The sequence below is a fragment of the Polaribacter sp. SA4-12 genome, from assembly GCF_002163675.1.
Lineage (GTDB): Bacteria > Bacteroidota > Bacteroidia > Flavobacteriales > Flavobacteriaceae > Polaribacter.
The window spans coordinates 1,910,001-1,967,671 of the sequence record NZ_CP019334.1 but is presented as its reverse complement, the minus strand read 5'-3'; the positions used below and the strand labels follow the sequence as shown (position 1 = coordinate 1,967,671).

Annotated in this window: 52 protein-coding genes, 2 tRNA genes and 1 rRNA gene (1 of these 55 only partly in view); 24 read left to right on the top strand and 31 right to left on the bottom strand. The window is 30.5% G+C overall.

What is annotated here, in order from left to right:
* The 4 genes from BTO07_RS08535 to BTO07_RS08525 form a co-directional block, all read left to right on the top strand.
* On the top strand, nt 1–409 hold the 3' portion of the coding sequence (locus BTO07_RS08535) for a DUF4136 domain-containing protein (RefSeq protein WP_087520831.1). It extends 131 nt beyond the left edge of the window; only the last 409 of its 540 coding nucleotides appear in the window; its start codon lies beyond the left edge, outside the window; the stop codon is at nt 407–409.
* A 205-nt stretch (nt 410–614) separates the two neighbouring features.
* Nucleotides 615–779: a DUF5522 domain-containing protein gene (locus tag BTO07_RS17425; RefSeq protein ID WP_198342526.1), complete on the top strand. Its 165-nt coding sequence runs from the start codon at nt 615–617 to the stop codon at nt 777–779.
* 52 nt (nt 780–831) lie between these two features.
* Entirely contained in the window at nt 832–1,542 is a 711-nt protein-coding gene (locus BTO07_RS08530; RefSeq protein ID WP_087520830.1) for a DUF4197 domain-containing protein, read from the top strand.
* A 140-nt stretch (nt 1,543–1,682) separates the two neighbouring features.
* Nucleotides 1,683–3,296, top strand: coding sequence for a family 16 glycosylhydrolase (locus tag BTO07_RS08525; RefSeq protein WP_087520829.1), 1,614 nt, complete (start codon nt 1,683–1,685; stop codon nt 3,294–3,296).
* Nucleotides 3,297–3,479: 183 nt separating this feature from the next.
* On the opposite strand, the gene BTO07_RS08520 is transcribed toward BTO07_RS08525, so the two are convergent.
* A complete protein-coding gene (locus BTO07_RS08520; RefSeq protein WP_087520828.1) occupies nt 3,480–4,262 on the bottom strand; it encodes an ABC transporter substrate-binding protein in 783 nt (260 codons plus the stop codon).
* A 4-nt stretch (nt 4,263–4,266) separates the two neighbouring features.
* Entirely contained in the window at nt 4,267–5,082 is an 816-nt protein-coding gene (pyrF, locus tag BTO07_RS08515; protein ID WP_087520827.1) for an orotidine-5'-phosphate decarboxylase, read from the bottom strand.
* Nucleotides 5,083–5,185: 103 nt separating this feature from the next.
* Here pyrF and BTO07_RS08510 point away from each other — a divergent pair, with 103 nt between their 5' ends.
* The 6 genes from BTO07_RS08510 to BTO07_RS08485 all read left to right on the top strand — a co-directional run bounded on the left by BTO07_RS08510 (nt 5,186) and on the right by BTO07_RS08485 (nt 10,058).
* Nucleotides 5,186–5,686 (top strand): TlpA family protein disulfide reductase, encoded by a 501-nt coding sequence (locus tag BTO07_RS08510; protein ID WP_087520826.1) that lies wholly within the window; start codon nt 5,186–5,188, stop codon nt 5,684–5,686.
* Nucleotides 5,687–5,812: 126 nt separating this feature from the next.
* A complete protein-coding gene (tpiA, locus tag BTO07_RS08505; protein WP_087520825.1) occupies nt 5,813–6,571 on the top strand; it encodes a triose-phosphate isomerase in 759 nt (252 codons plus the stop codon).
* Between the two features lie 82 nt (nt 6,572–6,653).
* A complete protein-coding gene (prmA, locus tag BTO07_RS08500) occupies nt 6,654–7,490 on the top strand; it encodes a 50S ribosomal protein L11 methyltransferase (protein ID WP_087522584.1) in 837 nt (278 codons plus the stop codon).
* 10 nt (nt 7,491–7,500) lie between these two features.
* The gene (locus tag BTO07_RS08495) at nt 7,501–7,776 is read left to right on the top strand and encodes an ATP-dependent Clp protease adaptor ClpS (RefSeq protein ID WP_087520824.1); all 276 of its coding nucleotides are present in this window, start codon (nt 7,501–7,503) and stop codon (nt 7,774–7,776) included.
* Between the two features lie 2 nt (nt 7,777–7,778).
* Nucleotides 7,779–8,051, top strand: a complete 273-nt coding sequence (locus tag BTO07_RS08490; RefSeq protein WP_087520823.1) for a hypothetical protein — start codon at nt 7,779–7,781, stop codon at nt 8,049–8,051.
* Between the two features lie 162 nt (nt 8,052–8,213).
* On the top strand, nt 8,214–10,058 hold the full coding sequence (locus BTO07_RS08485) for a CotH kinase family protein (RefSeq protein ID WP_087520822.1): 1,845 nt from the start codon (nt 8,214–8,216) through the stop codon (nt 10,056–10,058).
* 272 nt (nt 10,059–10,330) lie between these two features.
* Here BTO07_RS08485 and BTO07_RS08480 read toward each other — a convergent pair whose 3' ends face one another.
* From BTO07_RS08480 to BTO07_RS17685, 4 genes are all read right to left on the bottom strand, one after another.
* Entirely contained in the window at nt 10,331–10,513 is a 183-nt protein-coding gene (locus BTO07_RS08480) for a hypothetical protein (protein WP_087520821.1), read from the bottom strand.
* 527 nt (nt 10,514–11,040) lie between these two features.
* A tRNA-Arg gene (locus tag BTO07_RS08475) sits at nt 11,041–11,117 on the bottom strand.
* A gap of 58 nt (nt 11,118–11,175) precedes the next feature.
* Nucleotides 11,176–11,406, bottom strand: a complete 231-nt coding sequence (locus tag BTO07_RS08470) for a putative signal transducing protein (RefSeq protein ID WP_087520820.1) — start codon at nt 11,404–11,406, stop codon at nt 11,176–11,178.
* A 12-nt stretch (nt 11,407–11,418) separates the two neighbouring features.
* Entirely contained in the window at nt 11,419–11,571 is a 153-nt protein-coding gene (locus BTO07_RS17685) for an SsrA-binding protein (RefSeq protein ID WP_232457110.1), read from the bottom strand.
* A gap of 537 nt (nt 11,572–12,108) precedes the next feature.
* Here BTO07_RS17685 and BTO07_RS08460 point away from each other — a divergent pair.
* A complete protein-coding gene (locus BTO07_RS08460; RefSeq protein ID WP_087520818.1) occupies nt 12,109–13,041 on the top strand; it encodes a calcium/sodium antiporter in 933 nt (310 codons plus the stop codon).
* A gap of 389 nt (nt 13,042–13,430) precedes the next feature.
* Here BTO07_RS08460 and BTO07_RS08455 read toward each other — a convergent pair whose 3' ends face one another.
* Nucleotides 13,431–14,447, bottom strand: coding sequence for a glutamine synthetase beta-grasp domain-containing protein (locus BTO07_RS08455; protein ID WP_087520817.1), 1,017 nt, complete (start codon nt 14,445–14,447; stop codon nt 13,431–13,433).
* A gap of 168 nt (nt 14,448–14,615) precedes the next feature.
* Here BTO07_RS08455 and BTO07_RS08450 point away from each other — a divergent pair, with 168 nt between their 5' ends.
* From BTO07_RS08450 to BTO07_RS08415, 8 genes are all read left to right on the top strand, one after another.
* On the top strand, nt 14,616–16,799 hold the full coding sequence (locus BTO07_RS08450; RefSeq protein WP_087520816.1) for a glutamine synthetase III family protein: 2,184 nt from the start codon (nt 14,616–14,618) through the stop codon (nt 16,797–16,799).
* Nucleotides 16,800–17,222: 423 nt separating this feature from the next.
* Nucleotides 17,223–18,245, top strand: a complete 1,023-nt coding sequence (locus BTO07_RS08445; RefSeq protein WP_087520815.1) for a hypothetical protein — start codon at nt 17,223–17,225, stop codon at nt 18,243–18,245.
* Between the two features lie 68 nt (nt 18,246–18,313).
* On the top strand, nt 18,314–18,748 hold the full coding sequence (locus BTO07_RS08440; protein ID WP_087520814.1) for a hypothetical protein: 435 nt from the start codon (nt 18,314–18,316) through the stop codon (nt 18,746–18,748).
* Between the two features lie 13 nt (nt 18,749–18,761).
* On the top strand, nt 18,762–19,487 hold the full coding sequence (locus tag BTO07_RS08435; RefSeq protein ID WP_087520813.1) for a CsgE family curli-type amyloid fiber assembly protein: 726 nt from the start codon (nt 18,762–18,764) through the stop codon (nt 19,485–19,487).
* A 22-nt stretch (nt 19,488–19,509) separates the two neighbouring features.
* Entirely contained in the window at nt 19,510–19,914 is a 405-nt protein-coding gene (locus tag BTO07_RS08430) for a curli assembly protein CsgF (protein WP_087520812.1), read from the top strand.
* 7 nt (nt 19,915–19,921) lie between these two features.
* Entirely contained in the window at nt 19,922–21,262 is a 1,341-nt protein-coding gene (locus BTO07_RS08425; protein WP_087520811.1) for a CsgG/HfaB family protein, read from the top strand.
* Nucleotides 21,263–21,273: 11 nt separating this feature from the next.
* Nucleotides 21,274–22,776 (top strand): carboxypeptidase regulatory-like domain-containing protein, encoded by a 1,503-nt coding sequence (locus BTO07_RS08420; protein WP_087520810.1) that lies wholly within the window; start codon nt 21,274–21,276, stop codon nt 22,774–22,776.
* A gap of 117 nt (nt 22,777–22,893) precedes the next feature.
* Entirely contained in the window at nt 22,894–24,072 is a 1,179-nt protein-coding gene (locus BTO07_RS08415; protein ID WP_087520809.1) for an AIR synthase related protein, read from the top strand.
* 136 nt (nt 24,073–24,208) lie between these two features.
* Here BTO07_RS08415 and BTO07_RS08410 read toward each other — a convergent pair whose 3' ends face one another.
* From BTO07_RS08410 to BTO07_RS08390, 5 genes are all read right to left on the bottom strand, one after another.
* Nucleotides 24,209–24,700 carry a hypothetical protein gene (locus BTO07_RS08410; protein ID WP_087520808.1) on the bottom strand — a complete coding sequence of 164 codons (492 nt, stop codon included), beginning with the start codon at nt 24,698–24,700 and terminating at the stop codon, nt 24,209–24,211.
* Between the two features lie 68 nt (nt 24,701–24,768).
* Nucleotides 24,769–25,380, bottom strand: coding sequence for a hypothetical protein (locus BTO07_RS08405; protein WP_087520807.1), 612 nt, complete (start codon nt 25,378–25,380; stop codon nt 24,769–24,771).
* Between the two features lie 212 nt (nt 25,381–25,592).
* Nucleotides 25,593–27,149, bottom strand: coding sequence for a tetratricopeptide repeat protein (locus BTO07_RS08400; protein ID WP_087520806.1), 1,557 nt, complete (start codon nt 27,147–27,149; stop codon nt 25,593–25,595).
* On the bottom strand, nt 27,149–28,198 hold the full coding sequence (locus BTO07_RS08395; protein ID WP_157663312.1) for a protein kinase domain-containing protein: 1,050 nt from the start codon (nt 28,196–28,198) through the stop codon (nt 27,149–27,151). Before BTO07_RS08395 ends, BTO07_RS08400 begins: the two co-directional genes overlap by 1 nt.
* Before the next feature lie 398 nt (nt 28,199–28,596).
* Entirely contained in the window at nt 28,597–29,667 is a 1,071-nt protein-coding gene (locus tag BTO07_RS08390; RefSeq protein WP_087520804.1) for a Fic family protein, read from the bottom strand.
* Nucleotides 29,668–30,210: 543 nt separating this feature from the next.
* Between BTO07_RS08390 and BTO07_RS08385 the strand changes: the two genes are divergently transcribed.
* The gene (locus BTO07_RS08385) at nt 30,211–32,763 is read left to right on the top strand and encodes an adenosylcobalamin-dependent ribonucleoside-diphosphate reductase (protein WP_087520803.1); all 2,553 of its coding nucleotides are present in this window, start codon (nt 30,211–30,213) and stop codon (nt 32,761–32,763) included.
* Nucleotides 32,764–32,877: 114 nt separating this feature from the next.
* On the opposite strand, the gene BTO07_RS08380 is transcribed toward BTO07_RS08385, so the two are convergent.
* A complete protein-coding gene (locus BTO07_RS08380; protein WP_087520802.1) occupies nt 32,878–33,876 on the bottom strand; it encodes a YhdH/YhfP family quinone oxidoreductase in 999 nt (332 codons plus the stop codon).
* 139 nt (nt 33,877–34,015) lie between these two features.
* Here BTO07_RS08380 and BTO07_RS08375 point away from each other — a divergent pair, with 139 nt between their 5' ends.
* Nucleotides 34,016–34,333: a winged helix-turn-helix transcriptional regulator gene (locus tag BTO07_RS08375; protein ID WP_087520801.1), complete on the top strand. Its 318-nt coding sequence runs from the start codon at nt 34,016–34,018 to the stop codon at nt 34,331–34,333.
* Between the two features lie 23 nt (nt 34,334–34,356).
* On the opposite strand, the gene BTO07_RS08370 is transcribed toward BTO07_RS08375, so the two are convergent.
* The 7 genes from BTO07_RS08370 to BTO07_RS08340 form a co-directional block, all read right to left on the bottom strand.
* Entirely contained in the window at nt 34,357–35,067 is a 711-nt protein-coding gene (locus tag BTO07_RS08370; protein WP_087520800.1) for an aromatic aminobenezylarsenical efflux permease ArsG family transporter, read from the bottom strand.
* Nucleotides 35,068–35,511 (bottom strand): nitrophenyl compound nitroreductase subunit ArsF family protein, encoded by a 444-nt coding sequence (locus BTO07_RS08365; RefSeq protein WP_087520799.1) that lies wholly within the window; start codon nt 35,509–35,511, stop codon nt 35,068–35,070.
* A gap of 31 nt (nt 35,512–35,542) precedes the next feature.
* Entirely contained in the window at nt 35,543–36,520 is a 978-nt protein-coding gene (locus BTO07_RS08360) for a permease (protein WP_087520798.1), read from the bottom strand.
* Nucleotides 36,513–36,920 (bottom strand): OsmC family protein, encoded by a 408-nt coding sequence (locus BTO07_RS08355; RefSeq protein ID WP_087520797.1) that lies wholly within the window; start codon nt 36,918–36,920, stop codon nt 36,513–36,515. The genes BTO07_RS08360 and BTO07_RS08355 overlap by 8 nt, the downstream gene beginning before the upstream one ends.
* Before the next feature lie 12 nt (nt 36,921–36,932).
* On the bottom strand, nt 36,933–37,169 hold the full coding sequence (locus BTO07_RS08350) for a thioredoxin family protein (RefSeq protein WP_087520796.1): 237 nt from the start codon (nt 37,167–37,169) through the stop codon (nt 36,933–36,935).
* 51 nt (nt 37,170–37,220) lie between these two features.
* Complete coding sequence (locus BTO07_RS08345; protein ID WP_087520795.1) at nt 37,221–37,526, bottom strand: ArsR/SmtB family transcription factor; 306 nt, start codon at nt 37,524–37,526, stop codon at nt 37,221–37,223.
* A 187-nt stretch (nt 37,527–37,713) separates the two neighbouring features.
* Entirely contained in the window at nt 37,714–38,163 is a 450-nt protein-coding gene (locus tag BTO07_RS08340) for a hypothetical protein (RefSeq protein ID WP_157663311.1), read from the bottom strand.
* Between the two features lie 69 nt (nt 38,164–38,232).
* On the opposite strand from BTO07_RS08340, the gene prfA reads away from it, so the two are divergent.
* Nucleotides 38,233–39,309 carry a peptide chain release factor 1 gene (gene prfA, locus BTO07_RS08335; protein WP_087520793.1) on the top strand — a complete coding sequence of 359 codons (1,077 nt, stop codon included), beginning with the start codon at nt 38,233–38,235 and terminating at the stop codon, nt 39,307–39,309.
* Between the two features lie 793 nt (nt 39,310–40,102).
* Here prfA and BTO07_RS08330 read toward each other — a convergent pair.
* From BTO07_RS08330 to thrS, 11 genes are all read right to left on the bottom strand, one after another.
* Nucleotides 40,103–42,508: a glycoside hydrolase family 31 protein gene (locus BTO07_RS08330; RefSeq protein ID WP_087520792.1), complete on the bottom strand. Its 2,406-nt coding sequence runs from the start codon at nt 42,506–42,508 to the stop codon at nt 40,103–40,105.
* A gap of 270 nt (nt 42,509–42,778) precedes the next feature.
* Nucleotides 42,779–44,686 carry a 1,4-alpha-glucan branching protein GlgB gene (glgB, locus tag BTO07_RS08325; protein WP_087520791.1) on the bottom strand — a complete coding sequence of 636 codons (1,908 nt, stop codon included), beginning with the start codon at nt 44,684–44,686 and terminating at the stop codon, nt 42,779–42,781.
* Nucleotides 44,687–44,690: 4 nt separating this feature from the next.
* A complete protein-coding gene (locus tag BTO07_RS08320) occupies nt 44,691–46,319 on the bottom strand; it encodes a trehalose synthase (RefSeq protein WP_087520790.1) in 1,629 nt (542 codons plus the stop codon).
* Nucleotides 46,319–48,256 carry an alpha-1,4-glucan--maltose-1-phosphate maltosyltransferase gene (locus BTO07_RS08315; protein ID WP_087520789.1) on the bottom strand — a complete coding sequence of 646 codons (1,938 nt, stop codon included), beginning with the start codon at nt 48,254–48,256 and terminating at the stop codon, nt 46,319–46,321. The genes BTO07_RS08320 and BTO07_RS08315 overlap by 1 nt, the downstream gene beginning before the upstream one ends.
* 44 nt (nt 48,257–48,300) lie before the next feature.
* The gene (locus BTO07_RS08310; RefSeq protein WP_087520788.1) at nt 48,301–49,566 is read right to left on the bottom strand and encodes a glucose-1-phosphate adenylyltransferase; all 1,266 of its coding nucleotides are present in this window, start codon (nt 49,564–49,566) and stop codon (nt 48,301–48,303) included.
* Nucleotides 49,567–49,570: 4 nt separating this feature from the next.
* Nucleotides 49,571–50,776: a glycogen synthase gene (gene glgA / locus BTO07_RS08305; RefSeq protein ID WP_087520787.1), complete on the bottom strand. Its 1,206-nt coding sequence runs from the start codon at nt 50,774–50,776 to the stop codon at nt 49,571–49,573.
* A gap of 213 nt (nt 50,777–50,989) precedes the next feature.
* Nucleotides 50,990–51,571: a hypothetical protein gene (locus BTO07_RS08300; RefSeq protein WP_087520786.1), complete on the bottom strand. Its 582-nt coding sequence runs from the start codon at nt 51,569–51,571 to the stop codon at nt 50,990–50,992.
* Nucleotides 51,572–51,668: 97 nt separating this feature from the next.
* The gene (gene rplT / locus BTO07_RS08295; protein WP_087520785.1) at nt 51,669–52,013 is read right to left on the bottom strand and encodes a 50S ribosomal protein L20; all 345 of its coding nucleotides are present in this window, start codon (nt 52,011–52,013) and stop codon (nt 51,669–51,671) included.
* Nucleotides 52,014–52,107: 94 nt separating this feature from the next.
* Nucleotides 52,108–52,305 carry a 50S ribosomal protein L35 gene (gene rpmI, locus BTO07_RS08290; protein WP_087520784.1) on the bottom strand — a complete coding sequence of 66 codons (198 nt, stop codon included), beginning with the start codon at nt 52,303–52,305 and terminating at the stop codon, nt 52,108–52,110.
* 86 nt (nt 52,306–52,391) lie between these two features.
* Nucleotides 52,392–52,910: a translation initiation factor IF-3 gene (gene infC / locus BTO07_RS08285; RefSeq protein ID WP_087520783.1), complete on the bottom strand. Its 519-nt coding sequence runs from the start codon at nt 52,908–52,910 to the stop codon at nt 52,392–52,394.
* Between the two features lie 116 nt (nt 52,911–53,026).
* Complete coding sequence (thrS, locus tag BTO07_RS08280) at nt 53,027–54,967, bottom strand: threonine--tRNA ligase (RefSeq protein WP_087520782.1); 1,941 nt, start codon at nt 54,965–54,967, stop codon at nt 53,027–53,029.
* Nucleotides 54,968–55,981: 1,014 nt separating this feature from the next.
* Between thrS and BTO07_RS08275 the strand changes: the two genes are divergently transcribed.
* Both BTO07_RS08275 and BTO07_RS08270 read left to right on the top strand, forming a co-directional pair.
* A 16S ribosomal RNA gene (locus BTO07_RS08275) occupies nt 55,982–57,501 on the top strand.
* A gap of 79 nt (nt 57,502–57,580) precedes the next feature.
* Nucleotides 57,581–57,654, top strand: a tRNA-Ile gene (locus tag BTO07_RS08270).
* Nucleotides 57,655–57,671 lie beyond the last annotated feature (17 nt).

Here is a 57,671-nt window from a genome sequence, read left to right as displayed (position 1 = left end):
AATTGATAAAGCTAAAATTTCTGATTTAGATAAAAAAAGAATTCTAAGAGCAATTGAAACTGAATTGTTAGCCAAAGGGTTTACAAAATCTACGAATCCTGATATGTTAGTTGGTATTTTTACAAAATCGAGAGAGAAAGTAAATGTAAATCAGAATAATAATTTTGGTTACGGTTTTGGTTGGGGATTTAATCCTTATTGGGGAGGAATGAACAATAACCTTAGTTTGAGCCAATATACAGAGGGAACTTTGTTTATTGATTTTATAGATAAAGAAAAGAAAGAGTTAGTTTGGCAAGGAATTGGTACAGGAGCTTTAAAGCTTCAGAACAGAGCTAAAAAAGAAGAAAGAATTAAGTTGTTTGTGAAAGAAATTATTTCAAGATTTCCTCCAGGGCAAGAAAAATAAAAATTTAAAAAAGCGTTCTTATGAACGCTTTTTTTATGGATTAAAATGATATTTTTGCAACACCTATTTAATTTTGAAACGCGTATTCTAAATTTGAATTATTTTTTGTTCAAATAAAATAATAGAAAATCAAAGCATAGCCTTAGTTAAGGTTTTGTTTTATATTGAAATAGGGACGAAAAATAAATAAATTATAGAGTGTATTATGTATAATAAAAGAATTCCTTTAGAAGAAGGCGATTTCTACTTTAATGAACAAGGTTACAGAGTTTTTACAGAGAAGTACCACCTAAAAAGAGGTCATTGCTGTAAAAGCGGATGTAAACATTGTCCTTATGGATACGATAAAAAAACAGATACTTTTAAATAAATAGTGACTTTCAGTCGGAAATAGTTTCATAAGAATAGATAAATTTATAAAAATGATAAAAAGAATTTTAATATTAGTAATTGCAATTCAATTTACAGGATGTGCAGAATTACAAAATGTAGTTAATCAAGTAACAAAAAGTGGTGCTTTAAGTCAAGAACAAATTGGTAATGGTTTAAGGGAAGCTTTAGATAACGGAATAAAAAATCAGGTTTCAAAACTAACAGCAACAGATGGGTTTTATAAAAATGATTTAGTAAAAATTATGTTGCCAGAAGAATTACAGGCTGTTGATAAAGGTTTACGTCAAATAGGTTTAGGTAATTTGGCTGATGAAGGAATTAAAGTTTTAAACAGGGCTGCTGAAGATGCTGTGAAAACTGCGACTCCAATTTTTGTAAATGCTGTAAAAGACATGACATTTGCTGATGCTAAAAATATTCTTTTAGGAGAGCAAAATGCTGCGACAACTTATTTACAAGATAAAACTACAGATGAATTATATGCAAGTTTTAGCCCAGTGATAAAGAATTCTTTTTCTAAGGTTGGTGCAGATGAGGTTTGGAGCAACTTAATTAGTAAATACAATTCTATTCCTTTTGTAAAAAAGGTAAATCCAGATTTAACAATTTATGTAACAACACAAGCATTAAATGGTGTTTTTACTATGATTGAAGTAGAGGAAAAAGGGATTAGAGAAAAAGCAGGTTTACGTAATACAGCATTATTACAGCAAGTATTTGCGTTGCAAGACAAGAAATAAGAGTTCATCTTTAATGATAAAAAAAGACGCTGTATTTAATAATACAGCGTCTTTTTTATATGTATGGTTTTTGTATGGGGTTTTATTTTGCATATCATTCATTAACATACTTTATTTGAGGAAATATAATTTTAGCCAATATGAAATGCTTTTTTACATTCTTTTTTTTATTTATAAGTATAGTTACAATTGCTCAAACAGTTGAAGATGATTTTGAAGGTAATGGAACTATTTCTACTTGGTTTGGAGATGATTGTATTTTTGAAGCTGGTTATCAAAATCCACATAAAACAGGAATCAATACTTCCGAGAATGTTTTTAAATATGATGATATTGGAGGTTCTTATGCCAATGTTCGTTTTGAAACAAGTATAAATTTCGATTTGTCAACTAACAGAACTTTTAGCCTCAAAATTTATATTTCTTCTTCTGAAATTACAGGAAATGAAACAAATCAAATATCATTAAAACTTCAAGATGGAAGTTTAGGGCAACCTTGGACAACACAATCAGAAATTATTAAACCAGTAATTTTAAATCAATGGCAAACAATTTCGTTTGATTTTGCAAATGATAATTTTATCAACTTAGATTCAACCTCAGAAAATCCAATTAATAGAACTGATTTTAATAGAGTTTTATTACAAGTAAATGGTGAAAATAACACGAGTAATGTAACGGCATATATAGATGATTTTTTATATGATGGAATTCTTTATGAAGAAGATAATAACTCTAGTCCAGACCCTATATTTAATAATTTAGTTTGGTCAGATGAATTTGATGGTAATGGAGCTGTAAACACAGAAAAATGGTTTCATCAAACACAATTACCAAATGGCGGAAGTTGGTATAATGGCGAAATTCAACATTACACAGATAGAGTAGAAAACACTTATAGAAATAATGGTGTTTTAAATATTGAAGCAAAAAAAGAAACATATACAAATCAGGGAGTTACTAAAGGATATACATCTGCAAGATTAAATTCAAAATTTGCTTTTCAATATGGTAGAGTAGAAATAAAAGCAAAATTACCAACTGGCGTTGGAACGTGGCCAGCTATTTGGATGTTGGGGAAAAATATCATAGAACCAGGAGGCTATTGGACAAATACTTACGGAACAAAATCTTGGCCCGCATGTGGAGAAGTAGATATTATGGAACATTGGGGTTCTAATCAGAATTTTGTGCAAAGTGCAATGCATACTCCTTCTAGTTATGGAGGAACTGTAAATCATGGAGGACAAACGATTTCTACTGCCTCAAGCGATTTTCATATATATAGTTTAGATTGGTCTTCAGAAAAAATGGTTTTTAAAGTTGATGGAATTACTCATTATACGTATCATCCTGAAATAAAAAACTCAAATACTTGGCCTTTTGATGCTGAACAGTATTTACTGTTAAATATAGCAATACAACCAGGAATCGCTTCTAGTTTTACTTCAAGTAAAATGGAAATAGATTATATAAGAGTTTATCAAGAATCTACTGCATCTTTTACCAGTTCTAGTTTAGACGAAATAAAAATATATCCAAATCCAATAAATGATAAATTAAGAATAAAAACACCCAACTTATTTATTGGAGCTAAAGCAGTAATATATAGCCTTACAGGAAGTAAAGTAAAATCTTTTTTTATAAATGAAATAAATCAAGATGTAGATTGTTCTGCACTCAAAAAGGGTGTTTATTTTTTAAAGTTAGAAAGTGATGCTAGAGTAGAAACCTTTAGGATACTTAAAAAATAAAAGTTTAAACTTCATCTAAAATTTCGGCCATTTCTTTTTGCAACTCTTCTGCTTTTATCTCAGCTTTAGTAGCAACATTTTCATTGTTTGAGGCATAAATAATTCCTCTTTAAGAGTTATATAGATTACTGTTTAAATATTGAATCGTTTTTTATATAACTTCTTTTCTTTGAAAATTATATTTTAATGGAGTGTTTTAAAGTAATCAAATGCTTTTAATAATCTACTTCCGGTCCAAGAAAACATTTCTCCATCTACAAGAATCGCTTTTGCTTTATGAGTAAATTTTTCTGCTTCTAAAATATGTTCTTCTTTAAAAGGATAAGGTTCAGAAGATAATAAAACCAAGTCTAAATCGATATTTAATTTCATCTTTTCTAAATCAACTTCAGGATAACGTTCTTCATGTTGATAGATGTTGTCAAACTTGTTTAATTGCAATAAATGATTGATGAAAGTCGTGTTTCCAACAGCCATCCAAGGATCTTTCCAAATAAAATAAATTATTTTTTTAGCTTCTTTATTTTTGATGAATTCCTTAAATTTAGTGAGTTTAAAATTAATTTCGGTATTCATTTCTAAAGCTTCCTTTTCTTTAGAAAATAGTATTCCATATTGATTGATCAATTCTAAATTATCATCAATCGTAAAAATATCAGAAACATGCGTAGGTGCTATTGCTTCGCAAATTTCTACAATTTCTTTACTATTTTCTTCTTTGTTGCAAAGAATTATATCAGGATTTAAAGCTTTAATTTTATCAGCATTAATATTTTTTGTTCCACCAACAATTGCTTTGGTTTGTTTTAAGTGTGTAGGACTAATGCAGAATTTTGTAATACCAACAATACAATCTTCTAAACCTAAATCTACTAATAACTCAGTTAAGCTTGGTACAAGAGAAATAATCCTTTTTGGAGTTTCTTTGAACTCTAAAATTCTTCCTATTTGATCTTGTAATTTCATTAAATTATTGATTTAAAATTTCTGACATTTCTTTTTGTAATTCTTCAGCTTTTACAGTAGCTTTAGCAGCAAAATCTTTATTGTTCGAAGCATAAATAATTCCTCTAGAAGAGTTAATTAACAAACCAACATTTTCTGATAAACCATATTTACAAACATCTTGTAAATTACCTCCTTGTGCTCCAACACCAGGAACTAAAAGAAAAGAAGTAGGTACTATTTTTCTAATTTCAGCAAAATATTCAGCTTTTGTAGCGCCAACAACATACATTAAGTTTTCAGAATTTTTCCATCCTTTAGAAGTCTCTAAAACCTCTTTGTATAATTCTCTACCATTCACTTCCTTTGTTTGAAAATCGAAAGCGCCTTCGTTAGAAGTTAAGGCTAACATAATGGTATGTTTGTCTTTAAAAGCTAAAAAAGGTTCTACAGAATCTTTTCCCATATAAGGAGCAACCGTAACAGAATCGAACGCTAAATCTTCAAAAAATGCTTTTGCATACATTGTTGAGGTGTTACCAATATCTCCACGTTTTGCATCTGCAATTGTATAAATTTCAGGGTAATTACTATTTAAATATTGAATTGTTTTCTCTAAAGATTGCCAACCTTTTATACCATAAGCTTCATAAAAAGCAGTATTGGGTTTGTAAGCAACACACAGGTGATGAGTCGCATCAATAATTGCTTTGTTAAAGGCAAAAATAGGATCTTCTTCTTTTAAAAGATGCGATGGGATTTTGTTTAAATCCACATCTAATCCAATGCATAAAAATGATTTTTTCTTTCTAATTTGGGCAATAAGTTGTTGTGTTGTCATTTGTTTTCTAAAAGTTACGCAAAAGTAAGTATTTTTGTTTTTAAATAAAGCGTCTATTTGTAAGTAATAGATATATTATAAGACAAAAAATAAAAACCAATACATGTTTAAAAAAGTATCAATTTTAGTTTTACTATGCATCATTTTGAGTTGTAATTTTGAAACTCCTACTGAGTTTTCAGAAAAAGCTTTAAATGAAAAATTATATAATTTAGAAGATGTTCCTTCAACACTTCATGAAGTAATTAATCAACATAAAGGACAAAAAATTTTAATTGATGTTTGGGCTTCTTGGTGTAGAGATTGTTTAGCAGGAATGCCAAAGGTAAAAGAGCTTCAAAAAGAATTTCCAGAAGTGGTGTTTTTGTTTTTATCTGTTGATGAAAGAGTTGGTTCTTGGAAAAGAGGTGTAAAACGTTATAAAGTGATAGGGGAACATTATAATTTACCAAAAGGAATGAAGAATGGAGATTTGGTAGATTTTTTAAATGTTAGTTGGATTCCTAGATATCTTGTTGTTGATGAAAACGGAAAGATAACACTCTTTAAAGCTACTGATGCTTCAGATAAAGACATTATTACTGCTTTAAAAAAATCTATATAAAACGTTATCGTAACTATTTGAATTTCTCATTGATTTTTGTTTTTCCATTTCTTAAATTTACATCATAAATAAATTGAATAAATAAATAAAAATTAATACAACCTTTTAGGTGATAAAATAACAATTATGAGAACAAAAATAGTAGCTGGTAACTGGAAAATGAATAATGATAAGAGTGAGAGCAAAAAACTTGTCAAAGATTTAAAAAAGGCAATTAAAGATGTAAAATTAAAAAATACTCGTGTAATTGTTGCTCCTACTTTTGTAAACTTATCTGCGTCTTTAAAAGCAGCTAAAAAATCTAAAATAGAAGTTGTAGCTCAAAACATGCATGAAGCTAAAAATGGCGCTTATACAGGTGAGATTTCTGCAGATATGTTAAAAGCAATCGGAATTAAAACTGTTATTTTAGGTCACTCTGAAAGAAGAACTTATTTTAATGAAACTGATGCTTCTTTAGCAGCAAAAGTGGATGCTATTTTAGCAAATGATTTAGAAACTATTTTTTGTTTTGGAGAATTGTTAGAAGATAGAAAATCTGATAATCATTTTGCAGTAGTAGAAAGCCAAATAGCAAATGCATTATTTCATTTAGAAGCAGGTGCTTGGAAAAGTATTATTTTAGCTTACGAACCAGTTTGGGCAATCGGAACAGGTGAAACTGCAAGTGCAGAACAAGCACAAGAAATGCATGCTTTTATTAGAAGTATTGTTGAGAAAAAATACAATAAAGAAGTGGCAGATAATGTTTCTATTTTATACGGAGGAAGTGTAAAACCTGCAAATGCAGAAGAAATTTTTTCTAAGCCAGATGTAGATGGAGGTTTAATTGGTGGAGCTGCTTTAAACGTAGATGACTTTACAGGAATTATTAAAGCTATTTAAGCATCGTATTTAAAGATATTTACAATAAATTTGCATCGAGATTTTAAAAATCTTGATGCATTTTTTTTTTTACGACAAGTTTATGGATAATATTTATATAGAATACAATTTTACAGTAACACCTAAAGAACCAGCAACAGAAATTTTAATTGCAGAATTAGGCAATGTTGGTTTTGAGAGTTTTGTTGAAAACGAAAATGGAGTTACAGGTTACATTCAAAAAGAAGATTGGAGTGCTGATATTCTAGATAGTATTTTTGTTTTAAATTCTGATGAGTTTTCGATTGAATATAATCAAAATGAAGTTGAACAAACAAATTGGAATGCAGAATGGGAGAAGAATTTTACACCTATTCAAGTAGACGATGTTGTTAGTATTCGTGCGCCATTTCATGAGAATCCAAATTTAAAATACGATATTGTAATAGAGCCAAAAATGAGTTTTGGTACAGGTCATCATGAAACGACACACATGATGGTTCAGCATTTATTAAAATTAGATTTAGAAAATAAGAAGGTATTAGATATGGGATGTGGAACTGGAATTTTAGCAATTTTTGCTGAAATGAAAGGTGCAAAACCTACAGATGCTATAGATATTGATAACTGGTGTTATGAAAACTCATTAGAAAACGTAGAAAGAAATAATTGTAAAAATATTTCTGTTTATGAAGGAGATTCATCGCTTTTAATTAATAAAAAGTATGATGTTATTATTGCCAATATCAACAGAAACATTTTGTTGATGGATATGAAAGTGTATGCAAATTGCTTAAATGAAAATGGCGTTTTACTTTTAAGTGGTTTTTATCAAGAAGACATACCTATTATTGATGCAGAAGTATCTAAATATGATTTAAAATTAGAAACTTTTATAGAGAGAAATAATTGGGTTGCATTGAAGTACAATAAGTTGTAATTTTGTGATTATGAGTACAAAAGAAAAAATTCAAGAAGACGTTGATGTCTTAGAGGAAGAAACACATCAACATGAAATAGTATTACATAATGATGATGTTAACACATTTGATCATGTAATAGACGCTTTAATTGATGTTTGTGAGCATACTTTTGAACAAGCAGAACAATGTGCAACTTTAGTTCATTATAAAGGAAAATGTACAGTAAAGTCTGGAGAATATAAATATTTAGAACCAAGATGTTCTAAATTACTACAATTAGGTTTATCTGCAGAATTGATATAATTATGGAAAATGTTTTTAAGTATTATGAGTTTTCAACTTTCTTTTTAGATGCTTCAGAGGCCTTTTCTGGAAGCGAAATTTGCTTTACAGAATTAAATGAAACTCATTTTTTAATTTTCGAAAAGAAGAACGCTACCTATAATTTATATGTTTCTAGATATCAATCTAAAAAAGATATCGGAGTTAAACCACCAGAGATTTTAGAAATATTAGTAGAAAATTACGACAAAAGTATTCCTGCACATCGTATTGCTATTAAGCAGTATTTAGATTAAATAGTGTCTTTTTCTTAAGTGCTTTAATTTGTTTTTTTAAAGAAAGGCGTTTCTATAACGCTAAATAGTCTACAAATTCGTTTTTGTATGGTTTTTGTATTGGTGTAAAATAACACCAAGTCAAACGATTGTAATAGTTTCCCATTTATAAACTATATCGTTATGTTATCTGAGAATCACTACATTTTTAAAGGCGCAATAAAAAAATACTTTCTACTTTTATTTCTTATCATAATTTCTTGTAATAAAGAAGATGTTGTTGTAGCGCCAATTCCTGTAGAAATGATTTCATTTTCATTTTTGTCGGAGTTTAATTCTACAATCACAGAAGATTTAGTATTAACTTTTGATGGAGTTAATACCTTTTCTGGGGCTTTTGATTATTTCTTGGATATAGAAAGTTTAGTAGCAACTTACGAGTCTATTGCAGATAATGTTACTATAAACGATGTATTACAAATAAGTTCTGTTAGTAGTAATAATTTTAAAACAACGTTAGAGTATGTGTTGTCGAATGCTGAAAACACGAGTTCTAAAAGCTATTTTATTGAGGTTTCTTATGTAACAAATCTTCCTATAGAAATGACTTCCTTTTCATTTTTATCAGAATTTAATTCAACTTTAACTCAAGATATAAATTTAACTTTTGATGGAGTAGATACGTATTCAGGTTCAGTTAATTATTTGTGTAATATAGAAGCGTTAGTCGCATCTTTTGAAATTGTTGGAGGTAGCGTTAAAGTTAATGATATAGAACAAACGACAGGTGTAAATGGTAATGATTTTAATAAAGTATTAGCTTATATTGTTTCTAACAATACTACTACAGATTCTAAAACGTACTATATAGAAATTTCCTACTTTACTGGTCTTCCACGAATTTTAATAAACACAAATAATGCAGCTATCGATTCTAAAGAAAATTATGTTGAAGGATCTGTAACTGTAAAAGGAGGTCTTTATTTTGAGGATCTGACTACTCAAGAAATGAAAATTAGGGGTAGAGGAAATTCTACGTGGTTTTTGCATCCTAAAAAACCCTATCAACTAAAATTTGGAGATAAAACACCAATGTTAGGGATGGAAGAAGATAAAAAATGGTTGTTTCTAGCGGAGTATTCTGATAAATCTCTCATGAGAAATAAAATATCTTTAGATTTAGGAGCGATGAGTAATTTAGAGTATACTCCAAAAGCAGAATATGCAGAAGTGTTTTTGAATGATAAATACAACGGAACTTATTTAGTTACCCAAAAAGTAGAAGTTAAAACCAACCGATTGAACCTTCCTGACAATGGTTATTTGATTGAAATTGATCAAGACCATCGAATAGATGTTGATGATGTATTTTTTCAACCAACAATTTTCTCTCAATTTCATTCAACAAATGTGTTTAATATAAAAGAACCTTCTGTAGATTATAATAGTGCAGCGTTTAATTTGATCAAAAATTATATAAACGATTTTGAAGCTGCGTTATTTGGTAATAATTTTAAAGACTCGCAAGTTGGTTATCAGAGGTATATTGATGTATCTAGTTTTATAGATTGGTATTTAATACAAGAAATTGCAAAGACTGTAGATGCTCAATGGTATTCTAGTATTTATTTTAACTATGTTCCAGGAGAAAAAATTAAAATGGGTCCTATTTGGGATTTTGATCTTTCATATGGAAATGTAGATTATGCAGATTCTAGGTATGCTGAAGGTTTTTGGGTAAAAGAAAATCCATGGTACAAACGTTTGTTTGAAGATCCTAATTTTGAAAATCAAGTAAAAGAACGATTCATGTATTTCTATAATAATACAGATGTTATTCTTGATAAAATTGATGCTTATGGTGAGTATTTAGATCGCTCTCAAGTTAAAAACTACGAAACATGGCCAACTTTAGGGGTTTATATATGGCCTAATCCGATTTGGTATAATACGCACTCAGAAGAAGTACATCATTTAAAGGATTGGATAACTACTCGAATGAATTGGTTGCATGGTGAGTTTAATTAATCATGTAGGTGTTCTGTGTTAGATTTAAAATCAATAATTTAAAGAAAGCTGAATCTTTATAGCAGTTTATCCTAAGGAAAAAGCATTTTCATTTTTTTAGCCTAGAGTGAAGTTCTTTCTATAAACCTCCACAAATATCAGAATAATTAGTAAAAATATAACGATATAGTATTTCCTCATATCGTCTAATGATTGAGTAATATCTTCACTAAAGTGCAATTCATCGAAAAAAAATATAAAAAAGCCTATTTTATTCTTTATTTGTAGTGACTTTAAGAAATAAAATAAGTCATATAAACGAGAGATAAGAGAATGGTGATTAAAAGAATCATAATAGTTTTAATAGTTTTTATAGCTCCTGCTTTAGGATATGGACAAATTGTCCCTCCTCCAGCACCTCCTCCTCCTCCTCCAGGTTTACCAATAGACGGACTAACAGTAGCGTTGTTTCTCATAGCCGTAATATATGGATCTGTAAAGATTTTTAAAGATAGTAGTAGTTAGTTTTTATACTAAGTTTGGTTAGATGAAAAGGCCTTGAATTTTTATTCAGGGTCTTTTCTATTTGCATTATACTGTAAATGAAAAAAACTTTCTCTTGTATAAAAAAATAAGTATTTGTGACTATTTCTTCTTGCTAAGGTTCATTTGTTTAGGTAAGGGAAATGAATATAATACTTCTAACACTCTCATTTGTCTTGAGAAATCGTTGTAAACGAAATAATACTTATTTATAAAGTGATACTAATAAATTTTATGATAGTGTTTTTTTTTGTTACTGTATTTTGATAGGTGTTATTGTTAACTATGATTTATATAGTGTGTTGTTTTTATTGAAAATATCCCGAAATAATTTTAACTTACTTCTAATTAGTTTTTTAAGGGGTTGGTGTTTAATCATTTTAATTAAAAGAAAGTGTGCGAAAGGTATGCAAAAGAAAAAACCAGTAATTTCCAAATCGTTGGAAAGTACTGGTTTTAGTGGTGACCATGGCTGGATTCAAACCAGCAACCTCTTGAGCCGTAATCAAGTGCGCTATTCAGTTGCGCCACATGGCCGTTAAGCGGGTGCAAATATAATAGCATTTATTGAAACTAAGAAATCTAAAACGTTTTTTTACGAATTAATTTTTTCTTTGTAAAGATCTACGATGGGTTGTGCTTTTTCTAAATCAGTATTTAGAACAAATAATTCAACTGAATTTATAGGAACACCAAAACCAGCTAATCTACCAGATTCAACTCTGTCAAACACTTTAGAGTCAATTTTCGCATCATTTAATAAGGTCTGTAATCTATTTACTAATATAGAATCATCAGTAAATACTTTGGTATAATCTTCTGACATAATTTTTGTTTTTTAGTTTAATGAATTTTTAGTTACAAAAGCTCTCCACCCAACCATAGCGAGTTGAAATTTTGATGCTCTAGAAATATCCAACCCTTTCTTTGTAAAGGAAGGTAAGATCAATTTGTTAATCTTTGCAAGAATTTTAAAAGCTTGTTTTTTCATTGGTCGTAAATTAGTTCTCAAATTTACTAAAATAAACAACTCATCCATTAAAGATTGAGTTGTTTAAAGATAAGCTACTTTTCTTTCTCTTTTTCTGTTGTTTGGTTATTTTTTTAAAATAATATATGAAATATAATTTCAGTTAACATTTTAATAAATTTAATTAAGATAATAATCATAGTAGTTTTGGGTGTTTGGGTTAATAATTTGGGTTAATTTTTATATTGTCTTATCAATATATAACCACTGGAGTCTGTTTGCCAAATGAAATATTACTTATTATCTGAAATGATTTTATGTTTATAACCAAAATGATTAAATATGTTTTAATATGTAATTTAATATGCTTCTAAATTGTTTCTATATGTAATTTTATTTTTAATTTAGATATAATACTGTTAGTATTTAAAGGGTGGTTTTATTTAGTTTTTAAAAATTAAAGAGAAATGTGTTCCTAATACTACTTTTTTTTGCCTTTCTATTTTTTCACTTCTTCTTAAAGTGATAAAAATGTATATTCGTGCAAAATTATAATTCATGAATTTTTTATTAATAATTAGTGGTTTGGTGTTGTTAATTTTAGGAGGAAACTGGTTGTTAAAGTCAGCAGTTGCTTTATCTTTAAAATTAGACATACCAAAAATAGTTATTGGTATGACTGTAGTTTCCTTTGCAACTTCAGCACCCGAATTAATTGTGAGTATAAATGCGGCTTTAAGTGAGGCTTCAGATTTAGCTTTAGGAAATGTAATTGGTTCTAATATTGCTAATTTAGGTTTGGTTTTAGGAATTACTTTATTGTTTGGAACAATGCATGTTCAAAAAAGTTTTTATAAAACGGATTGGCCTGTTATGATGATTGCATCAGTCTTATTGTACTTTTTTCTAAGTGGTGATAAAGTTATTACTCAAAACGAAGGGATTGTATTGTTATCTTTTTTAATAATCTTTCTAATATATCTTTTGCGCTTTCAAAAAACTGCTGTTGTTGATGAGTTACCAGAAGATGATGAGCCTTTACCTGTATATCAAATTGTACTGTTTTTTGTTTTAGGAGGACTTGGGCTTTGGGGAGGGTCAGAGTTATTAATAAAAGGCGCTACTTCTATGGCTTTAGAATTTGGAGTAAGTGAACGTGTTATCGGTGTTACTGTTGTTTCTATTGGAACAAGTGTTCCTGAGCTTGCAGCATCAATTATAGCCGTTTTAAAGAAGGAAAAAGCAATTTCTTTAGGAAACCTTATCGGTTCTAATGTGTTTAATATTTTAGCTGTTTTAGGAATTACTTCAATAATAACTCCTGTTGCAGTAACAGATTTAGGTTTGCTAACAAGTGATATTTTCTGGATGTTAGGAATTTCTTTTATTGTATTGCCGTTAGTCTTTATTCCTAAAGGATATCGTTTAGACTGGAAAGATGGTGTTCTTTTATTAGCAACATATGCTACCTTTATTTATTTCACGATTTAGATATTAATAATAAGTACTCCGAAATAAGTGGTAACCTACATTTGAAATGAATAACGAGTGGAAATTCTAAAAAGCAATAGCTGATGGTGAATATTTTGAAATAGAAGAAATTAATATTTGGGATTACGGATGGAAATCAAACTATGAAACAATTTTTGTCAAAGATCCACTTTATGGAGAGACGAAATCACTCAACCGATTTTGGATTGAATTGTCAAATAGAAGGGTCGAGTTTGTGGCTGGAGAATTTTCTATGTGTGTTTGGGGAATTTATACAAGAATAAATGAATGAATAGAATGTAATAACTCATTAAAAATAAAATCAAAAATCACATAAAAAAAACGCTAACAAATTAATGTTAGCGTTTTTGTATTATAAAGATGTAAGATTATTTAACTGGTTTTACAGTTTTAATAATTCTTGCAGCAACTTTATATGGATCTGCATTTGAAGAAGGTCTTCTATCTTCTAACCATCCTTTGTATCCTTTTTCTACAGCGATAATTGGAATACGGATAGATGCTCCTCTATCAGAAATTCCCCAAGAGAAATCATGGATAGATGCAGTTTCGTGATCACCAGTTAAACGTTGCTCATTATGTGCTCCATAAACTTCAATGTGCTCTTTTACTAATGGACGGAAAGCTTCACAAATTTCAATATATTTATCTTTAGAACCACAAGTTCTTAAAATTGTATTTGAAAAATTAGCATGCATTCCAGATCCATTCCAATCAGTATCTCCTAATGGTTTTGGGTGGTACTCAATGTACATTCCTTTACCTTCAGTTAAACGATCTAATAAATATCTAGATACCCAAATTTCATCTCCTGCTTTTTTAGCTCCTTTTGCAAATAACTGGTATTCCCATTGTCCAGATGCAACCTCTTGGTTAATTCCTTCAAAGTTTAATCCAGCGTCAATACATAAATCAGCATGCTCTTCAACTAAATCACGTCCATGAGTGTGTCTACCACCAACTGAACAATAGTACATTCCTTGTGGAGCTGGAAAACCACCTCTTGGGAATCCTAAAGGTAATTCAGTATCAGTATTCATAATAAAGTATTCTTGCTCGAATCCGAACCAGAAATCATTATCATCATCTTCAATAGTTGCACGTGCGTTAGAAGCATGTGGAGTTCCATCAGCATTCATTACTTCAGTCATAACTAAATAACCGTTGATTCTCTTAGGATCTGGATAAATAGCAACTGGTTTTAAAATACAATCAGATGACCCACCTGAAGCTTGTTGTGTAGATGAACCGTCAAAAGACCAAAGACCTAATTCTTCAACTGTTCCTTGAAAATTTTCGTGCTCTTCTACTTTAGTTTTACTTCTTAAGTTTTGAGTTGGTGTGTAACCATCTAACCAAAGGTATTCTAATTTAATTTTTGCCATGATATATAATTGTTTATGTGATGTTTCTGTTACAAAAATCAAATATTTTCACTAGATATCAAAAAAAAGAGGGGTAAAATATTGAAAATGAGTAAAAAATAATTTTATCCCTAATTTTGAAAGGGTATCTTTGCTTAAAGTTAAATATAAGTAGAAAATATTAGTAATATGTCAAGGATTAGATTCAACGCTTTACAAGAAACATTGCATAGAAACCCTATAAAGGTGGTTCAGAACGAAAAAAGATCAACACTTTTTGGTCAAAACGTCTTTAATAAACATGCTATGCAACAGTATCTTACACGTGCTGCTTATGAAAGTGTGATGAATGCAATTGAGCATGGAACTAAAATTGACAGAAAAATTGCTGATCAAGTTGCAGTAAGTATGAAAGATTGGGCAATGTCTAAAGGGGCAACTCATTATACACATTGGTTTCAGCCACTTACAGGTGCAACTGCAGAAAAACATGATGCTTTTTTCGAATCGATCAATGGTAGTTTGGCCATGGAAAAATTTGATGGTGAACAACTCGTTCAGCAAGAACCAGATGCATCAAGTTTTCCTCATGGTGGAATCAGAAATACTTTTGAAGCAAGAGGATATACAGCTTGGGATCCTACTTCACCAGCATTTATTTATGAAACGACACTTTGTATTCCTACTATTTTTGTAGCCTATACAGGAGAAGCTTTAGATAATAAAACACCATTGTTAAGAGCTTTACAATCACTTGATACTCACGCAACAGCAGTTTGTAAATATTTTGATAAAAATGCAAACAAAGTAAGCGCTACGTTAGGTTGGGAACAAGAATATTTTTTAATTGATGATGCTTTGGCACTTTCTAGACCAGATTTACAACTAACTGGTAGAACATTATTAGGGCATACGCCTGCAAAAGGACAGCAATTAGATGATCATTATTTTGGAACAATTCCTGCAAGAGCAATGAGTTTTATGCAAGATTTAGAACAAGAATGTATGTTGTTGGGTATTCCTGTAAAAACAAGACATAATGAAGTAGCTCCGAATCAGTTTGAAGTTGCTCCAATTTTTGAAGAAGCAAATTTAGCAGTAGATCATAATTCATTATTGATGGATGTGATGCAGAAAGTTTCTCGAAGACATAAATTTAAAGTATTATTTCACGAAAAACCATTTGCAGGAATCAATGGTTCTGGGAAACATAATAACTGGTCATTATCTTTAGATGACAGAACCAATTTGTTAAGTCCTGGTAAAACACCAATGAAAAACTTGCAATTTCTTACCTTTTTTATAAATACTATAAAAGCGGTTTATACGTATGAAGAATTGTTAAGAGCTTCTATAGCATCTGCAAGTAATGAATATCGATTAGGAGCAAATGAAGCACCTCCAGCAATCATTTCTGTATTTATTGGTAGTCAGTTATCTGCTGTTTTAGATGAGTTAGAAAACGTAACCAAAGGAAAGCTTTCTCCGCAGGAAAAAACAGATTTAAAACTGAATATTATTGGTAAAATTCCTGAAATTTTATTAGACAATACAGATAGAAATAGAACATCTCCTTTTGCGTTTACAGGAAATAAATTCGAATTTAGAGCAGTAGGTTCTTCAGCAAATTGTGCAATACCAATGACCGTTTTAAATACAATTGTTGCAAAACAATTAAAAGAATTTAAAATAGAGGTTGATGCTTTAATTGATGAGAAAAGTTTAAAAAAAGACGAAGCTGTTTTTAATATTCTTAGAGAGTATATTAAAGACTCTAAAGCAATTCGTTTTGAAGGTGATAGTTATGGAGAAGCTTGGGAAAAGGAAGCGGAAAAACGCGGTTTAAGCAATAATAAAGCAACTCCAGAAGCTTTAAAAGTAAAAATTTCTGATAAAGCAATTTCTTTATTTGAAGAGATGGAGGTAATGAGTAGGGTAGAACTTGAAGCTCGATATGAAATTGATTTAGAATCATATACTAAAAAAGTACAAATAGAAGGGCGTGTTTTGGGAGATATTGCAAGAAATCATGTTGTACCAACAGCTATTATTTATCAGAATACCTTATTAGAAAACACTAAAAATCTAAAAGAAATTTTTGGTGATGAATATAAAAATATTGCAAAAGAACAAATAGAGTTAATTATGATTATCTCTAATCATATTACGCAAATTAACGCTTTAGTTTTTAAGATGGAAGAAGAAAAGGTAAAGGCTAATAAACATGTTGGGTTAAAATTAGCAGAACATTATAGTACTAAAGTAAAACCGTTTTTTGTAGATATAAGGTATCATTGTGATCAATTAGAAACGATGGTTGATGATAATTTATGGCCACTCACAAAATATCGAGAATTATTGTTTACTAGATAGTAAATGGTGCGCTTTAGATTGTCATAAATAATAGAAATATAAATGTAATTTTATACCTGTTCTTGGCTGTTTTATATTTTATCTTCGTGTCACTATGTGTGTAATATTCTTATTTTTAAGGGTTTATGTGTTTTTTTGTGTTGATAAAAATATATATATATTTCTTGGTTTTTAATGTAAAAATTTATTATATTTGGTATACGTTTAAACGCGTTCGATCGAACACTATAGTTAATTACAATTCATAGCTTTATGAATTGATTGAAAATGTAAAACTAGTTATTTTTATAACTTTTATTTACTTCCACAATTTTAAATACCCCTAAAAATTTATAACTGCATTTCTTATTCAATTTTATTGAATTTCAATTTGTATTGGATTTGTTGTGCTAAATTTTAACAAACGTATTTAAAAATTATATCATGAAAAAATTAATAATAATGGCTATGTGTTTAGCCACAGGAATGTCTTTTGCACAAAACGCTAATGGTCAAGATCTTGACCCTAACCAACGTTTAGTAACTGGTCAAAGTGCCATAATCAATCAAACTACTGGAACACCAGATGTTGTAATAGGTTTTGTAACTGATGCATTACCAGCTGAAGCTAATTGTGAAGTAGATCAAATAGATGTACCAGATGACTTTATGAAAAAAGGGAGAAACAAGGTTGCAGTGAGACAAGTTGGAGACTTTAATCAAGCTCTCGGAATTCAAGAAGGTATGGGTAACATGTCTTTAATAAGACAGAATAACGATAAATTTGATCCGAAAATTGGTAATATAGCATCTACTGAGCAAATAGGTTTTGACAATGGTGCAAGTATCAAGCAATTTGGTAATGGTAATGAAGGTCGTATTTATCAAGTAGGAGACGGCAATTATGCTATTCAAGATGTTGGACATGATACAGCTATGAATTCAGAAGGTAATTTTGCTTATGCAGAACAAAATGGAGAAGGAAATAAAACCTCTCAAAAGCAACGTTATGACAATAATGAAGCTACAGCTTATACAAATGGTAATAGAAATACAGTAGTTCAAGATCAGAATAGTGGTACAAATGATTCTTTTAGCAACATTGCTTTTGTGAATCAAGTTGGAGACGATAACGGTGCTCAACAAGTACAAGTAGGTTCTAATAACTCTGCTTCACTTTATCAAACAGGAGAAAGAAATATTTCTGTTGAAACTCAAACTATGATTGGTGATATCGAAGGGAATACAAACTTCTCTACAGTAAATCAAGTAGGTAATGATAATATATCTTGTGTTACTCAAGATGCTAACATGGCAAGAAACAGTAGTAATGTTAACCAAATTGGTAACGAGAACTCAAGTTTAGTTAATCAAACTGCAGTTTTAGGATTTAAAAACGCTTCTTGTGTAAAACAATCAGGTAATTTGAATACTGCTCAAGTATCTCAAACAAATAGTGTTCAATAATTAATACTTTTAAATGAAGTGAGAATACTGTTCTCACTTCATTTTTTTAATTTTAAAACCTAGAAAAGATGGAGTCAATTAAAAAAATATCAATTGTTCTTATTTTCTTGTTTTCTTTTTTAATGAATGCTCAAGCTGAAAAATCATCGAGTTATTTTTCAAATCAATTAAAATACAATACACAACAATTGCAAGGTAGTACTACAGGTGATTTGCAATGTGAGTCACAACAAACAATTAGTACAATTTCATTAAAACAAATAGGGAACGAAAATTTTGTAAATATAGAAGATAACTATGCTAGTGGAGATCATACTGTATATCAAATAGGAGATAGAAATAATTATCAATTTATAAATTATAGAAACAATCAATCGGTTAATTTGGGTGTGTTACAAACAGGCGATGGTAACTTATTAAAAATAACAGGCACAAATACGATGTTTCAAAACCTTATAATATCTCAGTTTGGGGGAGCAAAAATGAGTATTATTAACTATTAGTAATTAAAATTATATGAAAAATAAAGTTATATTTTTTTTTATTTTAAATATTTTTTTCACACCTTTTTATTATACTCAAGAGTTTGATACATATAAAGTTAAAGGGGAAATTGTTTTAGCTCAAATTGATGATTTTTTAACTTTAAGAGCTCAAGTCCTAAACGAAGAGTTATTCTTTATAAACGATCTTAGTTACATTTTTGTAGTACTTAAAAAAGGAAATTCAGGAAATTTATCTAAAAACAATCAATCTAATGATTTTTCATTGAAGCCAAATGAAGAGAAACAGTTGTCAACAATTAAAATCAATCTTAAAAAAGATGAAGAATTAAGAGTATATCTATTTATAAAATACAAAAATAAACTAATACATAGAGATACATTATTTCTCTCATCAAATGGAAAAATTGCAGTTGAAAAACCAGTAAATGAAGAACAGTATTTAATTAAAGGTATCGTTATAGATGAAGCTATGACCAAGATAGGTAAGGATTATCATGATTTTTTTTACAAAGAATATTTAGTTACAGGAAAAAATTATCCATTTATAATAAAGATAGTTGAAAAACCAGCAATGGGAAGAAGTAGTATTTTATCAATAGAAGTTGATAGAAAAAAAATTCATGAATTCTTTGCGAGACCAGAAGAGGATTATTTAAAAGTTAATGTTGTAATAGCCATGAGGAAATTAAGAGCATATAACCAAAAAAGAAAATCTACTTTTCAAAACAAAATTTAGAAATCAAAAAAAACTATTCGTTATGAGACAAAAGATACTATTTATTTTCATTTTAATTTCCAGTTTTGTGTATTCACAAGATTTGGTATATACACCAATAAGTCCATTTTTTGGAGGTAGTACTTTTAATTACCAGCAAATTTTGGCATCTGCCACAGCTCAGAATGATTTTACTGAACAAGAAGCTGAAAACACTACAACAACCGCTTTAGAAAACTTTACGAGTGGTTTAAATAACAGGTTACTTAGTTCGTTATCGTCAAGTTTATTTCAACAACAGTTAGGTGATACAACTTTTGCTGTTGGTACTTATACTTTTGGAGATTTGGTAGTTGAAATTACTCCAGGAACAAACGGATTAAATGTTAATATTCTTAATATTGCTACAGGTGAGCAAACTTTAATAACAATCCCTGACGCTAACTAAAATTTCTATGAGAAAGTTTACAAGTATTATTTACTTGTTAATGATTAGTCTGTTAACAAGTTGCGGCGCTTATTTTAATCAACCATTTAATCAGAAAAAAGCTAGAATTGGAGAGAATACCTCGCCTGAATTTCTAGCCCAAAAATTTCTTCCATCAGATAAAATTATTGTTGGTGTCTATAAATTTAGAGACCAAACAGGGCAATACAAACCAGTTGAAAATGGATCTACATTTAGTACAGCTGTAACCCAAGGAGGAACCACCATTTTACTAAAATCACTTGAAGAATCTGGATGGTTTAGACCTATCGAAAGAGAAAATATCGGAAACCTTTTAAACGAACGACAAATAATTAGAAATACACGTCAAGAATATGCAAATGGTCAAAAGGTAACAATGCCACCTTTACTTTTTGCAGGTACAATCATTGAAGGAGGTGTTGTTTCTTACGATTCAAATATTATAACAGGAGGATCTGGATTGCGGTATTTTGGGGCAGGAATGTCTAACCAATATCGTCAAGACAGAATTACAGTTTACCTAAGAGCAGTATCTACATCAACTGGGGAAATTTTAAAGAACGTATATGTTTCAAAAACTATTTTATCCCAAGGTATTTCAGCAAATTTATATCGGTATGTATCCTTAAGAAGATTGTTAGAGGTAGAAACAGGAGTCACTAAAAATGAACCAGCACAATTAGCTGTAAAAGAAGCAATAGACAAAGCTGTAGACTTATTAATTGTTGAAGGTATTATTGGTGGTGTTTGGAAACCTAATGGAGGTGAAGGAGCAGTAAATGTTGTTAAAGAGGCGTATAGAAAAGAAAAAGTTGAGGCAGATAAAACAGAGCTTTATGATAGAAGGGTAGAAAACAGAAGATCTAGGGTAGCTGTAGGAGCAGGAATGGGGTTATCTCAGATAAAAGGAGATTATGCAAATCCAACTTCTCAATTTGGTTTTGATTTTAAGTTAAAATACTCTTTCGTTGACCCTAAATTTAATTTCTGGGGTACTTTAGGTAGGTTTGAGTTAGCTAATAAAGACACGTTTCGTGGAACTTTTATAGCTTCTGGGCTTAATATTGAATATATGGTTTTACCATATGAAAAATTTACACCATACATATATGTTGGGGTTGGATCTGTGTCAAGAAAGAATTTAAGTAATACCTTTTTTAAATTTCAAGGCGGATTAGGTTTTGAATATTTAATTACAAATAAAGTTGGTTTTTTCTTAAACGGTGAATATAATTTACTGCAAAGTGACAGTTTAGATGGACAAATTGTTGGAGATAAAAACGATCTAATTATTCGTTACGGAGCTGGTATTAATGTATATTTTTAAACAAAATTCATATGAAAAAAGTAATAAGAATATTATTGATTACACTCTTTTTTACTAGTTGTGGAGAAGATGGAAGTATTGGTCTGATAGAATATGGGAATTTAACAGGTAAAGTTGTTAAAAAAGAGGGTTTTGTTCCTTTAGAAAACGTAAAAATAACTTTATCACCTACAAATAATACGGTTTTTACAGATGCTGAAGGAATTTATAGTTTTGAGGAAATTGAAGCCCAAGAATACGCAGTGCAAGCTACAAAGGAAGGGTATTTAGATGAGTTTGAAGGGGCAACAGTAAGTGTAAATGGTACTGTAAATGTTGTTTTAGAAATGGAAATTTCTACAGCGCTAAATAAAGCACCTGCTAAACCAGAATTGATAGCGCCAGAAGATGGAGCGGTTGATTTATTGAATGAAGTTGAATTGATATGGGAAGCAAGTGACCCGGATGAAGACGTGTTAACATATACCATTGAAATTAGAAACGATTTTAATAATGATGTAACCAAAATTACAGATCTTGTAGATAAAAGCTACACATTATCCGATTGTAAATATGGCGCAAAATACTTTTGGAGTGTTGAGGTTACCGATAATATTAATGCTGAGGTTATAAGTAGTCTTCGGTCTTTTACAATTAAAGCAGATCCAGAAAACAGGTACTTATACGTTAAAAATGAAGGTGGAAATAATGTAATTTATTCTTCAAGTTTTAGTGATTCAGATAATGTGGTTTTAAATACAGTTCAATTAACAGCTTCAAATTTAAATTCATGGAGGCCTAGAAGGAGTAACATACCAAACTTAGTCGCTTTTTTAAGAATTGATAATAATGAGGCACATATATATACGATGAAAACGAATGGAGATGATCTTAAAAAAGTAACATCTTCAGTACCTGTTGCAGGTTTTAACCTAAATGAAATGGATTTTTCTTGGTCTGCTGATGGAAGTAAAATACTTTACCCATATTTTGATAAGTTGTATTCAATAAATATTGATGGTAGTGGTCTTCAACGAATATATCAAACATTAGATGGTAGTTTAATAACAGAATGTGATTGGAGTAGTGATGGATCAAAAATAGCAATCAAAACAAATAATGAAACGGGGTATAATAGTTCAATTTTAGTTATTAGTTTGAGTGGTAGTGTTTTGGATGTTGTAATTACTGGGGTTAAAGGTGCTTTAGGAGGATTAAATTTTTCTGCATCGGGTAATAAATTATTGTTTTCTAGAGATGTTTCTGATTTTCAGGCTACAAGTTATAGGCAGTTAGATACTAGAATGTTTATTTATAATTTTACAGACAAAACATTTTTTGATGCTTCTATAAACGAAAAACAAAGCGGAACAAATGATTTAGATCCTCGTTTTTCGCCAAATGAAGCGTATCTTATTTTTGTAAACACATCTAATGATGGTATTTCTGAAAAAAACGTAACCAAAACAAATTTATCTGGAAGTATTAAAAGAGTAAATTTATTTACAAACGCAACAATGCCAGATTGGGAATAATAAATAACAAAATGATCAAAAAAGCGAACGATAAAAAACGTTCGCTTTTTTTATTGATATAAAATTTAGAAAAACTAAATTTGCACTCGACAACAACGCAACAACAACACAACTAACATGAGTCAAGAAGTTTCTAAAAGATACGCACAAAGAGGTGTTTCTGCATCAAAAGAAGATGTACACAATGCAATTAAGAATATAGACAAAGGTTTGTTTCCAAAAGCATTTTGTAAAATTGTACCAGATTACTTAACAAATGATGATGATTATTGTTTAATCATGCATGCAGATGGCGCAGGTACAAAATCTTCTCTAGCATATATGTATTGGAAAGAAACTGGCGATATTTCTGTTTGGAAAGGCATTGCTCAAGATGCGTTAATCATGAATATTGACGATTTACTTTGTGTTGGTGCAACAGATAACATTATGTTATCTTCTACAATTGGTAGAAATAAAAGTAAAATTCCTGGTGAAGTTTTATCCGCAATTATAAACGGAACAGAAGAATTAATCGAAGACTTAAAAGGTTTTGGAGTTACCATTCATTCAACCGGAGGAGAAACTGCAGATGTTGGCGATTTAGTTCGTACAATTATTGTAGACTCTACAGTAACTGCAAGAATGAAACGTACAGATGTTGTTGATAACGCAAACATAAAAGCAGGTGATGTAATTGTTGGTTTAGAATCTTTCGGGCAAGCAAGTTACGAAACTGAATATAATGGAGGAATGGGCTCTAACGGATTAACGTCTGCAAGACACGATGTTTTTCATAAATATTTAGCAGAAAAATACCCAGAAAGTTTTGATGCTGCTGTACCTGAAGAGTTAGTGTATTCTGGTAATACAAAACTAACTGACGCAGTAGAAAATTCTCCTATTGATGCAGGTAAATTAGTATTGTCTCCAACAAGAACATACGCGCCAATTATTAAGAAAATCTTATCAGAATTTAATTCTGAAACTGTACACGGAATGATTCATTGTTCTGGTGGTGCACAAACAAAAATATTACACTTTGTAGATAATTTACATATTGTAAAAGACAACATGTTTTCGATACCACCATTATTTAAGTTGATACAAGAACAATCGAATACAGATTGGAAAGAAATGTATCAAGTATTTAACTGTGGACATAGAATGGAAATTTATGTTTCTCCAGAAATTGCTGCAGACATTATTGCAATCTCAAAATCGTTTAACGTAGATGCTAAAATAGTGGGTCGAGTAGAAGCATCAGCAACTAAAAAACTGACGATTACAAGTGAGTTTGGTGTTTTTGAATATTAAGAATAAGACATTATTAAATAATAAAAAACTCCAAATGCTTTTAAAGTAATTGGAGTTTTTGCTTTGTGAACGGATTTGCGTATTGAAAGTTGCGATTTTTATTATACGTTGTTGGCAGCCGTTTTTTTTTAGTTTATTATTTCTCTATGAATTCCACACCAAATTTCGTTACTCCTTCAAATTTTTTAGGTTCAGTGAAATAGTCAAAGTTTGCAGATTGTCCAGAAGAAAAAGAATCTCCATCGTTAACTTTCGCTTTTGTCGTATAAACAATATCTCCGCTTGAATTCAGAAATTTAATTTTCACATAACCTTTTATGTTAGATGAAGTTTCATTTCTAATCATTCCCTCAACTGACCAAGCAAATTTATTTCCTTTATTTATTCGGACATTTTCAACACTAACTTTAGTTTTTTCTAAAGAAATATTTGATTTATTAATTCTATAATCGAATTCGCTTTCATTTTTTTGATTTAAAAGAAATGCGATAACAATTACTGTTATTATGCCAAAAATAATCATTGAAAAAGAATTAGTTTTCTTATTCTGTTTTATTCCACATTTAGGGCAATTATTTGCTTTATCACTTATTTTCTCGTTACATTCTTTACAATTAATTAACGCCATTTTTTTTTCAATATATTTTAGTTATTATTAATTTTAACCTAATATTATCCCTTTTCTGATTTGAGTGATTAATACTCATACTTTAAACGTTCTTTTAGTTCTAGTAATTCAGTTTTTTCTGGGAATTGTTTTATCAATCTATCGACTAACTTTTTTCCTTTCTTACAATCTTTAAATTCATTTTCACATCTTAAGCTATATGCATTCGCTAATTGATGGTTTATAACATAATCGTTTGGTAAAATTTTATTAGCTATTTCATATTCGAAAATTGCATTATACCAACTTCTTTCTTTTAACCAATTATCGCCTTTTAAAATATAGACAAGACTTCTTTCAACTTTATCTTTTAATAGCGTTTTTTCAACTTCTGCTTTAGCAACATTGTTATTCTGACTAACATTGTAAGTAACTAAACCGATTATAAAAAGCAGAATAAGAAGCGAGATACATATAGCATAAAATTCGTTTTCCTTTTCTTTTATAATTTTTAATCGAATAGTTCTTAATTGTGCTTTAGTAGCTTTTTTTAATGCTATTTCACCACCAGCAGATTCAATATATTCACTTTTAAGACTTAGAAAAGTTCTTTCAGGTCTGAACAGACTTTTTTTTCTGAGTAATCTTTTATTATTACTCAAACTAGTTCTCATTCCTTGTATACTTCCTCCTCCTGCCAACTTTTTTTAGTTTTTAATATTGCTAACGGTTAGTATAAGAAACATAGGTTAGTTAATAAGTACTCACGTTTCTAGCTAAATAAAATATCTTGCTTTAATTTTTCATATTAAACTCCAAATTTTATGTTTGGTGGATTCTGTTAATATGCACAGAACTTTGGGTTTAGCAGAAAACTCACTATGTTTTTTTACATTTTGTTGTAGCTAGTTTTTTATTCTTTCAATTTTTTATACTCCTTTATAATATCATTTTTTAAAACGTTAATTTCGATATTTTTATAATTGTCAGGGATTTTATTTACAGCATTCATTATTGGTTCTACAAATTCAGATTTTAGGATAATTTCTTCTCTAGCATAATTCAATATAGCAATCCAATTTAAGTTTTTGTTTTTTGATGAATTAGTTTGTTCTATAGCATCAAGATATAACCTTCTACCTTGCTCAGGTAATCCGCTTCTAAAATATGCTAAACCTTTGGTGGCTGTTAAACAGGCTTTTGTGGAGTCTCCAATTTTATGGTTCTTGACTTTATTTAATTCTAACAAAGCTTCATCTGGTCTGTTATCCATTGAAAAAGCATATGCAAGATTATTTATTAATTGGGGGTCATTTGGGTGGCTAACTAAACCTGCATTCAAAAATGAGATTGACTTTTTATGGTCCTTTAAAATTGTACTTGCTAAATTTGAGCCAAATAAAATTGGTTTTATTGAAAATGGCATGTCAATAAACCATTTGGCGGCATTTTGTAGAGCATTATCATAGTTAGAATTATGGTAACTGTCCAAAGTGATTGCCTCATAATTCATTTGAACATTAAATTTATTTAGGTCGATGTTGATATTTAAATCTTTTTTTGATGCCCACTCTACTTGAGCAAGGGAATTATCATTTGGACTTATTAATGCTTTATTAAATAGTATTTTACTTTTTTTATTGCTACCATTTAATAATTCAATTGTACCTAAAGAACTGGCTAATTCTGTAAAGTTAAAAGGGGAAATATTGTTTGAATTAATAAGAGATAGTCCTTTTTTAATAAAACGAGACGACCTACTTCTCATTGTTGCAATTGAAATTTCTGCGGATAATAACCAAGGGTCTAATATAGTTAGTGGCGATTTTTTTAGTATAGAATGTATATAGTCTAAATATTCGTTATCAGTATTGTTATAGTGCACAAATAATCTTGTAGCACTTCTTAAAATAAACCTATTATTTGCGCCAAGATGAATAGCAATTTTCATTGCGTTTATTGAGCTTTTTTCTTGACCTAATATTGAATAATATCTAGAAAGTTCAACATATAAAATAGGATTATAAGGGTAAAGAGATAGGCTTCTTTTTGTTTCTTTAATTTTTAATTGAATGGAATTTATTTTAATAAATGTAGGCAAATTGTCTAATGTTACCTGATTAATTAATGTAGATAAATCTATATCGGATTTTTTACTTAGTATTCTTTCTGCAAGAGATACTTGAGAAAATGTTGATTTATTCTTATTATTTAAGATAAATTTTGCTGCATTTTTAACTTCTGTATTTTCCTTTTTATCATTTATAATTGCGGCACTTAATAAATCAGAAGCGTGTATTATTGTATTATTAACTTTCCAATCAATTATGTACTCATCTATACTATAATCATCTATTGTATGAGTTTTCTCTTTTTGAAATGAGTTTAATTCTCCCAAAACAACACTTTTTCCAAAACTTCTCCAGTTAGGAATAACTCTTCTGTCCGTATCTTCAAAAATATTAGCCATTACAATGATTTTACTTTAATTTCTGCTTTTCTCTTTAAAACATCTAATATTGTTACAAAACGTTCCATATTATAATTATTTCCAATTGAATTTATATTTTTCGGATGCCCCCTTTTTTCAGGAAAAGGGTTGCAAAGGTATTCTACCAATTGTCTTAATTCTGGTTGTAAATCTTTACGTTCAATATTTGAACTGAATTCATTCAAAGCATTAGAAAAACCATTTTCTAAATAAGGAACTATTTCGCCAAATGTGCCTGTCCATTTTTCCCAACTAAAATTATCAGGTATATGTTTTCTTAAAAGGGCAGACATACTAATTCCTGTAAAGTAAAATACAACTAAACTGCCTAAAAGATAACAATCTGTAGCAAAAACTCTTTTTAACCAATTTCTTTCAAAATAACCATACATTATTTCAGGCGGTGCATAAGTAAAGTCACCAGTAAATTTTTCTTTGTTATAAGGTCCATCAATATCTCGGCACATTGAGCGTCCAAGATCACCAATCTTACAATCTGTATTAAAAACAAGAATATTAGATGGCTTTAAATCTTGATGTGAAACTTCTACTAAATGAAGTTGTTTTAAACCTACAGCAATATCATGTAATGAATTTAATCGCCATGCATAATCCAATTCAGTAGAAAAGTGTAGCTTTTTTCGAACATCTCCTTCAGCCAAATCAAATATTAAATATGGTACAATTGAAATTGCATATCCAGAAATCATTTCTTCATCAGCAACTTTTACAAAAGAAACTTTTGTAACGTGTTTGTTTTTACAGTGCTCAGATAAATCTCTTTCATATTTATATGCAGTTATCATATCACTCATCACATCAACTACTTTTGTGCCAGGGGTTGAAATAGATAAGAATTTTGTAAAGTCAAATGCTTTCATAAAACAGGTTTCACCGTCTTTTTCAACTAAATAACATACTGAAAAAAAAGAACCTGTTTGACTATCTGTTTTTGCTATTTTTTTTGATACATACCACCCACTATTTAGGGTTAAGTGTAATAAGTTTTGTGCTGCATTATTATTCATAGATGATTTTTTTTTAATTGAATTCAAGTTTTATACATCAGAATAAAAACAATTCTCATTCCAATCCATAGCTCATATAAAAGTACAACAAAAAAAGTGGCTTTTTTACGGTTTCCCGTAGTTTAAAATGTGGTTCTCTGCAGTTGTAAAAAAGAGGTGTTTTTTAATGTTTTTTGTTAGTTTAATACGCTATTTATTTATAAGGAAATCAGCCGAAATCAATTTTAAATTGCTGATATTTAGAAGCTTCATTTTATCCACTGAGAATTCAATAAAAATGAATTATTTGTTATTTTTTTGGTGTTGGTAGTAGTTTTATGTACACTTTACAAATCTATAATTTCAGATTTGTTGCGTTCAATTATTAAAGATGCACGATCTTAATAAAAGGTATATTGTTATTTGTTTTTTAGGATTTCTATTAATTTTTCGTTGATATAATAATTACCTGTTCCTAGTTTTTCTTTTTTCAGTAAACCATCTTTAGCTAGTTGGTTTAAATATTTTGAAGCAGTGATTCGTGATACTCCTAAATCTTTTTCAATAAACTCAATTTTTGTGTATGGGTGTTTGAAAAGGTTATTTAGTAACTCGTGGCTATAGAATTTATAATTCCCTCTTAATGTTGTTTTATATTGACTCATTAACTTTTTTATCTTATCTATGAGAACAAGTGTTTCTTTTGAAATTTCTTCTACTGCATTTAGCATATAAATAATCCAATTTTCCCAATTATTGGTTATTCTAACTTCTTGTAATAATTTATAATAATCTCCTTTATTTTTAATTATGTAACCACTTAAATATAAAATAGGTAAGTCTAATAAATCGTTCATAACCAAATATAAAACATTGATTATTCTACCTGTTCTCCCGTTTCCATCATAAAATGGATGAATACTTTCAAATTGGAAATGTATAATTGCCATTTTTACTAAAGGGTCAAAATCTGAAATAGAATTGTTGTTTATAAATTGTTCTAAATTCTGCATTAGATTCAGTATTATTTGGTAGTCTTGGGGTGGTGTATAAACGACTTCTCCTGTTAGTGCATTTTTAAGTTCGGTTCCTGGTACTTTCCTAAATCCAGCATTATTTTTTTCTAATTCCGATTGTATCTGAATAATATCATTATTCGTTAATATTCTTTTTTGTTTAATTAAAGAAAAACCAATTTTTAATGCAGAGATGTAGTTTTGAACTTCTTTGGCATTCAATGATTTAAAACCATCTAAATTTAGTTCAGCTTTATAGATATCATCTCGAGTAGTTATTATATTTTCAATTTCAGAACTGTCTTTTGCTTCTTGTAGTCCCAAAGTATTTATTAATATATTTTCATTAGGAATTGTTGAAACGACTCCTTTTAATTCAGCAAGTGCTCTATGAGAAGAAGCTAACTTCTTAAGTATTTTTTTTGTTTCAATATCTTCAACAAGTGGTAATTTCTTAAGTTCAAAACTGCTCATTATGTATAGATTTTCGTGTTTCCTATACAAAGATAAGTAATTATGTAAAGAAAATTTGTTTTTCTATACATACTAAAGCTAGTCTGCAAACATTTATTAATTCTCTTATCATTCAAATTCTTCTGGATTTGTTATTAGAGCGAACTCCATGCGTCAAAATAAATATCCATATTCCAATACATAACTTCTGTAAGAATATAGTCATAGAAATGATTCTTTTACGGTTTCCCGTAGTTTAAAATGTGGTTTCATGCAGTTGTAAAAAAGAGGTGTTATTTTGTAGTTTTTCTTAGTTTAATACGCTATTTATTTCTAAGGAAAAGAGCCGAAATCAATTCTAAATTGCTGATATTTAGAAGCTTCATTTTATCCACTGAGAATTCAATAAAAATAAATTATTTGTTAACTTTTTGGTGTTCATAACTTTTTATATTATTAATTACCAGTCTCTTAACGCTTTTTTCTTGAAACTTTATGACTTTTGTCATCTTTTAGGTTGTATATTTGCGTGATATTTATTTTTCAAAAATCTTCTAATTTACTATGAAAACTGAAACTGTAATGACACCTCGAAAAACCTACTCAAGAGACGAAGCTTTAGCTGCTGCACTTAACTACTTTAAGGGCGATGAATTAGCTGCAAGTGTGTGGTTAAATAAATATGCTCTAAAAGATTCTTTAGACAATATTTATGAAAGCACTCCTGATGAAATGCATACAAGAATTGCATCAGAAATTGCAAGAGTTGAGCAGAAATATGCGAACCCATTAACAGAAGAAGAAATTTTTGACGCGATTAAAAATTTTAAATACATCGTTCCTCAAGGAAGCCCGATGGCAGGTATTGGTAATCCTTTTCAAATTGCATCTTTATCTAATTGTTTTGTAATTGGTAACAATGGTGAATCTGATTCTTATGGAGGAATCATGAAAATTGACCAAGAGCAAGTTCAGTTAATGAAACGTAGAGGTGGTGTTGGTCACGATTTATCACACATTCGTCCAAAAGGATCTCCAGTAAAAAATTCAGCATTAACATCTACAGGTATTGTTCCTTTTATGGAGCGTTATTCTAACTCAACAAGAGAAGTTGCACAAGATGGTAGAAGAGGCGCTTTAATGTTGTCTGTTTCTATCAATCATCCAGATGCAGAAGATTTTATCGATGCAAAATTAGAGCAAGGTAAAGTTACAGGTGCAAATGTTTCTGTAAGAATTGATGATGCCTTTATGAAAGCTGTGAAGGCAGATGATAAGTACACACAAAAATATCCTATAAACAGTAAAAACCCTGTTTATACGAAAGAAATAGAAGCGAATAAAATTTGGAGTAAAATTGTACATAATGCATGGAAATCTGCAGAACCAGGAATTTTATTCTGGGATACAATTATTAATGAATCTGTGCCAGATTGTTATGCCGATTTAGGGTATAAAACGGTTTCGACAAACCCTTGTGGTGAGATTCCTTTATGTCCTTATGATTCTTGTCGTTTATTAGCAATGAACTTGTTTTCTTATGTAGAAAACCCGTTTACAGATAAAGCTGAATTCAATTTCGAGTTATTCAAAAAACATATTGCGATTGCTCAAAGAATGATGGATGACATTATTGACTTAGAGTTAGAAAAAATTGATGGAATTATTGCAAAGATAGATTCTGACCCAGAAGAAGATGATGTAAAAGCAACGGAAAGAAATCTTTGGGCTAATATTAAACATAAAGCTAACGAAGGAAGAAGAACTGGTATTGGTATTACTGCAGAAGGAGATATGTTAGCTGCTTTAGGAATTCGTTACGGAAGTGAAGAAGGAAATACTTTTTCTACAGAAGTGCATAAAGTATTAGGTATAGAAACGTATAGAGCGTCTGTAAACTTAGCAAAAGAAAGAGGTGCGTTTGCAATTTTTGATGCAGATAGAGAAAAGAATAACCCGTTTATTTTAAGAATAAAAAAAGCAGATCCTGAACTGTATTATGAAATGTTAGAGCATGGGCGTAGAAATATTGCTTTGTTAACAATTGCGCCTACAGGAACTACAAGTTTAATGACGCAAACTTCATCTGGTATTGAGCCAGTATTTATGCCAGTTTACAAGCGTAGAAAAAAAGTGAATCCTAATGATAAAGGAACAAGAGTAGATTTTGTTGATGAATTAGGAGATTCTTGGGAAGAATATGTTGTTTTTCATCACCGTTTTAAACAATGGATGGATGTAAATAATATTGATTCTAGCAAAAACTTTTCGCAAGAAGAAATTAATGAATTGGTAAAACAATCGCCTTATTATAAAGCTACTTCTAATGATATTGATTGGGATAGTAAAGTAAGAATGCAAGGAGCTATTCAGAAATGGGTAGATCATTCAATTAGTGTAACGGTTAATTTACCTAATGATGCAACAGAAGCTTTAGTTGGCGAATTGTATTTAAAAGCTTGGGAAGTTGGTTGTAAAGGAGTAACTGTTTATAGAGATGGTTCTCGTTCTGGAGTATTAATTTCTGCGGATGAAAAGAAAGACGAAACTAAAAAAGAACCAAAGGTTTTTCCTAATAAAAGACCACTAGTTTTAGAGGCAGATGTTGTTCGTTTTCAGAATAATAAAGAAAAATGGATTGCTTTTATTGGTTTGGTAGATGGTAAACCTTATGAGATTTTTACAGGTTTAGCAGATGATGAAGATGGGATTTTAATTCCTCGTTGGGCAGAAAGTGGTGTTATTATTAAAAGTAGAAATGAAGATGGATCGTCTCGTTACGATTTTCAATATGAAAATAAAAGAGGTTACAAAACGACGATTGAAGGTTTGTCTCATAAATTTAATCCAGAATTTTGGAATTACGCAAAACTAATTTCTGGTACAATGCGTCATGGAATGCCTATTGATAAAACAATAGAACTAATTGGTAGTTTACAATTAGATAGTGCGTTTATCAATTCTTGGAAAAATGGTGTTGCTCGTGCATTAAAACGTTATGTAGAAGATGGTACAACAGCAAAAGGGCATACTTGTGATAACTGCGATTCTGTGAATTTAATTTATCAAGAAGGGTGTTTAACTTGTAAAGATTGTGGTTCTTCTAAATGCGGATAAACGATAATTGAGAATATTAAAAAACTCCAAATACGATACACTGTATTTGGAGTTTTTTTTAGTTAAAATTTGAGTTCTTATTATAAAATTGGGGGACTTATTTAAGAATTCATTTTATGAATCAATTCTAACAACGGTTCTTCCTTTTAATTGTCCTTTAAGCATCAGCTTTATTTTTTCGTCTAATTCGTTTAAAGTTATTTCAGTAGCCGTTTCAGTTAAACTATCCGTTTTCCATTCGTCAGATAATTTATTCCAAACAAGTTCTCTCGTTTTCATTGGTAAGTTTTGAGAATCAATACCAATTAAAGAAATTCCTCTTAAAATAAATGGAAAAACAGTTAAATCTAATTTAGGAGAAGCAACATTACCACAGCAAGTAACAACTCCCATCTGATTTACAGATTTTATAATATTATCAAGAATTACACCTCCAACAGTATCAATTGCTCCTGCAAAAGCGGGTTTTAAAAGCGGTCTTTTATTTACTTCTTCAAAATCTTTACGTAGAATAATTTCATCAGCGCCAAGTTTCTTTAAAAAATCAGTTTCAGTTTCTTTACCAGTAATAGCAACTGTTTTATATCCTAATTTATTTAAAATAGAAATACTTACAGATCCTACACCTCCAGTAGCGCCAGAAACAACAATTGCTCCATCTTCTGGTTTTACAGATGCTATTAATTTTAAAACAGAAATACCTGCAGTTAATCCTGCAGTACCAATTGTCATGGCTTCTTTCATAGAAAGATTTTCTGGTAATTTTACAACCCATTCTTCAGGTACTTTAACAAACTGAGCAAATCCTCCATCTGTATTCATTCCTAAATCGTAACTCGTTACAATAACGTTCTCATCTACTTTAAATTTACTAGACTCAGATGCAACAATGGTTCCAACAACATCAATACCTGGTGTATGAGGATAGTTTCTTGTTACGCCTTTATTTCCGCTAGCAGATAATGCATCTTTGTAGTTTAAAGAACTGAATTTTATCTTAATACGTAGTTCTCCTTTTTCTAAAGAAGTAAAAGGCATGTCTTTAATTGAGGAAGTAAAGTTATCATCTTTTTCTTCTACTCTAAATGCTTTATATGTTGTTTTAAAATTCATGCTGATATTTTATATGTTTTCCTTATTTTTACATCAAAATTAGGTTAATATAACTTGATATACAAGACCTTACAATTGGTGCCCTTACGAACATTTTGTGCTATTTTGTATGTCTACTTAGTGTTTAATCAGAAAAAAAATGAAAAAAAGTTATTGCCCTATTGATACTTTCATAAATACTATAAAAGGTAAGAGAAAAGGTACCATTATTTTACATTTATATCAAGGAGATAAAAGATATAGTGAGCTTGTAAGATTAATGCCAGATATTAGTGAACGCATGATGACCAAGCAATTGAAAGAGTTAAAAGAAGATGGTTTAATTGATAGAGAAGTATTTGCTGAAGTGCCACCTAGAGTTGAATATAGTTTAACGGAGTTAGGTAGAAATATTCGTCCTGTTTTAAAAGGAATGTATAAAGGAGGGATGCTTTTTGAAGAAAGTTTAGAAGAATAATTGCTGAATAATTTTAGCCTTCGTTAATTTAGAATTCCCATAAAAATTGATACATAGTACAAACCTGTCAATATAAAAACAACACCTGCTACGATTCGCATTACCTTTTCAATTTTTGTAATGCTATTATAAAACACACCAATTTTCCCCGCTGTAAAAGCTAATAAATAAGTGAATAGAATTACTGGTAATCCTGTTCCTATTGCGAATATGATTGGTAAATAAAGTCCGTCTGCTGATGCAATTGTCATCGGAATTAAGATTCCGAAAAACAAAGCGCCACTATAAGGGCAAAATGCCAAAGCAAAAACAACACCTATTAAGAAAGAACCTAACAAGCCTTTGTCTTTAAATTTTTCTGATAGTTTTTCTTGAAAACTAGATTCTCCTAGAAAGTTAAGTTTGATAATATTTAGCATTATCAAACCGATTATAATTAATAAAGGACCTAAGAATTTTTCTCCATTTTGATTAAAAAATCGTGCAATATGAAACTTACTTGCACCAAAATATAAAATCAAACCAATTACAGTATAACTAAATCCTCTACCTAAAGAATATAGCAATCCACTTAAAAAAACTTTCTTTTTGCTAGAAATATTTTTAGAAATAAAAGCAGTTGCAGTAATGTTGGTTGCTAAAGGACAAGGACTAACAGCTGTCATTAGTCCGAGTATAAATGCGGATAGTATTGGAAAATTATAATTCTCTAAAAGAGATTGTAAAAAATCCATTTAGAGCGCCTTTAATTCCGTGTCAATTTTTTCTTTTAGTTCTTTAGAAAATACTTCTTGATCGTTTCCGTTCATAAAAGCAAAATCAGTTAAGTTTATCTGAGTTTCCTTTCCTTTTTGGATCACATTTAAGATAAGTGATGTTCCTGAAGCTTCAAATTTTTCAGCAATCTTTTCGTTTTCCTTTTCATCTACATTTATAACTTGAAATGTAATTTTATCCGCTTTTAATTCTTCTGAAAAATAAGTATCTAAAGTATATTTTGTGTTTTTTTCAATTGCATTACACGTCATACATCTATGTGTAGAATGAAAATCTAAAACTTCAATTTTAGAAATAGATGCATCTAAAGAAGCATTGTTATCTTTTTTAGGTTGTCCATTACAAGCTGTAAGCAATATCGTAATAGCGAATACTGATAAAAATTTGATTGTTTTACGCATGACTTTATTTTTATTTTATGAATTTTCTATGTTATAATATAATGTTGAATAAATATCCTGAAATGATAATGCAAAGTGTTACAACTCCAAAAAAGATTCCAATCAATTTTAAGCTCATTACTTTCTTTAAAAGCATTGCTTCTGGTAATGATAAGCCAACAACTCCCATCATAAATGCAATTGCGGTTCCTAATGGAATTCCTTTTGCGACTAAAACCTGAGCAACAGGCAATATACCTGATGCATTAGAATACATTGGTACCGCTAAAATAGTTGCAATTGGTACCGCAAATAAATTGTCTTTTGCCATGTATTGTTCAAAAAATCCTTCAGGAATATAACCATGCATTAATCCTCCAATTGCAATACCAGCAATTACATAAGGAATAATACCTTTTAAAATATTCTTTACTTCAGTCCAAATTATTGGAAGACGTTCTTTTAATGATTTTTTATCAGCTATAAATGCATCTTGTTCTCTTTGTGCATTGGCAAGAATCTCTTTTACCCAAGGTGTTAAATAAGTTTCTAATTTTAGTTTTTGAAGAATTACGCCAGAAATGGTTCCTAATAAAATACCACTAACCACATAAATAATGGTGGTTTTAACTCCGAATAAGCCTATAAAAAGTCCAATAGCAACTTCATTAACCAAGGGAGACGTAATTAAAAAAGCAAAAGTAACGCCCAATGGAATTCCTCCTCTTACAAAACCAATAAATAATGGCACTGAAGAACAAGAACAGAAAGGAGTAACAACACCAAATAGACTTGCGATAAGGTATTCTAAACCATATAATTTATTTCTCGAAAGATAATTTTTAACCTTATCAATAGGGAAGTAACTATTTACAATTCCCATTAAAAAGATAATCACAAAAAGTAGTATTAAAATTTTTGTGGTGTCGTAAATAAAGAAGTTGAGTGCTTCTGCTAAATGCTGTCCTTTGCTTAAATTTAAAACATCATAGACAAACCAATCTGCTATATTTTGTATCCAGTCAAACATTTTTAATTGTTTTAATAGCTCCAGAAATGGTACAAGATAATTTTACAGTATTGTAGATAGTACCAAATTTTTCAATATTCTTTTTTAGCAATTCTGTGTTCAACTTTTTATCGTTGCTATAAATTGTCAAATTATAAATGATATCATCCATTCTTGGTGGATTTTCAAGACGTGTAGCATTTACGTTAAGTGTGGCTTTTGAATACGTGAATTTCATCATATCAGAAAAACGTTCAACATTTTTCAACATACAAGCAGCAAATGAACCCAGGAATAACTCAGCAGGATTTGGCAAGGTTTCAGCAGTTTTTAAAGTAGTGCCAAAATCTATATTTGATTCCTTTATATGAATAACAGCATCTTCATTTGAGATTGAAGACGCTTTGATATGATAATTCATAACACAAATTTTTTAGTTTAAAAGTGCCAAAACTTCTTCTTTAGAGGGAATTCTTCCTTTTATTACAATTACATCATCAATTACCAAAGCAGGTGTGCTCATTACATTAAATTCCATAATTTCCATGATATCTTCTACCTTTTCTATAGTTGCATCAATGTTATTTTCTGAAACTACATCTTTAACAACATTAGTCATTGATTGACATTTTGGACAACCTGTACCTAAAACTTTAATTACTTTACTCATACTATTTAAATTTGTTTATCGCCAATAGGCGACGTAATTATTAAAAAAATATCAATCGAAAAATTGTTGAAATAATTTTTTTGCAATTTTCCAGTTTTCTTGATTGATACAATACTTTATTTTGGGTGGTTTTAATTCTCCTTGAATAAGACCAGCATTTTTTAACTCTTTAAGATGTTGAGAAATTGTAGATTGTGCCAACGGAAAAACTTCAACCAAATCACCAGTAAAACAACAAGATTGATTTTCTAAATGTTTTAAAATTGCAATACGAGTTGGGTGTGCTAAGGCTTTGGCAAACATTGCCAGCGTTTCAGTATCTTCTTTGTATTCTATGGGTTCTAAATTTCTTTTCATAATGTCTATCGCAAATGTACGATTGGTTTTTGTGGTGAAATGTGACATTTGTCACTTTGGTGTTATTTTTTATTAAAAAGGAAGAAAAAGTTTTCTGTGCTATTTGTTTATAGAAAAGTTATTGATAGCGCAATTTTTTCTATAATTTATCAGAAGGCAATGATGTTCAATTATTATAAATAAGATACTATTGTAAGAATTTTGAGTTATATCTTTCAAAAATAAAATCAATTTTAAAATCATCAGAAGATACAATCGCTTTTAATTGATCGTTTTCTAAATAGTATTTTATTTTTTTAGGAAACTCATTTTTTTCATTCTCACAAACAAAAGAAGAGTCCGTTTGTTGGGTAAATTTAAAAAGTGTTGGGTTTTCATTTACTGCTTCAACTTTTAAAAATAACGTGTCTTTTATAGTAACAATACTTAGTGTTTCTTTAAAAGTAGTGTCTTTTTCTTTTAGGGTATAACCTAATCCTTTAAGGCTAGAATTCCACATTTCATAAGTAATTACGCCTTCTTTATCATTTACGCGAATCCAATTTCCAATTAAAAAAGAAGGCTTTTGTATTTCCTTTTTTTCATTCTGACAAGAAACCATCAATAATAAACAACAGATATAAAGGAGTAATTTCATAAAAATAGTTAGCTTTCTTCAAATATACCTATAAAAATTGTAAATTCGCAATCCAAGAAAAGACAGAAGATGTTAGATAAATTAAGAATTGTAAAGCAACGTTATGATGAGGTTTCTGATTTAATTATTCAGCCAGAAATCATTATGGATCAGAAGCGTTATGCGCAATTGATGAAAGAATATAAAGATTTAGGAGATGTTGTTAAAAAAGGGGAGGAATATCAAACTTTAACAAACAATATCGTTGAAGCAAAAGAAATTCTTGCTGATGGTTCTGATGCAGAGATGAACGAGATGGCAAAAATGGAAATTGATGAAGCTAACACTCGAATTCCTCAATTAGAAGACGAAATAAAAGTACTATTAATACCTAAAGATCCAGAAGATTCTAAGAATGCTGTTGTAGAATTACGTGCTGGAGCTGGAGGAGATGAAGCAAGTATTTTTGCTGGAGATTTATTTAGAATGTACACAAAATATTGTGAAGGTAGAGGTTGGAAAGTTTCTACTGTAGATTATTCTGAAGGAACAAATGGTGGTTTTAAAGAAATTCAATTTGAAGTTACTGGTAATGATGTTTATGGAATTTTAAAGTTTGAAGCTGGTGTGCATCGTGTACAAAGAGTTCCTCAAACAGAAACTCAAGGTCGTGTGCATACTTCTGCAGCAACTTGTATGGTTTTTCCTGAAGCAGAAGAGTTTGATGTAGTGATTAATCCAAAAGATGTAAGAATCGATTTTTTCTGTTCTTCTGGTCCTGGAGGTCAATCTGTAAATACTACTTACTCAGCTGTTCGTTTAACACATATTCCTTCTGGTTTAGTAGCACAATGTCAAGATCAAAAGTCTCAGCATAAAAATAAAGAGAAAGCATTTAAAGTTTTACGTTCTCGTTTATATGATATGGAATTAGCAAAGAAGAATGCAGAAGACGCTTTAAAACGTGGTTCTATGGTTTCTTCAGGTGATAGAAGTGCTAAGATTAGAACTTATAATTATGCACAAGGAAGAGTTACAGATCATAGAATTGGTTTATCATTATACGATTTACCTAATATTCTAAATGGTGATATTCAGAAAATAATTGATGAATTAATGTTAGCAGAAAATACTCAAAAATTAAAAGGATTAGCAGACGGAATATAGTTTTCTTAATTTCTAAATATTAAAAGCCTCATAACATTGTTTTGAGGCTTTTTTATGTTTGAGAGTTAAATTTTAGAGTATAAAAAAAAGCGATCATAGTTTAGGGATCTATTAATCGCTTTTTATGTTAAAAAAATAAAGACTTCTTTAACGTCAAATTCCTAATTTTTGAAAATTATAAATAATTATATTACAAATATAAAGTAGTATTATATTACTCACAATACCCATTTATGGGGTTTTTTTCATCTCACTGAAAACAGTGAATCAAATCACTGTTTTCAGTGAGAAAGCTTAAAAAATTATTTTATTTCACTAAATCTAGGGCATAAAAAAAAGCGATTATAGTTTGGGGGCCTATTAGTCGCCTTTGTATCAAAATAAAAGTTGAAATTAATTTCAGCTTTTTATCTTATTTGGGGATAAGAATATTATGCTACAAATATATAACAGTTTTATATTACAGACAATACCCATTTATGGGGTTTTTTTCACCTCACTGAAAACAGTGAGATAACCCACTGTTTTCAGTGAGTTATCTTGAAAAATTATTTTATTTCACTAAATCTAGGGCATAAAAAAAAGCGATTATAGTTTAGGGCCTATTAATCGCTTTTTGTGTTAAACAAATATTTAAGAAATCAACAACACTTAAAAAAGTGTTGGGGAAAAGATTACTTATATTACAAATATATAGCAGTAATATAATCCTTGCAATACCCATTTATGGGGTATTTTTCATCTCACTGTTTTCGGTGAGAAAACTCACTGAAAACAGTGAGAGATGAAATAATTATTTTCCTAATAAATGTAACTCATTAAACTCTTTATCTATAAGTATAGATTGTGTTTTACCTTCGTTAATATTGTCTATTGATATTTCTACATTATCTATTTGAACAGAAGTAATTGAGAAAGGTAAATTATGGAATACAATATTAAACTTGCTGTAATCTGCGTTAAAATCTCCACGCTTGTGTTGTTGTATAATTAATTCCTCTTTTTTACCTGTTACTTTAAAAGTACGTAAACTAAATCTTCCTTTTTTATAATCATAGCCATCATGAGCATCATCATATAATTTTGAAGATTCTTTACCCTCTTTATAGTAAACATCTAAAGTAATATCATCAAATTTCTTTTCACCAACATATTGCTGTACTGGATATTTAGGAATAACTGCTCCTTCTTTAATAAAGATTGGCATACTTTCTAAATCTGCATCTACCCACATTTCTTTTCCTCCTTCAACTAATTCGTCTGTCCAGAAATTATACCATTTACCTTTAGGAACGTACATACGTCTCCCTTTTGCATTTGGTTCTTGTATAGGACAAACTAAAATTTGTTCTCCATAAACAAACTCATCACTTCTATAATGTGTTGCTGTATCTTCTTGATCATATAAAACTAACGATTTTAAGATTGGTGTTCCGTCAGTTATATAATTCCAAAAAGCTGTATATAAGTATGGTAATAATTGATATCTAAGTTCAACGAATTTTCTTACAATATCTGTAATTTCTTCACCAAAAACCCAAGGTTCTTGATCTCCATGATCTCCAGATGAATGTACTCTACAAAATGCATGGAAGATTCCTAATTGAATCCAACGAGCAAATAATTCTCCTTGTGGTTGTTCTGCAAAACCACCAATATCAGATCCTGCAAAAGAAAAACCTGACATAGACATTCTTTGAGCTTGGTTGTTTGCAATAGCTAAATGTTCCCAAGTTGCAACGTTATCTCCCATCCATGTAGATGTATAACGTTGTGCTCCAGAATAAGCAGATCTTGTAATTACAAAAGGTCTTTTTGGATATGCGTATTTCTTTAAACCATGGTACGTTGCACGTGCCATTTGAGTTCCGTAAATATTATGTGCTTTTCTATGAGAACAAGGGTTTCCATCATAATCATGACGAACATCATCTGGGAAAGATTTGTTAGGAACGTCCATTACAGCAGGTTCATTCATATCATTCCAAACACCTTTTACACCAATATCTTCTATTAATTCTTTGAATAAACCAGACCACCATTCTCTAACTTCTGGTTTTGTGTAATCTGGAAAATAACATTCACCAGGCCAAACCTTTCCTTTCATATAAGGTCCATCTGCACGTTTACAGAAATAGTCTTTATCTAATCCTTCTTTAAAAACATCATATTCTAAATCTATTTTAATTCCCGGATCTATAATTACAACGGTTTTAAAACCATCTTCTTCTAATTCTTTTACCATTCTTTTTGGATCAGGAAAATATTCTTTATCCCAAGTAAAACAACGGAATCCATCCATGTAATCAATATCTAAATAAATAGCATCACAAGGAATTTTTAAATCTCTAAATGTATTAGTAACTTCTTTTACATTCGCTTCTGGGTAATACGACCATTTACATTGGTGAAATCCTAAAGCCCATAATGGAGGTAAAGCATGAGGCTTACCAGTTAAATCTGTGTAATTTTTAACTACATCTTCCATTTGTGGACCGTAAATGAAATAATAATTCATTTCTCCACCTTGTGCCCAAAAACTTGTTACATTTCTTCTTTCATGTGCAAAATCGAAAGAAGTTTTAAATGTATTATCAAAAAATATACCGTACGATTTATTGTCTTGTATCGCTGTATAAAATGGAATCGCTTTATAAATAGGATCTGTATTTTTACCAAAAGCATAAGAATCTGTTGCCCAGTTTTCAAAACGCTTTCCTTTTAAATTTACATCTACAGGCTTATCTCCTAAACCATAAAAACTTTCTGATTTTTGGCAAGCTTTACTCATCTTTACGATGTCTCCACCATATTCATAACTTTCTTCCCAGTGAAATCCAATTTCGTCTTGGTTGATCAGTTTTAAATCAATAGCATCATATAAACTTACTTGTAAACTAAGTTTTTCTACTTTACAAATTAATTTAGAAGTAGTAATAATGTAATGAGTTTCGTTTTCTGTTACATCTAAAAAGCTATAACCTCTACTTGCATGCATGGTAACTCCGTAAGAAAAATCATTTTCAAATTTACCAGTTGTGCTATATCTAAAACGAATAACACTGTCTCTTACTACTATAACTTGTAAAACAACATTGTTTTTAGTTGTAAAGGAAAGTGTATCTACATCCTTTTTGTAATTTATAATTTCTGAAGGAAATAAATTCCCTTTTTGTTCTAACTCTGTATTAACAATCATTGTTTTGGTTGTTTATTTTGACCTGCAAAAATCGTAAAAGTTTATATGAAAAGGGAGCATATAATTCTTTTTTTACGATAACGTTTTAGTCTATTTTAAATGCAAAAATATTTCTTATTTATTTAAAAATAAGCGTTATATAATTTCTTTTGATAAATACTAAAAGAATTTTCAAAGTCTTAAAAATGACTTCTCTTTTTTGTGAAGTATAAAAAAATGAACCCTCTTTTTTATCATTCTATTATAAGAGATAAAAAAGAGGGGTAGATATTATTTGTATTTGTACGCAATCATACCTAACGGAGGTAAATTAAGTTCGATAGAATTTTCTCTACCATTCCATTCTTTTTGGCTTGATGTTAACTTCTTGTTTGTATAGTTACCTGTTCCGTTATATTTTTTAGCATCACTATTAAAAACCTCTTTTAAAGTACCCGCTTTAGGTAAACCTATTCTGTAATTTTCTCTAGGAACTGGTGTTAAATTTAAAATGATAACTACATTATCTTTTTCATTTACACCTTTTCTAACATAAGACATTACAGAGTTTTCATGATCTCCATGATCTATCCATTCAAAACCTTCTGCTGAAAATTGTTTTTGATGTAAAGCAGGTTCTTTTTTGTATAGTTTGTTTAATTCTTTTACTAAAGTTTGTGCTCCTTTATGAACATCATATTCTAATAAATGCCAATCTAAACTTCCATTAAAGTTCCATTCGCTTGTTTGCCCAAATTCACCACCTTGAAACAATAATTTAGTTCCTGGATGTGTATACATAAGACTATACATTAATCTTAAGTTTCCAAATTTTTGCCATTCATCTCCTGGCATTTTTTCTACAATAGACTTTTTGCCATACACAACTTCATCATGTGAAAGAGGTAGCATAAAGTTCTCAGTAAAAGCGTAATTTAAACTAAATGTTAATTCATTTTGATGATGTTTTCTGTAAACAGATTCTTTTGCAAAATAATCTAAAGTATCATGCATCCAACCCATCATCCATTTCATTCCAAAACCTAAACCTCCATCATAAATTGGTCTAGATACTTGTGGAAAAGAAGTTGATTCTTCCGCAATTGTTTGTACATCAGGGAATGCTTCATAAACTGCAGCATTCATTTCTTTAATAAAAGCAATAGCATCTAAATTTTCTCTTCCTCCAAATTCATTTGGTTCCCATTCTCCTTCTTCTCTAGAATAATCTAAGAATAACATCGATGCAACAGCATCTACTCTTAATCCATCTGCATGATATTGGTCTAACCAAAAGATAGCATTACTAATTAAAAATGCTTTTATTTCGTTTCTTCCGTAGTTAAAAATTAAACTTTTCCAATCTTGATGATACCCTTTTCTTCTGTCTGGATGTTCATATAAATGAGATCCATCAAAGAAACCTAAACCATGATCATCTGAAGGAAAGTGAGAAGGAACCCAATCTAATAAGACTCCAATTCCTTTTTCGTGAAACTTATCAACTAGATATTTAAAGTCATCAGGAAAACCAAAACGAGAAGTAGGTGCAAAATATCCTGTTAATTGATATCCCCAACTTGGATCGTAAGGGTATTCCATGATTGGCATAAATTCTACATGTGTAAAATTCATTTCTTCTACATAATTTACTAAATCTTCTGCTAATTCTCTATAGCTTAAAAAACGACCTTCTTCAACTTGTTTTTTCCAAGACCCTAAATGAACTTCATAAACAGAATAAGGTGCATCTAATGCATTATTCTTCTTTCTGTTTTTCATCCACTTTTTATCATTCCAAGAATAATCATCTTCCCAAACTTCTGAAGCAGTTTTTGGAGGATGCTCACATCTTCTTGCAAAAGGATCTGCTTTTTCTGTTGTTACGTCGTTGTTGGCGCTTCTTATTTTATATTTATAAATAGTTCCTTTACCAATATTAGGAATAAAACCTTCCCAAATACCACTTCCGTCCCAACGAACATTTAAGTGATGTTCTCCTTCTAACCAAAAATTAAAATCTCCAATTACAGCAACTGATTTTGCACTTGGAGCCCAAACGGCAAAATAAGTCCCTTTTACACCATCTACTGTTATAATATGTGATCCGAATTTTTCGTAAAGACGATAATGTTTTCCAGCCTGAAAAAGGTTGATATCAAATTCTGTAAAAAGACTGTGTACTTTTGTTTGTGCCATAGTTTTATGAGTTCAAAATATTTGCAATACCTTTTAATGGAATAATTGTCCATTTTGGTCTTGAATTGAGTTCGTAACCTAACTCGTAAATTGCTTTTTCTAACAAGCAATATTTTAATAAAAATCTTCTTTCGTTTCTGTAACCTATATGTAGGTTTGCTTCTTTTGTGGTTGCAACATAGGTTTCCATAAAAATTGAAACCATGTATTTGTATAATAATTCACCATATTCAAAAAGGGCAGTTTGCTCTTTATTATATTCATCTTGATGATTAAATATGGTTGAATAAATTGCGTAATGAAAAGATCTAAACAAACCAGCAACATCTTTTAATGGTGGTTGTTTTACCTTTCTATCTCTAATTGTACTTTCTGGTTCTCCTTCGAAATCTAGAATGCAAAAATCATCATCTTGCACTAAAACTTGTCCTAAATGGTAATCACCATGAATTCTAATTCTTTCTCCTTTTAACTTTGTCCAATCAAAATTTACCAAACGTTTTCTAATTTCGTTTTTACTATCTAAAAATTCTTGTGCAAGTTCTAAAGAATAACCTTCTAGTTTATGCAAATTGTTTTCAGCAAGATTTAATCTATTTTGAAATTGATACGTTAACCTGTTTTTTAACCAAACCGTGTAATCTCCATTAAAACGAGTAGGAGTAAAAGCTGTTTCTTCAAACTCAGAACCTAAAGCAATATGCATTTCTGCTGTTCTTTTAGCTAATACTTTTACTTTATTTAATAAATGAAGTCCTATCCAATCTATAATCTGAGGAGAAACTTCTGAGATTTTTACGCGCTCAAACATTTCTACATCAGGTAAATTTGCAAAAGAAATATTTTTGCTATCTATGTTTTTATAAACCTTATGAATTTCTTTCAAGAAATATTCCCAAGCATCACCATTATTTGGTACTAATTTTTGCATTAATCCAATAGTGATGTTTACATTTTCAGAATCTATAATATTCATACTTCCTAAATAAGGAGGTGTGTTTTTAAATTCTTTTTTATGTGATAAAAAACGACTCATTTCATAGTCAGGATTTTTATCTGCATAAATTCTTCTAAAAAATTTTAAAATATAAGCATCATTATAAATGACAGAAGTATTGCTTTGCTCTACACCCATCAACCTTGATGATTCATAAGTAGGAAATTTAAAACCTTCTGTTTTGTGATATTGAACAGGAGTTTTATCAATAGGTAAAGCTGTACTAATTCTTTCGTAAACTACTTTTCTAAAGGCTTCTAAATGCGTAGCATCGATTATAAAACCTTCTTGATCTTTTAGCTTTAGTGGTAGAATTCTTCCTTCTTTGGTATAATTTTCATCAGAAACAAATGCGATTGGTAAAAAGTAATGATGATAAAAAGCTTCAACAAAATTAACTTCTAAAATTAATCCAAAATAGACTTCTCCTTCTTTCTGAATTCTAAAATATTCACTTAATTCTATATATTTTATTTTACTAGATTTACCACCATACCAGCGTTGCTTTTGAATATAATCTTCTAAAACATCAGATAAAAAAACGTTTACAAAATCTTTATCCTCAATTAATTCTTCCCATTTATTTTTTGATGAGAAAAGTGAAGAATTAGAAGTTGTATTCGTTTTGTTTGTCATTATTTATTGATTTTGAAAATATGGAAAGGCAATGTTGCATGTAATTCTACATAATTCCATTCATTATACCAGTTATAACAATTTCTTGTTACTAAATCTTCAACTTCTACTTTCTGACCGTGATTCACTTTTAAATCATGAAGCGGTAATTGTACAGAACCAGATTGCGAATTATAAGCATCTAAACTTATAATTGTTATTGTTTCATTTGATCTATCTTCATTCCATTTATAGAAAGCAATTAATTGATCATTACCAGTTTCTAAAAATTGAATATTATTTGTCTGTTGATAAGATTCGTGCTCTTTTCTAATGTTATTAATTCTAGAAATTAAAGTAGTTACTTTATTTTCTTTGAACCAATCATAGTGACAAAGCTGAAATTTTTCTGACATATAATATTCTTCCTTTCCAGGAATAGGATCACTTATCATCTGCTCAAAAACAGGTCCATAAATACCAACATTAGAACATAAAGTTGCTGCCAAAGCGTAACGTTGTAAGTATTTGCTTTCTGGCGCTCCTTGTAAATGAAACGGATTAATATCTGGTGTATTTGGCCAGAAATTAGGTTTCATATATTCTTTTTGTTCTGTTTGTGTTAAATCGTTCATATACTCAATTAATTCTTGCTTAGAATTTCTCCAAGTAAAATAAGTATATGATTGTGTATATCCTTGTTTTGCTAATTGTTGCATTACTTTAGGACGCGTAAAAGCTTCTGCTAAAAACAAAACATCAGGATGTTGTTTTTTTACTTCGGCAATAATCCATCCCCAAAAAAAGTAAGGTTTTGTATGTGGGTTATCAACTCTAAAAACATTAATTCCACAATCAATCCAATACAATAAAGTGTCTAAACATTCTTTCCAAAGATTTTTAAAGTCTTTACTTTCCCAATAAATTGGAAGAATATCTTGGTATTTTTTTGGTGGATTTTCTGCATATTGTACAGTTCCATCGGGTCTCCATTTAAACCAATCTGGATGATCTTTAACCCAAGGATGATCTGGTGCAGCTTGTAAAGCATAATCCATTGCAACTTCAATACCTAGCTCTTTAGCTTTTGCAACTAAGTTTTTAAAATCTTCAATTGAACCTAATTCAGGATGTAAATCTTTATGACCTCCTTCTTTTGAACCAATTCCCCAAGTAGAACCAACATCGCCATCTTGTGCAACAGTAGTGTTGTTTTTTCCTTTTCGATTAACTTCACCAATAGGATGAACAGGAGGGAAGTACAAAGTGTCAAATCCCATTTGAGCAACTCTTGGTAATAATCTATGGCAGTCATTAAAGGTACCATGTTTGCCTTCTTGTTCTGATGCAGAACGTGGGAAAAATTCATACCAAGTACTAAATCTTGCTTTTTTTCTATCTACATATACTTTAAATTCCGGAGAAGTTTCAGTTAGAAATTTCTGAGGATATTTTATGAAAATAGCCGTTAACTTTTCAGATACAGCTTCTTTAATTGCTTCTGAATAGTCGTTTGGATTTTTAAAAATAGCGATTAAGTGTAATAAGTATTCTTTTTCTTCTGAAGATACTTTCTTAGTAATTGAAGAAATCAATTCTGCTCCCTCTAAAAGTTCTGAGTTTACATGTTGACAATCATCAATTTTACGCTCTAAACCATGTTGCCAGTTTAAAACATAATCTACCCATCCTTCAATTTTATAAGAATAAAATCCTTGTTTTGCTGTGTGAAAATTGGCAATATATTCATCATTAGAAGTCGGTTGCATTCTAATTTCTGACCATTTTTTATCTGCTTCATGCTTAAATAATAAACTAGCTTGAAGAACATCATGTCCGTCAACTAAGACATCTGCAGTTACATTTACAATTTCATCAACAACTCGTTTTATAAATACTGTTCCTTGATTAATTTGTGGAGCAACATTTTCTACTACAATTCTACTTTGATTTTGCATTAATTCGGTTAATTTATTAAATAATAAAAAAGTAAAAATTTATTTTATCCTATATTAGTTCCTGAAGGAATTATTGCATCTTTCTTAATAACTACAATTCCATCTTTAACCATATAAGTATCGGTTTCTACATCTTTTATATGTTTACCTCCATTAATTCTTACATCATCTCCAATTCTACAGTTTTTGTCTACAATACAATTATGTATGTAACATCTAACACCAATACCCATCATAATCTTAATACCGTCTGCTTCAACTTGTTCTAATGATTCATAAGAATCATTACCCATCATATAGGTGTTAGAAATTAAAGAGTTTTTACCAATTCTAGAACGAATTCCAATAACTGCTCTGTCTATTTTTTCTGCTTGAATTATACAACCATCACCAATAACAGTTTTATTTAAAATGGTTCCAGAAATTTTAGATGTTGGTAAAATTCTTGGCCTTGTATAGATTCCTTTCTCATCATATAAATTAAATTGAGGTACATCGTCTGTTAAACCTAAATTTGCTTCAAAGAAAGAGTCTACATTACCAATATCTTCCCAGTAACCTTCATATTGATAACTTAATGTTTTATGTTCGTTTATTGCTTGTGGAATTATTTCTCCACCAAAATCATTGGTATCTGGATTTTCCATTAACTTAATTAATAAGTCTCTGTTAAAAATATAAATTCCCATAGAAGCTAAATAATCTCTTTTTTGAGACTTCATTTCTTCTCCAACATCAGATGTCCAATCTGGTAATAATTCAGCTCCAGGTTTTTCTATAAAAGAAGTAATTATATTTTCATCATTTGTTTTTAATAGACCAAAAGAAGTAGCATCTTTTGCATTTACAGGATATGTTGCAATTGATATTTCAGCACCACTTTCTTCGTGTTTCTGAATCATGTCATTAAAATCCATTTGATATAATTGGTCTCCGGAAAGTATTAAAGCATACTCAAAATCGTTTGCCAAAAAATGTTGCATACTTTGTCTTACAGCATCTGCAGTTCCTTGAAACCATTTGTCACTGTTTATTGTTTGCTCCGCAGCCAATACATCTACAAAAGCTGAACTAAAAAAGCTAAAGTGATAGGTGTTTTTAATATGTGCATTTAAAGAAGCAGAATTAAATTGAGTTAAAACATACATTCTTTTTATATCAGAATTGATACAGTTAGATATTGGTATATCTACCAATCTATATTTACCTGCAATAGGAACAGCGGGTTTAGATCTATCTTTAGTTAATGGATATAATCTAGATCCTTGGCCTCCACCTAAAATAATCCCTAATACTTTATCATTTATCATAGCCCTATTTTTTTAATGATTTATATAATTCTTCTACTTGTTTTGCTATTGAAATCCAATCAAAATAATCCTCTACTCTTTTACGGCCTTTTTGTGCCATAGATTTTCTTAATTCTGGATTATTAATTACTTTATTTACTCCATCTGCTAAATCTCTTGAAAATTTATCAGGATCGGTAGGTTCAAAAGGAGCAGAGTCTTGTTGTTGAACAGGAATTAAAAGACCTGTTTCTCCATGAACTACAACTTCCTTAATACCACCAACAGCACTTGCAACAACAGCTGTGTCACAAGCCATTGCTTCGATATTGATAATACCAAAAGGTTCATAAATTGATGGGCAACAAAATACATCAGCATGTGAATATAACTGAATTATTTCTTTTTTTGTAACCATTTTATCAATCCAGATTACATTTTTACGCGTCTTTTTAACTTCGTTAATGGCGTCTTCCATTTCTTTACCTATTTCAGGTGTATCTGGTGCACCAGCGCAAAGAACTATTTGAGTTTCTGGATCTATATATTTTATTGCATTTACTAAATGAATAATTCCCTTCTGCCTTGTAATTCTACCAACAAAAAGTACATAAGGTTTATTTTTATCTACACCATATTCATTTAGAGTTGACGTTTCTGGAGTGGTAACATATTGTTGTAAGTTAATACCATTATATATTACCTTAATTTTACTTTCATCAACATCAAAATGTTTTAATACATCTTGTTTTGTTTCTTCAGAAACAGCAATCAATGCATCAGCCATTTCAATAGCTGTTTTTTCTATCCAAGAAGAAGCATCATAACCACGACCTAATTGTTCTCTTTTCCAAGGGCGCAAAGGTTCTAAAGAATGTGTTGTAATTACTAAAGGTATTCCATAACAAAGTTTTGCTACAATACCTGCAAAATGAGAATACCATGTGTGACAATGAATTACATCAGCGTCAATAGGTTCTGCATTCATATGTAACCCTGTACTTAAAGTTTTAAAGATGGCTTTAAGTTTGTCGTCTGAGTTATCGAAAATCGGATTTTCGTAAGGAAATCCTTTTACAGTTGGGTTATCGTTAGAAACATCTTGATCTCCAAAGCATCTAACATCAACTTTCATAAGTTTGGCTAATTCCGCAGCAAGATATTCGACATGAACACCAGCTCCACCATAAACATATGGGGGGAATTCTCTAGTATAAAAAAGGGCTTTCATATAATTTTTAGTAATTAAAGTTTGTTTAGTTTTTTTTCAGAATCCTAAGTTAAGAAAATACTATTTAATGTACTAAAAAAGGGAAGTCATTTATTTGAGAATCATTATTATTATGAAACTCATAATAATAAGTTATTATCTAGTATTTTTTTGTAAAATTATCATTAGATCATAAAATATATGTTTAATAAATTAACCACTTCTAAGCAAAAATTAACCATTTCTCTGTTTATTAATCTCGTCTTGAAGTTGTCTGCGTAATTTTTGTTCTCTTTCTAAGGTGTTTTTTCTATGTTTTTCATATTCTTGCTCAACATCTATTAGGTTATTTTGAGCTTCTTTTGTTAGAACATTACTTCTGAAGAATTTAAAAATAAAATAAGATAAGCCTAGCATTAGTGCAATAATAACACCCCAAAGTGTCAGGTTATAAGTTGTTTTACTTAACTGAATTCCTAAAAGGGAAATAGAATTCTCTTTTTTTAAAGCAGTATCTAGAGCTAATTTAGTCTTAGCTAAAAGGGTTTTAGTTTCTTTAATGCTGTTCCTTTCTGTCAATAACAAACTTTCTTTTTCAGAAATTATTTTTTTTGAAGATTCTAGAGAATCTAAAACATTCAGTTTTAAACGCTGATAACCATCTTTACTAATTACCTTATATACTTGGTACGTAGTTGATGTTCTATAGATTTTATCGAATTGATTCTCTATAGTATTAGTGTCTTTAGTATTTGTTTCTTGTGCAAAAGAAACAGATGAAAGTAAAATGGCTGTAAGTAATATATGTAATTTCATTTTCTAGGTTTTGTTAGAGGTTTATTAAAAGAATAAAAGTAATAAAAAAACCCAAACGAATTCGTTTGGGTTTTTATTATAAGCAAGTAATTTATAATTATTTTATTTTCTCTACAACTGCCTTAAAAGCGTCTGGGCTGTTAACAGCTAAATCAGCTAAAACCTTACGGTTTAATTCGATATTGTTAGCTTTCACTTTTCCCATAAACTGAGAGTAAGACATTCCGTGTAAACGAGCTGCAGCATTAATACGTACAATCCATAAAGAACGAAAGTTTCTCTTATTATTTTTACGGTCACGGTATGCATAAAGCATTCCTTTTTCAACTGCATTTTTTGCTACTGTATAAACGTTTTTTCTACGTCCAAAGTAACCTTTTGCAGCCTTCAAGATTTTTTTTCTTCTTTTTCTTGAGGCTACTGAATTTACTGATCTTGGCATAATTTCAATGTGTTTTGTAGTAGGCGATTCAATTAAGAATACTTTTTATTTTTTGCCTAACTCCATGGTTAATAATTAAATTCCCTTGTTAAACTTATTTCAAGTTTAACATTTGCATAATGTTAGACTTATCTGATTTATGTACTAAACCGTCATGAGTTAACTTTAATTTACGTTTTTTAGACTTCTTTGTTAAGATGTGACTTTTAAACGCGTGCTTTCTTTTGATTTTTCCAGTACCAGTAACTTTAAATCGTTTTTTGGCGCTAGATTTTGTTTTCATTTTAGGCATCTTCTCCTTCGTTTTTATCTTGCTTATAAGATTGTTTATGCTGAACTGTTATGTTCAGTACTTTTTTAGAATCTATAAAATTCTAATTATTTTACTTTTTTTGGAGCGATAAACATAATCATACGTTTACCTTCTAATTTTGGTAATTGTTCTACTTTACCATATTCTTCAAGTTCCTGAGCTAATTTTAATAATAAAATTTGTCCTTGTTCTTTAAAAATAATAGAACGTCCTTTAAAGAATACAAATGCTTTTAACTTAGCTCCTTCTTGTAAAAACTTAACAGCATGCTTCTTTTTAAATTCATAATCATGCTCATCAGTTTGAGGTCCAAAACGAATCTCTTTAATCGTAACTTTAGTAGCTTTCGATTTTAAAGATTTTTCACGCTTCTTTTGCTCATACAAGAATTTCTTGTAATCAATGATTTTACATACTGGTGGTTTAGCCTTCGGAGAAATCTCTACCAAATCTAATTCCAGTTCAACGGATAGTTCTTTAGCTTTATCTAAAGAATATACACCAACTTCTACATTATCGCCCACAAGACGAACTTCGTCAACATATTTTATTTTTTCATTAATCCTATGTTGATCTTCTTTGATTACTCTTAACGGCCTTCTCGACCTGCTTCTACGTATTGCTATGACTAATAATTTTTAAGTTTAACTAATGGTTGTTTTCCAACCGTCTATTTTTTTATGATGAAATTCAAATTTAATTAAAATTTCTTCAATGTTTTACTTTCTTCTGTTTTAATTAAAGATATAAATTCTTCAATTGTAAATGTACCAATGTCTCCTTCACCGTGCTTTCTTACAGAAACTGTGCCATCTTGTTCTTCTTTCTCACCAACAATTACCATAAAAGGTATTTTGCTAACTTCTGCGTCTCTAATCTTACGACCAGTTTTCTCACTTCGGTTGTCTACGAGAGCGCGAATTTCGGAATTTTCTAACGATTCTAAAACTTTTTCTGAATATTTTTGATATTTATCACTGATTGGCAATAAGATAACTTGATCTGGAGTAAGCCAAAGAGGGAAGTTACCTCCCGTGTGTTCTAGCAATACCGCAATAAAACGCTCCATAGAACCAAATGGCGCTCTATGAATCATTACAGGTCTGTGAAGTTGATTATCTGCTCCTTTATAGGTTAAATCGAATCGTTTTGGTAGATTATAGTCCACTTGTATCGTTCCAAGTTGCCAACTTCTGCCTATTGCGTCCTTAACCATGAAGTCTAATTTAGGTCCGTAAAAGGCTGCTTCACCTTCTTCAATCACAAAATCTAGACCTTTATCAGTAGCTGCACTTATAATTGCATTTTCAGCAATTTCCCAAGTATCAGTATCTCCTATATATTTATCTGGGTTGTTTTTGTCTCTAATAGATACTTGAGCTGTAAAATCTTCAAAACCTAAAGAACCAAAAACATATAAAACTAAATCTATAACATCTTTAAACTCTTGGTCTAATTGTTCTGGAGTACAAAAAATATGAGCATCATCTTGCGTAAAACCTCTAACACGAGTTAATCCGTGTAATTCTCCACTTTGTTCATATCTATATACTGTACCAAATTCAGCAAATCTTTTAGGTAAATCTTTATAAGAATAAGGTTTAAAGTTATAAACCTCACAGTGATGTGGACAGTTCATAGGTTTCAATAAAAACTCTTCATCCATTTTAGGAGTTTTTATAGACTGAAAACTATCTGCACCATATTTTTCATAGTGACCAGAAGTAACATACAATTCTTTCTGACCAATATGTGGTGTCATCACCATGTCATAACCCGCTTTTTTCTGAGCAGCTTTTAAGAAATCTTCTAAACGAGCACGTAAAGCAGCACCTTTAGGTAACCATAAAGGTAAACCAGCGCCAACTTTCTGAGAAAAAGTAAATAATTCTAATTCTTTTCCAAGTTTTCTGTGATCACGTTTTTTAGCTTCTTCTAATAAAGCTAAATATTCAGTTAGTAACTTCTGCTTCGGAAAACTAATTCCGTAAACACGTGTTAACTGATTATTCTTTTCGTCACCACGCCAATAAGCACCAGCAACACTCATTATTTTAATTGCTTTTATGATTCCTGTGTTAGGTACATGTCCTCCTCTACATAAATCCGTAAAGTTATTATGATCACAAAAAGTAATTTCACCATCGGTTAAGTTTTCAATCAACTCAACTTTATATGGGTTGTTTTCTTCTTTATATAATGACAAGGCATTTGCTTTAGAAACAGAACGTAGAGAGAATTCATGTTTTCCACGAGCAATTTCTAAAAATTTAGTTTCTATTTGTTTAAAGTCTTTGTCAGAAATAATGTCATCACCTAAATCAATATCATAATAAAACCCATTATCAATAGCAGGTCCAATCGTTAATTTAGCATTTGGGTGAAAGCTTAAAATAGCTTCCGCTAAAACGTGCGCAGAAGAATGCCAGAAAGCTTTTTTTCCACCATCATCATTAAAGGTGTATAGAATTAAAGAACCATCGGTGGTTAATGGAGTAGTGGTTTCAACTGTTGTGCCGTTAAAATTTGCAGAAATTACGTTTCTAGCAAATCCTTCACTAATGCTTTTTGCAACATCCATCGGAGTACTGTTTACAGCAAACTCCTTAATAGTTCCGTCAGGTAAAGTAATTTTAATCATTTAATGTATCCTATTTAAGAATGCAAAGATATTAGAAAACAATTTTTCACACAATATATATGTGTACTTATTATAGGCGTGTGTTTTTTTTATTGGGTGTTCTCTTTTATTAAGAGTTTATATTCAATACCAGAAGCATTATCCATTTCAAATAAAAAGGATGCCGTTTCAATCCCTAACACGACTTATTTATGGATTAAATCCAAATTTCAAACTGATATCTTATATATAAGAGTCAATTCTTTTAAGTTTTATTCTCATTTTTCATATAAAAAGAACGATCATCTACTATTTTTTTTATGTTTCTATGTGTTTACAAAGAGTGTTTATAATGATAATCTAGCTTAGATTTTCAAAAGCTATAAAAAGAACAAGAATTGCATAAAATTTTTCATGTTGTAAAGTGTTAAAAACAATGGTTTTAGGAGGTGTTAAAAAACTAATTTAAAAAAAGTTTAAAAAAATAGTTGTGATATTAAAAAGTGGTTGTATGTTTGCAGCCGCTAAGGGAAATATGCTCTTTTAGTTTCGTTCATTGAGATGTTGTATTGGTTGGTTAAATGGAGAGGTTTAGTTGAGTGAAGTTATTAAAATTTCAATAAAAATAAATTTCATTTTTATTTGGTTACTGATTAAAAAGAGTTGTATGTTTGCAGTCCGAAATTTTCGGCAAAAAGTTCAGTTTTTTTAGGGGTAAGTAAAAATAAAAAAAATCATTTTTTTTTATTGTCAGATTAGAAATAGTTTGTATGTTTGCAGCCGCTAAGAAATACAGCAAAAAAAGTTCAGAGAGGTTTTGGAATGATAATTAAAAAAGTCAGTTAGTTCGAGTCTAACATTTCTACAAAGTTGAGTTAAAGGTAAAGATTGAGTTTTATAACTTGTCGGTGCCGACTCGGCACAGTTCATTGAAAATATTGAAATTGACAGCGTAAACAAAGAGTAGAATAACCATAACAATTAATTTTGTTAAAATTCTTTTGAAACTTATTCATTAAATATTATTTAAAATATACAATGAAGAGTTTGATCCTGGCTCAGGATGAACGCTAGCGGCAGGCTTAACACATGCAAGTCGAGGGGTAACATTGTAGCTTGCTACAGATGACGACCGGCGCACGGGTGCGTAACGCGTATAGAACCTACCTTTTACTGGAGAATAGCCTTTAGAAATGAAGATTAATGCTCCATAGTATTGCGACTCGGCATCGAGATGTAATTAAAGATTTATTGGTAAAAGATGGCTATGCGTCCTATTAGTTAGATGGTAAGGTAACGGCTTACCATGACATCGATAGGTAGGGGTCCTGAGAGGGAGATCCCCCACACTGGTACTGAGACACGGACCAGACTCCTACGGGAGGCAGCAGTGAGGAATATTGGGCAATGGAGGCAACTCTGACCCAGCCATGCCGCGTGCAGGAAGACGGCCCTATGGGTTGTAAACTGCTTTTATACAGGAAGAAACACTGGTATGTATACCAGCTTGACGGTACTGTAAGAATAAGGACCGGCTAACTCCGTGCCAGCAGCCGCGGTAATACGGAGGGTCCGAGCGTTATCCGGAATCATTGGGTTTAAAGGGTCCGCAGGCGGTCAATTAAGTCAGAGGTGAAATACCATAGCTCAACTATGGAACTGCCTTTGATACTGGTTGACTTGAGTCATATGGAAGTAGATAGAATGTGTAGTGTAGCGGTGAAATGCATAGATATTACACAGAATACCGATTGCGAAGGCAGTCTACTACGTATGTACTGACGCTGAGGGACGAAAGCGTGGGGAGCGAACAGGATTAGATACCCTGGTAGTCCACGCCGTAAACGATGGATACTAGTTGTTGGGCATTAGCTCAGTGACTAAGCGAAAGTGATAAGTATCCCACCTGGGGAGTACGGTCGCAAGACTGAAACTCAAAGGAATTGACGGGGGCCCGCACAAGCGGTGGAGCATGTGGTTTAATTCGATGATACGCGAGGAACCTTACCAGGGCTTAAATGTAGTCTGACAGCTTTAGAGATAGAGTTTTCTTCGGACAGATTACAAGGTGCTGCATGGTTGTCGTCAGCTCGTGCCGTGAGGTGTCAGGTTAAGTCCTATAACGAGCGCAACCCCTGTCGTTAGTTGCCAGCAAGTAAAGTTGGGGACTCTAACGAGACTGCCTACGCAAGTAGAGAGGAAGGTGGGGATGACGTCAAATCATCACGGCCCTTACGTCCTGGGCCACACACGTGCTACAATGGTATGGACAATGAGCAGCCATCTGGCAACAGAGAGCGAATCTATAAACCATATCACAGTTCGGATCGGAGTCTGCAACTCGACTCCGTGAAGCTGGAATCGCTAGTAATCGGATATCAGCCATGATCCGGTGAATACGTTCCCGGGCCTTGTACACACCGCCCGTCAAGCCATGGAAGCTGGGAGTGCCTGAAGTCGGTCACCGCAAGGAGCCGCCTAGGGTAAAACTGGTAACTAGGGCTAAGTCGTAACAAGGTAGCCGTACCGGAAGGTGCGGCTGGAACACCTCCTTTCTAGAGAAAGATGGTGAGTTACAAAAGGAAGTTTTACTCTTTGCTGTTAATTTTAAAAAAACAAAATATTAAGCTATTTAGTCTCGTAGCTCAGCTGGTTAGAGCGCTACACTGATAATGTAGAGGTCGGCAGTTCGAGTCTGCCCGGGACTACAATTTTAATATTTTAA

Bases quoted from the DNA above. Each gene is read 5' to 3' on its own strand.
- BTO07_RS08435 (WP_087520813.1), top strand. From the start codon at position 18,762: ATGAAAAATAAAGTTATATTTTTTTTTATTTTAAATATTTTTTTCACA.
- BTO07_RS08450 (WP_087520816.1), top strand. From the start codon at position 14,616: ATGTCAAGGATTAGATTCAACGCTTTACAAGAAACATTGCATAGAAAC.
- BTO07_RS08530 (WP_087520830.1), top strand. From the start codon at position 832: ATGATAAAAAGAATTTTAATATTAGTAATTGCAATTCAATTTACAGGA.
- BTO07_RS08430 (WP_087520812.1), top strand. From the start codon at position 19,510: ATGAGACAAAAGATACTATTTATTTTCATTTTAATTTCCAGTTTTGTG.
- BTO07_RS08415 (WP_087520809.1), top strand. From the start codon at position 22,894: ATGAGTCAAGAAGTTTCTAAAAGATACGCACAAAGAGGTGTTTCTGCA.
- BTO07_RS08495 (WP_087520824.1), top strand. From the start codon at position 7,501: ATGAGTACAAAAGAAAAAATTCAAGAAGACGTTGATGTCTTAGAGGAA.
- rplT (WP_087520785.1), bottom strand. From the start codon at position 52,013: ATGCCAAGATCAGTAAATTCAGTAGCCTCAAGAAAAAGAAGAAAAAAA.
- BTO07_RS08455 (WP_087520817.1), bottom strand. From the start codon at position 14,447: ATGGCAAAAATTAAATTAGAATACCTTTGGTTAGATGGTTACACACCA.
- BTO07_RS08445 (WP_087520815.1), top strand. From the start codon at position 17,223: ATGAAAAAATTAATAATAATGGCTATGTGTTTAGCCACAGGAATGTCT.
- BTO07_RS08310 (WP_087520788.1), bottom strand. From the start codon at position 49,566: ATGATAAATGATAAAGTATTAGGGATTATTTTAGGTGGAGGCCAAGGA.
- BTO07_RS08390 (WP_087520804.1), bottom strand. From the start codon at position 29,667: ATGAGCAGTTTTGAACTTAAGAAATTACCACTTGTTGAAGATATTGAA.
- BTO07_RS08315 (WP_087520789.1), bottom strand. From the start codon at position 48,256: ATGCAAAATCAAAGTAGAATTGTAGTAGAAAATGTTGCTCCACAAATT.
- BTO07_RS08425 (WP_087520811.1), top strand. From the start codon at position 19,922: ATGAGAAAGTTTACAAGTATTATTTACTTGTTAATGATTAGTCTGTTA.
- BTO07_RS08525 (WP_087520829.1), top strand. From the start codon at position 1,683: ATGAAATGCTTTTTTACATTCTTTTTTTTATTTATAAGTATAGTTACA.
- BTO07_RS08420 (WP_087520810.1), top strand. From the start codon at position 21,274: ATGAAAAAAGTAATAAGAATATTATTGATTACACTCTTTTTTACTAGT.
- BTO07_RS08460 (WP_087520818.1), top strand. From the start codon at position 12,109: ATGAATTTTTTATTAATAATTAGTGGTTTGGTGTTGTTAATTTTAGGA.
- prmA (WP_087522584.1), top strand. From the start codon at position 6,654: ATGGATAATATTTATATAGAATACAATTTTACAGTAACACCTAAAGAA.
- BTO07_RS08400 (WP_087520806.1), bottom strand. From the start codon at position 27,149: ATGGCTAATATTTTTGAAGATACGGACAGAAGAGTTATTCCTAACTGG.
- glgB (WP_087520791.1), bottom strand. From the start codon at position 44,686: ATGGCACAAACAAAAGTACACAGTCTTTTTACAGAATTTGATATCAAC.
- BTO07_RS08485 (WP_087520822.1), top strand. From the start codon at position 8,214: ATGTTATCTGAGAATCACTACATTTTTAAAGGCGCAATAAAAAAATAC.
- BTO07_RS08470 (WP_087520820.1), bottom strand. From the start codon at position 11,406: ATGTCAGAAGATTATACCAAAGTATTTACTGATGATTCTATATTAGTA.
- BTO07_RS08385 (WP_087520803.1), top strand. From the start codon at position 30,211: ATGAAAACTGAAACTGTAATGACACCTCGAAAAACCTACTCAAGAGAC.
- BTO07_RS08440 (WP_087520814.1), top strand. From the start codon at position 18,314: ATGGAGTCAATTAAAAAAATATCAATTGTTCTTATTTTCTTGTTTTCT.
- BTO07_RS08370 (WP_087520800.1), bottom strand. From the start codon at position 35,067: ATGGATTTTTTACAATCTCTTTTAGAGAATTATAATTTTCCAATACTA.
- BTO07_RS08365 (WP_087520799.1), bottom strand. From the start codon at position 35,511: ATGCGTAAAACAATCAAATTTTTATCAGTATTCGCTATTACGATATTG.
- glgA (WP_087520787.1), bottom strand. From the start codon at position 50,776: ATGAAAGCCCTTTTTTATACTAGAGAATTCCCCCCATATGTTTATGGT.
- rpmI (WP_087520784.1), bottom strand. From the start codon at position 52,305: ATGCCTAAAATGAAAACAAAATCTAGCGCCAAAAAACGATTTAAAGTT.
- prfA (WP_087520793.1), top strand. From the start codon at position 38,233: ATGTTAGATAAATTAAGAATTGTAAAGCAACGTTATGATGAGGTTTCT.
- BTO07_RS08410 (WP_087520808.1), bottom strand. From the start codon at position 24,700: ATGGCGTTAATTAATTGTAAAGAATGTAACGAGAAAATAAGTGATAAA.
- BTO07_RS08395 (WP_157663312.1), bottom strand. From the start codon at position 28,198: ATGAATAATAATGCAGCACAAAACTTATTACACTTAACCCTAAATAGT.
- BTO07_RS08380 (WP_087520802.1), bottom strand. From the start codon at position 33,876: ATGAATTTTAAAACAACATATAAAGCATTTAGAGTAGAAGAAAAAGAT.
- BTO07_RS08375 (WP_087520801.1), top strand. From the start codon at position 34,016: ATGAAAAAAAGTTATTGCCCTATTGATACTTTCATAAATACTATAAAA.
- BTO07_RS08320 (WP_087520790.1), bottom strand. From the start codon at position 46,319: ATGACAAACAAAACGAATACAACTTCTAATTCTTCACTTTTCTCATCA.
- BTO07_RS08520 (WP_087520828.1), bottom strand. From the start codon at position 4,262: ATGAAATTACAAGATCAAATAGGAAGAATTTTAGAGTTCAAAGAAACT.
- BTO07_RS08360 (WP_087520798.1), bottom strand. From the start codon at position 36,520: ATGTTTGACTGGATACAAAATATAGCAGATTGGTTTGTCTATGATGTT.
- tpiA (WP_087520825.1), top strand. From the start codon at position 5,813: ATGAGAACAAAAATAGTAGCTGGTAACTGGAAAATGAATAATGATAAG.
- BTO07_RS17685 (WP_232457110.1), bottom strand. From the start codon at position 11,571: ATGAAAAAACAAGCTTTTAAAATTCTTGCAAAGATTAACAAATTGATC.
- BTO07_RS08350 (WP_087520796.1), bottom strand. From the start codon at position 37,169: ATGAGTAAAGTAATTAAAGTTTTAGGTACAGGTTGTCCAAAATGTCAA.
- pyrF (WP_087520827.1), bottom strand. From the start codon at position 5,082: ATGACAACACAACAACTTATTGCCCAAATTAGAAAGAAAAAATCATTT.
- BTO07_RS08345 (WP_087520795.1), bottom strand. From the start codon at position 37,526: ATGAAAAGAAATTTAGAACCCATAGAATACAAAGAAGATACTGAAACG.
- BTO07_RS08355 (WP_087520797.1), bottom strand. From the start codon at position 36,920: ATGAATTATCATATCAAAGCGTCTTCAATCTCAAATGAAGATGCTGTT.
- BTO07_RS08510 (WP_087520826.1), top strand. From the start codon at position 5,186: ATGTTTAAAAAAGTATCAATTTTAGTTTTACTATGCATCATTTTGAGT.
- BTO07_RS08480 (WP_087520821.1), bottom strand. From the start codon at position 10,513: ATGAGAAACAACGCTACTGTTAGTCCGTCTATTGGTAAACCTGGAGGA.
- thrS (WP_087520782.1), bottom strand. From the start codon at position 54,967: ATGATTAAAATTACTTTACCTGACGGAACTATTAAGGAGTTTGCTGTA.
- BTO07_RS08300 (WP_087520786.1), bottom strand. From the start codon at position 51,571: ATGAAATTACATATATTACTTACAGCCATTTTACTTTCATCTGTTTCT.
- BTO07_RS08490 (WP_087520823.1), top strand. From the start codon at position 7,779: ATGGAAAATGTTTTTAAGTATTATGAGTTTTCAACTTTCTTTTTAGAT.
- BTO07_RS17425 (WP_198342526.1), top strand. From the start codon at position 615: ATGTATAATAAAAGAATTCCTTTAGAAGAAGGCGATTTCTACTTTAAT.
- BTO07_RS08330 (WP_087520792.1), bottom strand. From the start codon at position 42,508: ATGATTGTTAATACAGAGTTAGAACAAAAAGGGAATTTATTTCCTTCA.
- BTO07_RS08340 (WP_157663311.1), bottom strand. From the start codon at position 38,163: ATGAAATTACTCCTTTATATCTGTTGTTTATTATTGATGGTTTCTTGT.